General features: G+C 36.2%; 54 protein-coding genes (2 of these 54 cut by a window edge). 47 read left to right on the top strand and 7 right to left on the bottom strand.

The annotated features are described in order from the left end of the window. The 34 genes from BCR24_RS01990 to lepB all read left to right on the top strand — a co-directional run. Positions 1-403, top strand: partial view of a hypothetical protein gene (locus tag BCR24_RS01990; RefSeq protein WP_100630402.1) — the 3' portion only. 77 nt of this gene lie to the left of the window's left edge; the window shows 403 of its 480 coding nt (coding positions 78-480); its start codon lies beyond the left edge, outside the window; its stop codon occupies positions 401-403. 217 nt (positions 404-620) lie between these two features. Continuing rightward, positions 621-1,250, top strand: coding sequence for a uridine kinase (gene udk / locus BCR24_RS01995; RefSeq protein ID WP_069638892.1), 630 nt, complete (start codon positions 621-623; stop codon positions 1,248-1,250). 163 nt (positions 1,251-1,413) lie between these two features. Further along, positions 1,414-2,082, top strand: coding sequence for a response regulator transcription factor (locus tag BCR24_RS02000; RefSeq protein WP_069638893.1), 669 nt, complete (start codon positions 1,414-1,416; stop codon positions 2,080-2,082). Next, positions 2,073-3,164: a sensor histidine kinase gene (locus BCR24_RS02005; RefSeq protein ID WP_069638894.1), complete on the top strand. Its 1,092-nt coding sequence runs from the start codon at positions 2,073-2,075 to the stop codon at positions 3,162-3,164. Before BCR24_RS02000 ends, BCR24_RS02005 begins: the two co-directional genes overlap by 10 nt. Before the next feature lie 117 nt (positions 3,165-3,281). Beyond that, positions 3,282-4,568: an ABC transporter permease family protein gene (locus BCR24_RS02010; RefSeq protein ID WP_240604514.1), complete on the top strand. Its 1,287-nt coding sequence runs from the start codon at positions 3,282-3,284 to the stop codon at positions 4,566-4,568. Then, a complete protein-coding gene (locus BCR24_RS02015; protein WP_069638896.1) occupies positions 4,565-5,242 on the top strand; it encodes an ATP-binding cassette domain-containing protein in 678 nt (225 codons plus the stop codon). Before BCR24_RS02010 ends, BCR24_RS02015 begins: the two co-directional genes overlap by 4 nt. A gap of 60 nt (positions 5,243-5,302) precedes the next feature. Continuing rightward, a complete protein-coding gene (locus BCR24_RS02020) occupies positions 5,303-6,784 on the top strand; it encodes an ABC transporter permease (protein ID WP_069638897.1) in 1,482 nt (493 codons plus the stop codon). 12 nt (positions 6,785-6,796) lie between these two features. Continuing rightward, a complete protein-coding gene (locus tag BCR24_RS02025) occupies positions 6,797-7,471 on the top strand; it encodes an ABC transporter ATP-binding protein (protein ID WP_069638898.1) in 675 nt (224 codons plus the stop codon). Next, complete coding sequence (locus BCR24_RS02030) at positions 7,464-8,930, top strand: PASTA domain-containing protein (RefSeq protein WP_069638899.1); 1,467 nt, start codon at positions 7,464-7,466, stop codon at positions 8,928-8,930. Before BCR24_RS02025 ends, BCR24_RS02030 begins: the two co-directional genes overlap by 8 nt. A 621-nt stretch (positions 8,931-9,551) precedes the next feature. Continuing rightward, positions 9,552-9,893 carry a type II toxin-antitoxin system PemK/MazF family toxin gene (locus BCR24_RS02035; protein WP_069638900.1) on the top strand — a complete coding sequence of 114 codons (342 nt, stop codon included), beginning with the start codon at positions 9,552-9,554 and terminating at the stop codon, positions 9,891-9,893. Between the two features lie 314 nt (positions 9,894-10,207). Then, complete coding sequence (locus tag BCR24_RS02040) at positions 10,208-11,179, top strand: Gfo/Idh/MocA family protein (protein ID WP_069638901.1); 972 nt, start codon at positions 10,208-10,210, stop codon at positions 11,177-11,179. Positions 11,180-11,754: 575 nt separating this feature from the next. Further along, a complete protein-coding gene (locus tag BCR24_RS02045) occupies positions 11,755-13,623 on the top strand; it encodes a BglG family transcription antiterminator (protein ID WP_069638902.1) in 1,869 nt (622 codons plus the stop codon). A 5-nt stretch (positions 13,624-13,628) separates the two neighbouring features. Further along, complete coding sequence (locus BCR24_RS02050; RefSeq protein ID WP_069638903.1) at positions 13,629-13,967, top strand: PRD domain-containing protein; 339 nt, start codon at positions 13,629-13,631, stop codon at positions 13,965-13,967. An 81-nt stretch (positions 13,968-14,048) separates the two neighbouring features. Then, positions 14,049-14,402, top strand: a complete 354-nt coding sequence (locus BCR24_RS02055) for a glycine-rich SFCGS family protein (protein WP_069638904.1) — start codon at positions 14,049-14,051, stop codon at positions 14,400-14,402. Between the two features lie 123 nt (positions 14,403-14,525). Continuing rightward, a complete protein-coding gene (locus BCR24_RS02060) occupies positions 14,526-14,900 on the top strand; it encodes a DUF4312 family protein (protein ID WP_069638905.1) in 375 nt (124 codons plus the stop codon). Then, positions 14,901-15,683: a DUF4311 domain-containing protein gene (locus BCR24_RS02065; protein ID WP_069638906.1), complete on the top strand. Its 783-nt coding sequence runs from the start codon at positions 14,901-14,903 to the stop codon at positions 15,681-15,683. It begins immediately after the preceding gene. 24 nt (positions 15,684-15,707) lie between these two features. Then, the gene (locus tag BCR24_RS02070) at positions 15,708-16,370 is read left to right on the top strand and encodes a DUF4310 family protein (protein WP_069638907.1); all 663 of its coding nucleotides are present in this window, start codon (positions 15,708-15,710) and stop codon (positions 16,368-16,370) included. Between the two features lie 205 nt (positions 16,371-16,575). Continuing rightward, positions 16,576-17,664, top strand: a complete 1,089-nt coding sequence (locus tag BCR24_RS02075) for a DUF871 domain-containing protein (RefSeq protein ID WP_069638908.1) — start codon at positions 16,576-16,578, stop codon at positions 17,662-17,664. Between the two features lie 8 nt (positions 17,665-17,672). Next, positions 17,673-18,782 carry an amidohydrolase/deacetylase family metallohydrolase gene (locus BCR24_RS02080; RefSeq protein ID WP_069638909.1) on the top strand — a complete coding sequence of 370 codons (1,110 nt, stop codon included), beginning with the start codon at positions 17,673-17,675 and terminating at the stop codon, positions 18,780-18,782. After that, on the top strand, positions 18,772-19,866 hold the full coding sequence (locus BCR24_RS02085) for a DgaE family pyridoxal phosphate-dependent ammonia lyase (RefSeq protein WP_069638910.1): 1,095 nt from the start codon (positions 18,772-18,774) through the stop codon (positions 19,864-19,866). Before BCR24_RS02080 ends, BCR24_RS02085 begins: the two co-directional genes overlap by 11 nt. 32 nt (positions 19,867-19,898) lie before the next feature. Then, positions 19,899-20,642, top strand: a complete 744-nt coding sequence (gene dagF / locus BCR24_RS02090) for a 2-dehydro-3-deoxy-phosphogluconate aldolase (protein ID WP_069638911.1) — start codon at positions 19,899-19,901, stop codon at positions 20,640-20,642. 116 nt (positions 20,643-20,758) lie between these two features. Next, a complete protein-coding gene (locus tag BCR24_RS02095) occupies positions 20,759-21,769 on the top strand; it encodes a sugar kinase (RefSeq protein ID WP_069638912.1) in 1,011 nt (336 codons plus the stop codon). Positions 21,770-21,965: 196 nt separating this feature from the next. After that, positions 21,966-22,976 carry a hypothetical protein gene (locus BCR24_RS02100; RefSeq protein ID WP_069638913.1) on the top strand — a complete coding sequence of 337 codons (1,011 nt, stop codon included), beginning with the start codon at positions 21,966-21,968 and terminating at the stop codon, positions 22,974-22,976. 30 nt (positions 22,977-23,006) lie between these two features. Further along, complete coding sequence (locus tag BCR24_RS02105; protein ID WP_069638973.1) at positions 23,007-23,453, top strand: YaiI/YqxD family protein; 447 nt, start codon at positions 23,007-23,009, stop codon at positions 23,451-23,453. A 291-nt stretch (positions 23,454-23,744) separates the two neighbouring features. Beyond that, the gene (locus tag BCR24_RS02110) at positions 23,745-24,821 is read left to right on the top strand and encodes a D-alanine--D-alanine ligase (protein ID WP_069638914.1); all 1,077 of its coding nucleotides are present in this window, start codon (positions 23,745-23,747) and stop codon (positions 24,819-24,821) included. Positions 24,822-24,918: 97 nt separating this feature from the next. Then, positions 24,919-26,286: a UDP-N-acetylmuramoyl-tripeptide--D-alanyl-D-alanine ligase gene (locus BCR24_RS02115; protein ID WP_069638915.1), complete on the top strand. Its 1,368-nt coding sequence runs from the start codon at positions 24,919-24,921 to the stop codon at positions 26,284-26,286. Positions 26,287-26,619: 333 nt separating this feature from the next. Further along, entirely contained in the window at positions 26,620-28,167 is a 1,548-nt protein-coding gene (cshA, locus tag BCR24_RS02120) for a degradosome RNA helicase CshA (protein ID WP_069638916.1), read from the top strand. Between the two features lie 290 nt (positions 28,168-28,457). Next, positions 28,458-28,811, top strand: a complete 354-nt coding sequence (gene acpS, locus BCR24_RS02125; protein ID WP_069638917.1) for a holo-ACP synthase — start codon at positions 28,458-28,460, stop codon at positions 28,809-28,811. Positions 28,812-28,945: 134 nt separating this feature from the next. Continuing rightward, on the top strand, positions 28,946-30,064 hold the full coding sequence (alr, locus tag BCR24_RS02130; protein WP_069638918.1) for an alanine racemase: 1,119 nt from the start codon (positions 28,946-28,948) through the stop codon (positions 30,062-30,064). 15 nt (positions 30,065-30,079) lie between these two features. Next, complete coding sequence (locus tag BCR24_RS02135; RefSeq protein WP_069638919.1) at positions 30,080-30,460, top strand: type II toxin-antitoxin system PemK/MazF family toxin; 381 nt, start codon at positions 30,080-30,082, stop codon at positions 30,458-30,460. Positions 30,461-30,876: 416 nt separating this feature from the next. After that, positions 30,877-31,578: a hypothetical protein gene (locus tag BCR24_RS02140; RefSeq protein WP_069638920.1), complete on the top strand. Its 702-nt coding sequence runs from the start codon at positions 30,877-30,879 to the stop codon at positions 31,576-31,578. Between the two features lie 34 nt (positions 31,579-31,612). Next, positions 31,613-32,968 (top strand): hypothetical protein, encoded by a 1,356-nt coding sequence (locus BCR24_RS02145; protein ID WP_069638921.1) that lies wholly within the window; start codon positions 31,613-31,615, stop codon positions 32,966-32,968. 32 nt (positions 32,969-33,000) lie between these two features. Next, entirely contained in the window at positions 33,001-33,399 is a 399-nt protein-coding gene (locus BCR24_RS02150; RefSeq protein ID WP_069638922.1) for a LysM peptidoglycan-binding domain-containing protein, read from the top strand. A gap of 173 nt (positions 33,400-33,572) precedes the next feature. Next, the gene (gene lepB / locus BCR24_RS02155) at positions 33,573-34,409 is read left to right on the top strand and encodes a signal peptidase I (RefSeq protein ID WP_083244277.1); all 837 of its coding nucleotides are present in this window, start codon (positions 33,573-33,575) and stop codon (positions 34,407-34,409) included. A gap of 222 nt (positions 34,410-34,631) precedes the next feature. On the opposite strand, the gene BCR24_RS02160 is transcribed toward lepB, so the two are convergent. Continuing rightward, positions 34,632-36,113 (bottom strand): AcpB/EbpR/MafR family transcriptional regulator, encoded by a 1,482-nt coding sequence (locus BCR24_RS02160; RefSeq protein ID WP_069638923.1) that lies wholly within the window; start codon positions 36,111-36,113, stop codon positions 34,632-34,634. A gap of 190 nt (positions 36,114-36,303) precedes the next feature. Between BCR24_RS02160 and BCR24_RS02165 the strand changes: the two genes are divergently transcribed. The 7 genes from BCR24_RS02165 to BCR24_RS02195 all read left to right on the top strand — a co-directional run bounded on the left by BCR24_RS02165 (position 36,304) and on the right by BCR24_RS02195 (position 46,766). Then, positions 36,304-37,647, top strand: coding sequence for an FAD-dependent oxidoreductase (locus BCR24_RS02165; protein ID WP_069638924.1), 1,344 nt, complete (start codon positions 36,304-36,306; stop codon positions 37,645-37,647). Positions 37,648-37,852: 205 nt separating this feature from the next. Continuing rightward, positions 37,853-38,080 (top strand): hypothetical protein, encoded by a 228-nt coding sequence (locus tag BCR24_RS02170; protein ID WP_069638925.1) that lies wholly within the window; start codon positions 37,853-37,855, stop codon positions 38,078-38,080. 248 nt (positions 38,081-38,328) lie between these two features. Beyond that, complete coding sequence (locus tag BCR24_RS02175; protein ID WP_069638926.1) at positions 38,329-41,028, top strand: YhgE/Pip domain-containing protein; 2,700 nt, start codon at positions 38,329-38,331, stop codon at positions 41,026-41,028. Between the two features lie 239 nt (positions 41,029-41,267). Then, complete coding sequence (locus tag BCR24_RS02180) at positions 41,268-42,431, top strand: cation diffusion facilitator family transporter (RefSeq protein WP_069638927.1); 1,164 nt, start codon at positions 41,268-41,270, stop codon at positions 42,429-42,431. A 148-nt stretch (positions 42,432-42,579) separates the two neighbouring features. Then, positions 42,580-42,900, top strand: coding sequence for a hypothetical protein (locus BCR24_RS02185; protein WP_069638928.1), 321 nt, complete (start codon positions 42,580-42,582; stop codon positions 42,898-42,900). 125 nt (positions 42,901-43,025) lie between these two features. After that, on the top strand, positions 43,026-44,687 hold the full coding sequence (locus BCR24_RS02190) for a MutS-related protein (RefSeq protein ID WP_069638929.1): 1,662 nt from the start codon (positions 43,026-43,028) through the stop codon (positions 44,685-44,687). A gap of 255 nt (positions 44,688-44,942) precedes the next feature. Beyond that, a complete protein-coding gene (locus BCR24_RS02195) occupies positions 44,943-46,766 on the top strand; it encodes an APC family permease (RefSeq protein ID WP_069638930.1) in 1,824 nt (607 codons plus the stop codon). Positions 46,767-46,901: 135 nt separating this feature from the next. Here BCR24_RS02195 and BCR24_RS02200 read toward each other — a convergent pair whose 3' ends face one another. From BCR24_RS02200 to BCR24_RS02215, 4 genes are read right to left on the bottom strand one after another with little or no spacing between them, the layout of a single operon-like run. After that, complete coding sequence (locus BCR24_RS02200; RefSeq protein WP_069638931.1) at positions 46,902-47,570, bottom strand: ABC transporter permease; 669 nt, start codon at positions 47,568-47,570, stop codon at positions 46,902-46,904. After that, positions 47,570-48,502, bottom strand: a complete 933-nt coding sequence (locus BCR24_RS02205; RefSeq protein ID WP_069638932.1) for an osmoprotectant ABC transporter substrate-binding protein — start codon at positions 48,500-48,502, stop codon at positions 47,570-47,572. The genes BCR24_RS02200 and BCR24_RS02205 overlap by 1 nt, the downstream gene beginning before the upstream one ends. A 2-nt stretch (positions 48,503-48,504) precedes the next feature. Then, a complete protein-coding gene (locus BCR24_RS02210; RefSeq protein WP_069638933.1) occupies positions 48,505-49,140 on the bottom strand; it encodes an ABC transporter permease in 636 nt (211 codons plus the stop codon). A gap of 4 nt (positions 49,141-49,144) precedes the next feature. Then, the gene (locus BCR24_RS02215; RefSeq protein WP_204638613.1) at positions 49,145-50,338 is read right to left on the bottom strand and encodes a betaine/proline/choline family ABC transporter ATP-binding protein; all 1,194 of its coding nucleotides are present in this window, start codon (positions 50,336-50,338) and stop codon (positions 49,145-49,147) included. A 312-nt stretch (positions 50,339-50,650) separates the two neighbouring features. Here BCR24_RS02215 and BCR24_RS02220 point away from each other — a divergent pair, with 312 nt between their 5' ends. From BCR24_RS02220 to BCR24_RS02245, 6 genes are all read left to right on the top strand, one after another. After that, on the top strand, positions 50,651-52,639 hold the full coding sequence (locus BCR24_RS02220) for a glycosyltransferase family 2 protein (protein WP_069638935.1): 1,989 nt from the start codon (positions 50,651-50,653) through the stop codon (positions 52,637-52,639). A 17-nt stretch (positions 52,640-52,656) separates the two neighbouring features. Beyond that, positions 52,657-53,349 (top strand): hypothetical protein, encoded by a 693-nt coding sequence (locus tag BCR24_RS02225; RefSeq protein WP_069638936.1) that lies wholly within the window; start codon positions 52,657-52,659, stop codon positions 53,347-53,349. A 38-nt stretch (positions 53,350-53,387) separates the two neighbouring features. Next, positions 53,388-53,930, top strand: coding sequence for a hypothetical protein (locus BCR24_RS02230; RefSeq protein ID WP_069638937.1), 543 nt, complete (start codon positions 53,388-53,390; stop codon positions 53,928-53,930). Between the two features lie 147 nt (positions 53,931-54,077). Further along, on the top strand, positions 54,078-54,395 hold the full coding sequence (locus tag BCR24_RS02235; RefSeq protein ID WP_069638938.1) for a PadR family transcriptional regulator: 318 nt from the start codon (positions 54,078-54,080) through the stop codon (positions 54,393-54,395). A gap of 8 nt (positions 54,396-54,403) precedes the next feature. Next, positions 54,404-55,951 carry a DUF4097 family beta strand repeat-containing protein gene (locus BCR24_RS02240; protein WP_239574196.1) on the top strand — a complete coding sequence of 516 codons (1,548 nt, stop codon included), beginning with the start codon at positions 54,404-54,406 and terminating at the stop codon, positions 55,949-55,951. A gap of 182 nt (positions 55,952-56,133) precedes the next feature. Then, on the top strand, positions 56,134-56,646 hold the full coding sequence (locus BCR24_RS02245; RefSeq protein WP_069638940.1) for a hypothetical protein: 513 nt from the start codon (positions 56,134-56,136) through the stop codon (positions 56,644-56,646). 112 nt (positions 56,647-56,758) lie between these two features. On the opposite strand, the gene BCR24_RS02250 is transcribed toward BCR24_RS02245, so the two are convergent. Both BCR24_RS02250 and BCR24_RS02255 read right to left on the bottom strand, forming a co-directional pair. Beyond that, complete coding sequence (locus BCR24_RS02250) at positions 56,759-56,959, bottom strand: hypothetical protein (RefSeq protein ID WP_069638941.1); 201 nt, start codon at positions 56,957-56,959, stop codon at positions 56,759-56,761. A gap of 425 nt (positions 56,960-57,384) precedes the next feature. Next, on the bottom strand, positions 57,385-57,671 hold the end of the coding sequence (locus BCR24_RS02255; RefSeq protein WP_069638942.1) for a VOC family protein. It continues 604 nt past the right edge of the window; 287 of the gene's 891 nt are visible here — the last part of the coding sequence; its start codon lies off the right edge, out of view; it ends in the stop codon at positions 57,385-57,387.

Below are 57,671 nucleotides of genomic sequence, written 5' to 3' on the forward strand. Positions count from 1 at the left end.
TTCAATACCAATCATTATTATTGCTGTGTTTATATTGCCTTTTTTAGGCATAAATGTAAGATCCATAGGGACGATTATTTTTGTTTTTATAATTTTTGCACATATTGGCGCAAGTAAGTTAGAATTGGTCTCTAAAAGAAAGTATGTTGCCCCAATATTAATGTATGTTGCAGATCTAATTGGTCTTATAATGGGAATTTTAATGATTTCTGAAATTTCAAATGGGGGAACTGGTGATGTAGCGTTGGGCTTAATGGGGTTGATCGTTTTTCCGCTTGAGATTATAGCTATTATTTTCTTTTTCATTACGGCAAATGATATAAAAAAAGCCTACCCAACGATGAAACAAGCATCAAAAGAGGCTCGTGAAGAGTATTTATCTCTTAAAAAAAATAGTCAATAGATCAGAATGTGGTTGAGACTGCTTTGAAATGAATTAAAGCAATCAATCGTGAGAGTCTGCAATCTCTACAGAGAATTAGGCTATAGAGTTGCCTAAAACCATAACGAAACTCATAATTTTAAAAAAATAGAAAAAATTGTAGCTTTCTTTCGAGTTTCTATTATAATAGAAAAAGGTTATTAAGACTTTTAGACTTATAAGAGAGAGGTTACCTTGAATGAAAAATACTCAACCAATCGTGATTGGTGTTACTGGCGGTTCCGGCAGTGGAAAAACCAGTGTTAGTCGGGCGATTTTCAATCACTTTCCAAATCATTCGATTATGATGCTGGAACAAGATTCTTATTATAAAGATCAAAGCAACCTGAGTTTTGAAGAGCGCTTGAAGACAAATTATGATCATCCGTTCGCTTTTGATACGGACTTGTTGATTGCTCATTTACAACAACTGATAAACTATCAGACAATCGAAAAACCAGTGTATGATTATGTGGCTCATACGAGAAGCTCGGATGTTTTGATTCAAGAGCCAAAAGAAGTTATCATTTTAGAAGGTATCTTGATTTTGGAAGATAGCCGCCTAAGAGAGCTGATGGATATCAAGCTTTATGTGGATACAGATGATGATATCCGTATCATTCGTAGAATCAAGCGAGATATGGAAGAACGTGGCAGAACGCTAGATTCTGTTATTGAACAATATTTAACGGTGGTTAAACCCATGTATCATCAATTTATTGAGCCAACGAAACGCTATGCCGATGTGATTGTTCCAGAAGGTGGCGAAAATCATGTGGCGATTGATTTGATCACTACTAAAGTAGCGAGTATTTTACGTGAACTTTAAAAATAGTCAAGAATAAAAAGAACAACAGCCCTATTTGTGAGTAGCAATGTGGGCTGTTTTTTTGTATTAAAAAAATGAAACATGGACAAATCAAGCATAGTTATAGTATCTTAGTGAGATAACTATTGTTCACAATGACAGTGATTTTGAGAGGAACGATCAGATGAGAATTTTAATTATTGAAGATAATCGTGAATTGGCAATGTCTGTACAAAAAGGATTGGAACGAGAAAATTTTTCAGTTGATCTCGCTTTTTCCGGTCTAGTTGGTGAAGAAAAAGCCTATGTGAATGCGTATGATGCTATTTTATTAGATTTGAATTTACCGGATAGAGATGGTTTATCGATCTTAAATTTTTTAAGAGAATCAACCATTGACACGCCGATCATTATTACTACCGCTAGAGATGAAATCGAAGAGCGTGCGAAAGGACTTGATTTTGGTGCGGATGATTATTTAGTCAAACCATTTGAATTGCTAGAATTAGTGGCCCGTATTCGCGCGGTTATTCGACGTTTTCATGGACGGACAACGCCTTTTATCAAGATCGATCAATTGATGATCGATCCAGTAAAACGGTTTGTCAGCTATGGCGATACGGAAGTGTTTTTAAAACCAAAAGAATTTGATATTTTGTTATGTATTGCTCAGCAGCATCCAGCAGTTGTTTCAACGGAAAAAATAGCTGAACATGTTTATGATGAAAATTTCGATCCATTTTCTTCTGTTTTGCGGGTCCATTTGGCTCGATTAAAGAAACAGCTTGCTCAAGCTTCCGGAAAAGAATTACTTAAAACGATTCGAGCGAAAGGATATCAATTATGCGAATAAATTTTAAAATCAGTTTAACCGTTTTAACCTTTGCTTTTTTTGTCATCTTGATCATCGGTGGCGGTTTTTTTGCTGTAAAAAGTAATTGGCGTGCACAAAATATCGGTCAGTCGATTGGTTCAGCTATTTATGTCGTGAATGATGCTAGTGAACCAATCTCACCAGCGACTGCAACAGTTGAACTAAAAGCCTCGGAGTTAGTCAGTACCGAAGCGTTAGATGACATTTATTTGAATAGTCTATTAAAATATTTGCCAATGATCATTTTAGTTGTATGCTCAGCTTTGTTAGTGTTAACCATGAGCTTATGGTATGTTTTGAGACGAATCTATACCAAACAAATGGTGTCGATCATTCATGATTTACAGTTTTTAGAAAAATTTTCTGAAGAAAAAGTTGAAGATAAAGCGGTTGCGACAGCCTTTAAACAACTTAGAGATAAATTTGATGGAAACCTGGATGATTATAAACGGCTCAGTAGCTACCTTACTCATGAACAGAAGAATGCAATCGCCATTTTAAGAGCTAATTTGGAATTAGAACAAAATGAAAGTGGGAATCTCCAGATTTTAGATCGTTTGACAGACAGTATCGATGATATCTTAACCTTGTCCAACAGCACTGAAGAGGCGATGAGTGAACAGGTCGATGTTTCATTAATTTGTGCGGAAGTTTGCGATACCTATCGAAAAAGCTATCCCAATCTCACGTTTTCTTTTAATGAAATTAAATCGACCTTGATCTTAGGCAAAAACCGTTGGATTTATCGGGCAGTATCGAATTTAGTAGACAATGCCATCAAATATGGTGAGAACAAACCTATTGAAGTTTCTGTCAATAACCGAAAAGGCAGCATTATAGTTGAAATAAAAGACCATGGCAAAGGGATCGAACCACAAGTGCATACGAATATTTTTAATCATAATTATCGAATCAATGGACTAAAACAAGATGGTTACGGGATTGGTTTATCAGTGGTTTCTCATGTTTGTGATTTATGTCAAGGCTTTGTCTATGTCGAAAGTAAAGAGAATCAAGGATCCACATTTTATTTATCATTTCCGCAAATTGCTGAAAGTTAACATTCAGTTAACAATTGATTTGGTATTGTAGTACCAAGAAAGGAGGAGAGCTAGATCATGTTCGTCTTTAAACATGCTTGCTTAAATCTTAGAAGACACATCTGGAGTCATATACTAGTGGGTATCATTTTATTTCTTTTGATTTTGGTCACCATGATCACAAACACTATGTACACTTCGGCTAAATTATTCACTAAAAATTATAGTAAACAGTTTATGACCTTAGTAACGATTCTAGAACCAGATTTAAGTAATTCAACGCATGAAAAAAAACTAACAAAAGAACAATATCTCAAATTTGGAGCATCTGACTATGTAAAAGGAATAAAAATGGTCGGCAGTCTGCCCGTTTCATTTCCAAAATTAAACACAAGCGCCCTGCCTATACCTGCTCAATTTCAAAAATTAGAAGATGACGAGAGTACGCTCTACTCTTATCAAACAGCTGCTACATGGTTTGGTGTTGATCCAAAAGATCTGATGAGTGAGCTTGCTGAAAGTAATATGGAAATTCGTTCTGGAAGTCCCAATCTAAAAATGGATGAGTGTTTGATCAGTAATGAGTTTGCGCAGTTAAATAAGCTTAAAATTGGTGATTCAATTCAGGTCATAGTCCCTGTCAATGAAAAGAATGAGGGGAAAAAGCTAATTGTTGCGGGAATCTATCAACCCAAAAAAACAACGCAATCAAATGAGGCATCTATGGTGATGAAGATTCTCGGAAATGATATCTTTACGAATTGGGAAACGATACGTACTATGAACGAGTTTGATTCTCTAGGAGATAACAGTGTATCCTATGAATTAACAACTAGGGCTGCTTTTGACAATTTTTTAAAAGAAGTAAAAGCAAAGGGATTACCTAGTGAATATCAAGTTGTCACCAATGAAGTCAATATGAACATGCTTTTAAGTCCTGTTAATGGAGTAGTAACCCTAGCTGGGACGGTTTTATTAGGCTTTTTAATTTTTGGAAACTTTGGTTTGATATTATTTTCAATTCATATGTTTAAAAAAAAGCAAGCTGAAATTTGTGTGTTGCGCAATATTGGGATAACTAAGGCACAACTTATCAAAAGTAGGACAATTGAATTATTATTTGTGACCATGGTTAGTTTTGCTTTCGCTTTTTTGACAGCAAGCTGGATCGTACAACCAATTGCAGATTGGCAATTAATGAATCAAAGAGTAGTGATGGGAAATGTCGATCAGCTATTTAGTGTTGTTTCTAATGGAACAAATGAAACAATCACATCGATTCCTATGAAATTCAATCATGTATCGTTCATCTTTATGATTGGAATCATTAGCTTATATTTCATTACGATCATCACTGTTGATAGTTATAAGCTTTTCAAATTTGAGACAATTGAATTTTTGTTAGAAAGGAATCTAGACGAATGACGATTCTCTCTCTTAAAAATATAGTATATACGCATAAGAAAAACCAATTGACTGTGCTAGAGGATGTCACAATCAATTTTTCAATGGGGAAGGTTTACGGTATTCTAGGAAAAAGCGGAGTAGGGAAAACAACATTACTAGCGTTACTTGCAGGGATTAGCACAGTTGATTCTGGTAGTATTCTTTTTAAGGAGCAAAACCTTGAATTAATTGATCGAAATCAGTATCGTCAAAAGGAAATCGGAACAATCTTTCAACAATACAATGTATTATCGCAAGTAAGTGCTTTAAGATTTCTTAAGTTATGTGCGATTTCCTCTGCTAAACAAAGTTATGACGATTGTTATTTCTACGAACTATTGAAAAAAGTTGGACTAGATAAAAAACTGGCTAACCAACCAATCCAAAAATTGTCTGTTTCTAATCAGCAGCGTGTCTATTTAGCCAAAGCAGTTGTAAATGATCCGCAGATTATTTTACTGGATGACCCTACAAAGTCACTAAGCGAACTATCATTAGCAATGGTTATGAGTTATTTACGTATATACGCAAAAAATGAAAAGAAGTGTATCATTGTCAGTTCAGAATCGAAAGAGATCGCTGACTATGTGGATGAATTATGGGGGTTGAATGGTAGAAAACTATCATTTATCAAAGACGTTTTAGAAAACTAAGCCGCATTAATGTTGTGGCTTAAGGGTTCTTGATCGTTTTGAAGTGGAAAGGAATAATGTATGAACTATTGGAATCGGGCAATATGCAGCGTGACAAGAAGAAAAGGAAAATCAGTAATCTTATTTGCCGTTATTTTTATATTAGGAAACGTTATAGCAGGATCGATTGCTATTCAGCAATCCACTGCGAATGTAGAAAAGAAAATCAAGCATGATCTAGGTGCGACTGTAAGTGTTGATTTTGACTATCAAAAAATGATGGATGAAGGGGAAACAGTATCGCCAACCTCTTTAAAAGTAGAGGATATGAAAAAACTAGGTGAGTCTACCTATGTGAAGGAATTTGATTATAATGTGAAATCCAGCTTAATCGTCAAAAAAATCAAAACTTATGAGATGAAAAATACAGCTGACTTTGGCGGAATGCCTAAAGTATTAAATCTTAAGGGAAATAACCTACTAGAGCCGTTAGATTTTAAAGACAAGAAAGTCAAACTTGTGGAAGGGCGGACCTTTAAGCAAGAGGAAATCAACAATGGGAAAGATGTCGCTATCATGTCAAAAAAGGTGGCAGAAGAAAATGGGTTTAATGTTGGGGACAAAGTCGTTTTAGATAGTTTAGTTGTGGATTACAAACAGGATGGTTCACAAGAAGAACTAGCGAGCCAAGACCATCCTGTTGAAATTATTGGTCTGTTTGATCCGATTAGTGTTGAAAAGAAAAAGTCAGATGGAAAAGAGCAACAAGGAATGAATGAGCAGTTTATGGAAACTGAACAATTCAATACGCTCTATATGCCAAATGACGCTGTGATCAATATCAATCAAGCTGAATTTGATAAAGGGAAAGAATTACTACCAGATCGGTATAAAAATACGGATGGAACTGAAGCAACAGTGGACGATATGAATCAAATCGTACCTGTCTATGTCCTTAAAACACCAGAAGATGTCGAAGCTTTTAAAGAAGAAGCCAAGCCATTGATTCCAGAAGGCTACAAGTTAACAGCTTCGACCGATCAATACGATCAAGTTGGAGGGACATTCAAAAAAATGTCGCAAATTTCTGGTTATGTTGTTCTTTTGGCGATTGGTGCCACATTATTGATTATTTCTTTAGTGGTCATTCTCTTTTTACGTGATCGTAAACATGAATTAGGTATCTATCTTTCATTAGGGGAAACAAGAGCGAAAGTCATGCAGCAAATCGTCATAGAATTGTTGCTGATTAGTCTAGTTGCAATGTGTGTCTCACTAATTACAGGAAATGTTCTTGGGAAAATGGTTTCAGAATCTTTGATTGCTAGCGATGCATTTTCACAAACAGGTGATGCAGCAAGTTCTGGTGGCGCAATGATGATCGGTGGCGGTTCTAGTTTGCCAACCTTGACTACAGAAGATGTCGCTAGTGCTTATGAAGTGAAATTTTCAATGAGCTATATCATGACCTTCTTGATTGCAGGATTAAGTACAGTTTTATTATCTGCGATTTTACCTTTGACATATGTCTTACGGTTGAATCCAAAAAAAATCATGATGTAGGAGGAAACCAATATGACAATTTTACAAACAAAAAACGTGAGCTATTTTTATCAAGATGGCGACAAACGGCGGATGATTTTACAAGATACGTCCATTAATTTTGAACAAGGACAATTTTACACGATTTTAGGACAATCTGGTTCAGGAAAAACAACCTTTCTTTCGTTGATCAGTGCATTGGATGAACCCAAATCTGGTGAAGTCATGTATAAAGGTCAAAATATCAAAAGTATCGGGTTGGAAAAGTATCGTAGAGATGATATCAGTATTATTTTTCAAAGTTACAATTTGGTCCCGTATCTGACTGCTTTGGAAAATGTTTTAGTTGCGATGTCGATTACAGACAATGATATGCCCAAAGACCATCGTGAAGTAGCCTATAATTTATTAGATTATATTGGCATCAATAAAACCAAAGCGGATCGGTTAGTCGGTCAATTATCAGGTGGGGAACAGCAGCGGGTAGCAATTGCGAGAGCTCTGGCAACGAATGTGGATATCATCCTTGCAGATGAACCGACAGGAAACTTAGACGAAGGAATGGAACAAGAAATCGTTGATATTTTCAAAGACTTAGCTGAAACACATAATAAATGTGTAATTGTTGTAACGCACTCAAACGAGATAGCGAAGCAATCAGACAAAACTTATTTTCTTAAGCAAGGTGAGTTGATAGTCAATGAGTGACTTTTTATCTAACTTCAATAAATCGAATTACGAAGATACGAAAGAAAAAAAACTTCGTGATAAAGCAGAATTACCAAAACAGGAATCAGAGGTACAACCGTCAAAAGAGCCAGTCAACGAAAGAACCACTAAAATCGGACCAAACAATCGGACTGAATCTAAAAAAACGGACATTGAAACAGAGCAAGAAATTCCGATTCAATCACGAAGCACTCAGTTAGATGATGGGACAGAAATAGATCCAACGTATCATAAGAAAAGAAAACAAAAAATGATATTAAGTGGCATACTAAGTGTGCTTGTACTTTGTTTAGTATATTTTGCTTACTATCAAATGACTCACGTTAAGCTACCTGATTTTACAGGAAAAGATTTGGCTGAAGCACGAGCTTGGGCAACCGAAAACAAACTGAAATTAACTGTCGAGCAAACGTACAATAAAGAAATAGACATAAACAAAGTCATTTCACAAAATTCAAAACAAGGCAGTAAACTCAAAAAAGGTGCTGAATTGACTGTCAAATCAAGCTTAGGCGCAGATCCAGAAGAAAAAGTGGCATTGCCTGATTTTATGACGATGAAAAAATCAGAAGCAGAAAAATGGATAAAAGACAATCAAGCAGATAATGTATCCTTAATCGATGAATACAGTGATTCGATAGAAAAAGGGAAAGCAATCCGCTTTGAAATTGTGAACAAAGAAGTGAATAAGGACAATTATAAACGAAAAGATAAAGCAAATATGTATTATTCTAAAGGCAAAGAAACCTTTGAAAAAAATATTTCTGTTCCTGACTTCACCAAAAAAATGAAGAGTGAAGTTGAAAGCTGGGCAAAAACGAATGATATCAAAGTAACTTATGAGGAAGCAAGTTCAGCGGAGGTTCCAACAGAAAGTATTATTTCTCAAAGCATTGCTAAGGATCAAAAAGTGGCTAAAAAAGACAGTATGACTGTGACCGTGTCATTAGGTAAAGGTTATGTTGTTCCAAATTTTGCTGAGTATACGCAAGAAGAAGCAGCGACAGCTGTAGAAGGTTTAACAGTTCAAGCCAAAAGTGTTTTTACCAACAATGTACCATATGGACAATTGATTTCTCAAAGTGTTGAGGCGGGTACTCAACTGACGAGTAAAGATGAGTTGAAATTAAAAGTATATTATTCTGCTGGGCAGCCATATTTAAAGGATCTCAGGGGAAGTACGTTGGAAGGGGATCTTCAAAAGCAATTCTATGATGACTTCCAATCAAAAGGAGCGAATATTCAATACACAGTAAAATATGTTGATTCAGCTGAACCCAAAGGGACCGTGGTTGGAATGAGTGCGTATAATCTTTATGTACCGTTGGATTATACGGTAACTTTAGATATTAGCTTAGGTAACTTAGAGGGAGCTTCAAATTATACGCCTAAGTCTCCTGAAAAAGAGTCTGATGAGAAGCAAGAACAACTTCAGTAAAAAAAGGGCATCCAAAAGTAGGGAGCACTTGACGGGAATGCTCCTAGCTCTGAAAATTTCAGTATATTTCTAAAGGGGCCGATTTTTATCACTGTTTATTGGATTATAAAGAGCATGGATATAACTCTTCGAGTTATATCCATGCTCTTTTCTGGTTTGCAAGAAAAATTATAGCTCAAAGTAATAATTTGATGAGAATAAAAATTTTCTTTTATAGAAAAAAATGAATACGTCGATTGAAGTAATTTCTTTGTTAAAAAATTAATTTTGATAGAAATATTGAAATAAGAAAATGTTTTTTTATAATAAAAATTTATTAATTCGTTTTTAGCGAAGTTTATCGTGTAGGTGTTTTACGACATAAGTTCCTGTTTTTGTTGTATTTTTTATAAATTATATTTTAAAAAATGAAAATATAATGTTTTATAACAGTTAAGTTAATGTCGAATAAATGGTTTGATTTTGCCTAAAATGAACCTTCTTTTTTCTCATAAAGGCCTCTTTTTACTAGAGTTTATCAAAGTTTTAAGGGGTTGGTACAAAATATTGAAAAATATTATTATAAAAGCATGATATAATTTACACAAACAGTTTTTTGTTAGGTAGGGGTGATAAACTATTATGATGAGAAGGGGAGAAATCTTTTATGCAAATCTTTCACCAGTTGTTGGTTCAGAACAAGGGGGGATTAGACCGGTCTTGATTATTCAAAATAATAAGGGCAACTTATTTAGTCCAACATTGATTGTGGCGCCAATCACTAGGAACGTGAATAAAAAAATGCAACCAACACAGGTTAAGGTGGATATACCACATGAAGATCGTATGACGCCATCATTGGTATTACTTGAACAAATCCGAACGTTAGATAAAGAGCGAATTCTTCACAAGATATGTCACTTACAGGAAGATGATATGCTAAAGGTTAACCAAGCACTGAAAATAAGCATTGGGATTCGTTAATCCGGAGTAGTACATAGGTAAGATATACATAAATATTCGCAGACAATGGATTGCACGCATTACGATAACAGATCAAGTAATTCGCGAATATGCTTTTTTAAGGAACATGAGTAAGTGATTGTGGGAAAAGTCGTTTAGGAACTTACTGAAAATATCGGCTTTTCACACTGTTTATCAAGAATCTAAGTGATTAGGTTGTCACTCGTAGAGAGGACCTAGTCACTATTTTTCTGTAGAGATCTATTGTGATAAAAGTATCTTTTTGTCTTTTTCAAGATATACAGCTATAGTAGGAACAAAAGGAGTCGATCAGAATGAGGGAAATTCGTTATGGTATTTTAAGTACCGCACAAATCGTGCCCCGATTTGTTGAAGGAATCAAAAAAAGTAAAGCTGGAAAGGCTGTTGCCATCGCTTCAAGAAGTTTGGATAAAGCGGAGAAAATGGCGGAAGCGTTGGCTATTCCCAAAGCGTATGGTAGCTATGAAGAATTATGTCAGGATCATGAAATCGAAATTGTTTATGTTGCGACCTATAACAAAGGGCATTACGAAGCAGCAAAAATGGCCTTGAGCCATCATAAACATGTTTTGGTTGAAAAACCTTTTACGCTTTCAATAGTTCAGGCAGAGAAACTGTTTGCATTAGCAGAACAAAATGGGTGCTTTTTGATGGAAGCCCAAAAGTCAGTCTTTTTACCAATCAGTTTACAAGTGAAAAAAACCATCAAAGATAATAAAATTGGTGCCATCCGTTGGCTCCAATCAGTGACGACGTATCCTAATGTAGAGCATATCAGCTGGTTTCACTCATTAGATGCTGGCGGGGGAGCACTTCACGGATCGGGAAGTTATCCTATTCAATATATGCAGTTTTTATTGGATCAATCAATTGAAGAGTACAATGGCAGTGTGACCAGAAAAAAAGGATTGACGGATGATCAAGTAAATGTGGGATTAAGGTTTCAAAATCAAGTGTTAGCCTCTATTTTCATTTCAGTAAAAATAGACATCCCGAGTGTTATGACGATCTACGGTGAAAAAGGCCGTATAGAAATCCCTTACTTTTGGAAAGGCCAACATGCGACTATTTATTATGAAGATGGCAGTCAAGAAAAACTAGTTGGCGAGTTTGACAGTGAATTTGTATTTGAAGTGGAGCATGTGAATGAATGCTTACAAAAACAGTTGTTAGAAAGTCCTGTAATGACTAAAAAAATGACTCTGGATACAGTTCGTTTAGTAGATCAATTGTATACTACTTGGTTGACAGAAGATGAAAAGTGAAAAAGCCATTGCAATTAAAAGCTGTCTGTGTTAAAGTAATCCTCATGCGACGAGTTGACTCAATCAGACAGTTTCGGCTGTTCCGTTTTGACGGCTAGTGATTGACAAAACAACAGAGGCACATATGTTTAATCATACCTACCGGATGTAGGCGTGTCGGATAAATATTTTTGTGGAGAAGATTTTATCTATTTATTTTTATAAGTACTGTGGCGAAAAGAAGACTTCGGTCTTCTTTTTTGCTGTGAAGAGAAACAGAACGAATAGCGATGTTTAATGCCTGTAACTCTTGTTTACGTTCATGCGAGATCTAGTTATAAAAATCCTGTGTTGGTGCAAAAAAATTAATAATAGATAACTCTAATTGCACTAAGAAGAAAGTACAATAAAACTTGTATTTCCTAACAAAAAATCTGATAGAACGAAAAATAAAATAACGGTTAAGAGAATTTAAATCAGCGAAGAAGAATAGTATACTAAGAAAGTTGCACTTGTGTAAGTGCAACTTTTTTGTGTTGTTGTGTTATAAAAATCAAGCTATAGTTCAAGTGTAAGGAAAGAGAGTTGGTGAGTAAATGTCACTGCACTTATCAAAACGGGAAATAAAAATCTTGTTGCTGCTTTTGGATTTAGAAGAAAGTGTAACGACAAAGGAATTAGCTGAAACATTCAAAGTTAGTGTACGGACGATCAAATATGATTTAGATAATGTACGTGTTTGGTTCAAAGAGCAAAATGTTTTACTGCAGTCCCGCCGTAATAAAGGCATATGGTTGGAGATACCAGATTCAGAACGTTTGACCTTGAAAAATGAAATTATCGAAGTTGAACGATTCGAAACCTATCCCGATCAAGAATTGCGAGTCAATCAATTGATTTTTCGCCTATTATTAGCATCGAAGTGTTTGACCTCACAAGAGTTGGCAGATGAGCTGCAAGTCAGTAGAAATACGATCATCAGTGACTTAGATCGAGTCGAAGAACAAATTCAGCTCTACAACTTGGCGTTAAAACGTCAGAGTCGTCAGGGATTTTCGATTACAGGGAATGAAAGCAAAATTCGCTTGTTGATGGAGTATATCACGCAAAAAGAAATAACTGAATATGATATCTATCAAATCATGAGCTATTTTGTCCAGTCTGGTCAGCAGAAGAAAATGCAAGAAGTTCATGTTGGAGTCAACACGATTTTTCAAAAAATTTATCAAATTGCCTTGAAAGAAATGACCCGTCTTTTAGATCCATCTTTGTTTGATCAATTCAACTATGCTGAAATTCTTTCGATCACATTACGAGTCGCCATCGCAGCGGCAAGAATGCAGCTCCATCATACTGTTGGTGGCTATAAGATGTTGACCAATCAAAAAGTATTGGAGCAAAAACAGGAATTACCCTTTTTATTGATGAAACAAGTTTTTGATCATTATGACCTACCGCTTTTAGCAGATGAGTATTTTTATATTTATAGTGATGTATTTGTTGCGAATAATCAGCAGGATATTGTGGGACTAACAGAAGAGTTAATTAAAGATGTATCACAAGAGATTGATTTTCCTTTTTATCGAGACCGCCAATTATTTACGAATCTGTTTGCCCATCTATCTCTGCGTTTGACTAAGAAACATCTATTTATAAATGAATATAATCCGTTTGTTGATGACATCAAAGCGAAGTATCCACAGTTATTTTCAGCGATCCAGCTTGCCAGTCAAAGTGATATCGTAGGTTCTGCCTTATTAATCAATGATTCATTTATCGCCTATATTGCACTGCACTTTTTAGTGGCATATGAAAAAAATCTGCATGAGGTCAATGTAGTAAGAATCGTTTATGTATGTTCCACAGGCTTAGGTGTGACTAGTTTGATTGAACAAAAAATTCTTGAAGAAGTCTCTAATGTTGACATCGCAGGATTTGCTTCAGTTTTGAATGCAGTAGATGTAATAGAAGAAAAGAATCCAGACTTAGTTCTGAGTATTTTCCCAATCGAAATCTTGAATCGCCCGTTTGTTAAAGTTAACCCACTACCTACAGAAGCAGATCTTCATAGTATTCAAGAAGAAGTCAACAAAATTTTAATACACACGAAAAGCGGTAAAGTTCCTCGGCTGATTCCTCGTCAGCAGGTGAAAGAAAAACAAGGAATCGAAGCAGAAAGTCGCGATATTCTGGTTCGAACGTATGTGATCTATGAAGAGTTATTGAAAGCATTTGCTGACAAACTGACGCAAGAGTACAAAGAAGCGTTTTTATTACATGTCATGTTGATGGTCCATCGAATCACATTCGATGGTCAGTATGAAAACGAAGGAAACATTGTAAAAGAAACGTTGTTGGCGCAGCAAGTCTTAGTGGGAGAAATCGAGCAGATTTTTGCCAAAAACGATTTAATGGTTAATCAAGCAGAAATTACTGCTTTATTGAATTATATAAGAGAGGAGTAGTATGTATGAAAATAAGTAACGAGGCACAAATAATAATTGATGAAAGTCCTAATAAAGTCGAATTAGAAGCGGCACTAGAAAAAATTAATGGGTTATTGAGGGCGCAAAAGATTCAACCAACTGAATTACAATGGACGATTTTGATCAATCATATAAATGAAATGATTAAAAGGTCTAAAGCAGGTGAAAAAATGGCTGTGGTCGATCCAGCAATGTTTGAAGAAGTATCGAAAGAAGCGCTGAGGATGGCTGATAAAGTGGTTCAACTAATTGGCAATTTACCTCAAGATGAAATGTATGTATTATCGATTCATTTTGAAGCCGCTAGACAAAATGAAGAATAGAGAATAGACAGTGAACAAAAGAACTAAATTAAATTATCTAGCTTTTCAAGCTTATATTTTTAAAAATCAGGAGGAATTAAGATGATAACAGTAGTAATCGCAGATCGTTTAGGTAAAGGGCAAAATGTTGCAAAAGGGGTAGAGTCAGCTGGAGGTAAAGCTATTGTTGTTCCAGGAATGGGAGCAGATATGCGTTTAGGGGATGTCATGCAACTAGAAAATGCTGATTTAGGCATTTCATTTTGTGGTAGTGGTGGTGCAGGTGCTTTAACAGCAGCGACCAAGTATGGCTATAAAGAGCGGCATGGAATGCGCTCAATCGACGAAGGAGTAACGGCAATCAATGATGGTAAAACAGTTTTAGGTTTTGGTTTTATGGATCAAGAAGAATTGGGGAAACGAATTGTTGAAGCCTATATAAAAAAGAATGGCTAATCATTAAAGCATAGCGCACAGAAAAAGAGGGGGAACTGAATAAGGAGTAGTGCAGTCATTATTTTCATTTGTTAAAACCGTGAAGAGAAACGATTCAGTTTTAAAACAAGAGGAGGAAAACCAATGGGAAACGTAACGGCTAAAAAGCGTCAAGTTATTCAGGTTGAAGGTACAGGCAAAGAACAGAATCTAGCCTTTGCTAATGCATTGAACCAAATCCATAATCGTGTATTGAAGGAAAAAGATGATGTGATTGTTCGGATCGAGCCTGTAGCTATTCAAATTATCAAAGCAGAACAAGAAACCTATACAGAACGTTTTTTCTTTTTCTTTTTACCTCGAAAGCGAGCGGATTATCGTGTATTACTGAATGTCGAGGTAGAGATTACCTTGATTGAAATGGAGACGATTTCATTTGTAGAAAAAAAAGTTGCTGATCCAAATGGTCTTTCTATTCCTTTTGGGCAGAAAAAAAGAATACAGAAGGAGGCAAATTAAATGGATGTTGTAGTCGTTTTACTCAAATCTTTATTGATTGGAGGATTAGTCGGGTTTGCAGCAGGAGCAGGAGCCGCGAGAATGTTTCATGCACCAAGTACGCAAGGTTTAGGTGCTTTTAGAACTTTAGGGGAAATGAACGCTTGTGAAGGAGATGCAGCCAGTCATTTTTCTTTTGGATTAGGCTTCTTCTTTAATGCGTGGGCTTCAACTGTTGGTGCGGGTGCATTTACACAAGATGTAGATCATCGTGTGATTCCAAACTGGGCTGCTGCGGCTTTATTAGTCAAAAATAAAAATGTTGCTGAAACAATGCATAACCCTAAAAAAATGGGGATCTCCGGTGCAATTGTCGGAATGGTAGTGGTTGCTTTCTTGAATACGACAGCATCAGCAATTCCAGAATCACTACAGGTAACAGCGGTAGCTGTTTTAGTGCCAGCAGCAAATCTTTTGATCAACACTGTCATGCCTGTTTTATTCTGGCTAGCAGCAATCGATGCTGGTAAGCGTTCTGGTCTTTGGGCAACAATATTCGGCGGTCTTGCGACGATGATTATGGGCAACGCAGTACCAGGAGTTGTTTTAGGAATTTTGATTGGAAAAGGTGTCGATGAAATCGGCTGGAATAAAGTAACAAAAAGTATGATGGCAGCTGTTATTTTATTATTTGTATTTAGTGCATTTTTCCGTGGCTTCGATTTACAAATGATCGAAAGTTTCCGTTTACAGATTCCAGGTTGGTTACAAAATATGCATGATGTTTTTAGTATCGGTAAATAAGTAAATGGAAAGTGAGGAAGCAGGATGGATGAAATAGTAGAGTTGGAAAAAAAGAATTTTTGGTTTGCTGATTGGTCATTTCCTATTTTAGTTGGGTTATTGTCAGCTGGTGTATTCGCTGGAACGCATATGTATATTGAACATGGTGTAGGGGCCTTTAATGAAGTAGCCATCGTAGCGATGTTGAAAGCAGGAATGGATGGCGGTTCATATGGTGCTGCCGCTGCCTTTGGTGCTAGTTTCTTGTTTGCTCGTATTTTGGAGGGGTCACTAGTTGGAATATTGGATATTGGTGGTGCGATTTTAACGGGTGTTGGAATTGGTGTTCCTGCGATTTTTTTAAGTATGGATATTACAGCTCCAGTTGAAAATTTTAGTCTTTCATTATTAACAGGTATGCTACTTGGCTTAATCATTGGTGGTATTATTATCATGATTCGTAAATTTACCATTAATCAGTCAAATTCAACGTTTGGTGCAGATGTGATGATGGGGGCAGGGAATGCTTCTGGTCGTTTCTTAGGGCCATTGATTATTATTAGTGCATGTGGCGCGTCTGCGCCAATAGGCATTGGCTCAATTATTGGTGCTGTAATTTTCTATGTTTGGAAAAAACCAATTGCTGGTGGTGCGATTTTAGGAGCGATGATCTTTGGTGCACTATTTCCAGTAGATTTACCTAGTTAAAAAAAGGGCAAAATTGCACTTTTTCTTTTGAAAATCGTTTACATTATAATATTACCATGTTATTGTGAAGAGGAAATAATTTGATTGTTGGCATTCTAATTGGACAACCATTATTCCTAGTGGGATCGGTCACTATTTTTTGCAGTTCAGTCATTTTATGGAAGTATAGACATAAATTCGACTATCTAGAGCGGGGGAAAAGTGAATGAAACGAGTATTAGGCGTATCCGTGTATCCGGATCACAGTGAGATAGAAAAAGATAAAGCCTATTTGAAAAAGGCTAGTGAATGTGGCTTTTCGCGAATCTTCATGAGTATGTTGGAAGTAACGCAAGGGAAAGAAGTTGTTAAGGAAAAGTTCAAGTCGTTGATTTCTTATGCAAAAAGTTTAGGCTATGAGACGATTTTAGATGTTGCACCAACTATTTTTGATGAACTACAGATTTCATACGATGATCTAACATTCTTTTATGAGATGGGTGCTGATGGGATTCGGTTAGATGTTGGATTTGATGGAAATAAAGAAGCTAGATTGACGTTTAATCCATTTGATTTAGCGATTGAATTGAACATGAGTAATGATGTTGCTTATCTTGATACTATTTTGACCTATGAAGCAAATGTTCCATTTCTTTATGGTTGTCACAATTTTTATCCTCAGGAAGGAACAGCATTACCGTATGATTTCTTTGAGCGTTGTAGCGTTCGTTTTAAAAAACATGGGATTCGCACAGCAGCATTCATCAATTCCCAGGCAGGTAAAATTGGCCCTTGGGATGTCAACGATGGCTTACCTACGTTAGAGATGCATCGGCATTTACCTGTAGATATTCAAACAAAACACTTATTTGCAACAGGTCTGATTGATGATGTGATTATTGGGAATGCTTACGCATCAGATGAAGAATTAGAGTTACTAGGCAGTTTAAATCGTTATCAATTGGAATTAACAGTTGAGTTTACCAAAGAAGCCAGTGATGTTGAAAAAATAATCACATTAAAGGAGCAACACTTCCGTCGCGGCGATATCACAGATCAAGTCGTACGTTCAACAGAAGTTCGTAAAAAATATAACGATGACGCTAATCCTGCTCATGATAATACCAAAGAGTTTCAAATCGGAGATATTGTAATCGGAAATGATGCATTTGGGAAATACAAAAATGAATTGCAAATTGTTCTACAACCGCATTCAGATGACCGTAAAAATAAAGTAGGTCAAATCACAGAAGAAGAATTGTTGTTGTTGGATTTTGTAAAGCCCTGGACAAAATTTAGATTTAAAGAAAAGTAGGGGATAAAATGAGTTATGATTTGATCATTAAAAATGGGAAAACCATTACTGGTCAGCCCATAGAAATAGCAATCAACGCTGGGGAAATCGTGAAAGTTGCAGATGAAATCAATGAAAAGGGTGAGGAATTGATCGAGTTAAACGGTGATGCGTATGTATCCGCTGGCTGGATTGATGATCATGTTCATTGTTTTGAAAAAATGACTCTTTACTATGATTTTCCAGATGAAATTGGTGTTAAAAAAGGTGTAACAACCGTCATAGATGCTGGTACTACAGGGGCCGAGAATATCCATGAATTTTATGATTTAGTGAAAAAAGCGAAAACAAATGTATATGCCCTAGTGAATATCTCAAAATGGGGCATTGTTGAACAAGATGAATTGGCTGATCTGAGTAAGGTTAAAGAGGAACTAGTTCATAAGGCATTAACTGAGATGCCAGATTTTGTTGTAGGGTTCAAAGCTCGTATGAGTAAAACGGTGATTGGGGACAACGGGATCAGGCCGTTAGAAATGGCGAAAAAAATTCAAAAAGCCAATAATGGATTACCATTAATGATACATATTGGTTCAGCTCCGCCAAAGCTAGATGAAATTTTAGCCCATATGTCAAAAGGCGATATTTTAACTCATTGTTTCAATGGCAAACCAAATGGCATCTTAAACCAAGCAACTAGTCAAATCAAAGACTTTGCTTGGGCTGCTTACGATAAAGGGATTGTATTTGATATTGGTCATGGAACGGACAGCTTCAATTTTGAGGTTGCTGAAACGGCTTTAAAAGAAGGCATGAAAGCAACCTCGATCAGCACAGATATTTATATCCGCAATCGAGAAAAAGGTCCAGTTCATGATTTGTCAACTACGATGGAAAAATTACGCGTGGTAGGCTATGATTGGCCTGAGATTATTGAAAAAGTTACATCAGTTCCAGCTGGAAATTTCCATTTTGAGACGAAAGGTCACTTAAAAGAAGGCTATGATGCTGATATTACGATTTTTACGATTGAAACAGGTCAAAAGACTTTAACTGATTCGAATGGATTTAAAAGAGAAGCAACAGAATTGATCAAACCTGTAAAAACCATTATTGGAGGAACAGTTTATGACAATTAATTATGAAAAATTCAATTTAAAAGAAGTGATCAATGCATCGGGTAGAATGACGATTTTAGGTGTGTCAAAAGTTTCTGAAACTGTTTTAGCTGCACAAAAATTTGGTGGAGAACATTTTTTTGAAATGAGCGAATTAAGTATTCAAACTGGTGCGTATCTAGCACAATTATTAAAGGTTGAAGATGCCCAAATCGTTTCTTGTGCATCAGCGGGAATCGCTCAAAGTGTTGCCGCTTTGATTGGTGAAGGATCTGTTTATCATGCCTATCATCCTTATACTGATAAAATCGCAAAACGTGAAATTATTTTGCCAAAGGGCCATAATGTAGATTATGGGACACCGGTTGAAGTTATGGTGGAACAAGGTGGCGGACAAGTGATTGAAGCTGGTTACGCAAATATGTGTACACCGGAACATATTGAAATGATGATCACAGATCAGACTGCAGCCCTTTTGTATATCAAAAGTCACCACACAGTTCAAAAGAGTATGTTAAGTGTGGTAGAGGCTGCAATTGTAGCAAAAGCTCACAACATACCATTGATTGTTGATGCCGCAGCGGAAGAAGACTTAGTTAAATACAGCGAAGCAGGTGCTGATTTGGTAATCTATAGCGGTGCCAAAGCAATTGAAGGCCCGAGCGCTGGTTTAGTGATTGGCAAAAAACAATACATTGAATGGATCCGTCTGCAAGGTAAAGGGATTGGGCGTGCTATGAAGATTGGTAAAGATAATATTTTAGGATTTACACAAGCAGTGGAAGATTATGTGAACAATGGGAGTGAATCAGGGGCCCTGATGCAAGCTCGTTTAGCACCTTTTATTACAGCTTTGAACGCAATTCAAAATATTGAAGCTAAAATTGTCAAAGATGGTGCAGGGCGAGATATTTATCGTGCCAGTATTAAAGTCAAGGGTGCAAAATCAGCGAAAGAAGTCATTCAAGAATTAAGAGCTGAAAGTCCAGCAGTCTATACGCGTGAGTACCAAGCAAATAATGGAATTATTGAATTTGATATTCGTTCAGTAAATGAAGAAGAAATGAATAAAATCGTAACCCGTTTAACAACGATCATGCATTAAAAACTGTCATACTAAATTAGGAGTGAAACATTATGTCATTAACACCGAACTATCTAGAAAACCGTATTTGTTTAAATGTTTTAGCGAATTCCGTAGAGAATGCTAAAGACTGTTATGAAGCCGCAGAAGGGCATATTGTTTTAGGGGTACTATCAAAAAACTATGCGACTGATGAAGCTGCAATCGAAGAGATGAAAAAATATGCTGATGAAACGAATAATGCTTTATCTGTTGGACTAGGTGCAGGGGACCCGAATCAAAGCCAGATGGTCTCAAGACTGTCCAAAGAACTACAACCTCAACATGTTAACCAAGTCTTTACAGGCGTGGGCACTTCACGTGCTTTACTAGGTCAAAACGAAACGGTTGTCAACGGCTTGGTGTCGCCGACAGGTAAAGTTGGGATCGTCAATATTGCTACAGGACCATTAAGTTCGCAAGCACCAGTTGGTGAAGTAACGATCGAAACCGCGATTCGTTTATTGCAAGATATGGGTGGTAGCTCAATCAAATTTTTCCCGATGAAAGGTTTAGCGCATATCGAAGAATACAAAGCTGTAGCTGAAGCTTGCGCAAAATATGATTTTTACCTAGAGCCAACTGGTGGAATCGATTTAGAAAACTTTGAAGAAATCGTACAGATCGCAGTAGATGCTGGCGTGAAAAAAATCATTCCCCATGTTTATAGCTCGATCATTGACTCAGAAACAGGAGACACAAGACCAGAAGATGTTAAATCGTTACTAGGTATGATCAAAAATACGTTGAAAAAATAAAAGCTGAACATGCTCGTTCAGGACTTCGGAAAAAATAGAAAAACTGAGCCTCAGGCAATTTTTATCTTTTTTCCGAAGTCTTAGCTTGTAAAGCTAGGAAGTAGGCAGGGATCGAGATGAGAATTGCGGCCTTTGGTGAAATAATGATGCGTTTGACACCACCAGAATATTTGATGTTGGAGCAAACGAAGGAATTACGGTTAGATTTTACAGGTACAGGAGTCAATATTTTAAGCAATCTTGCTCATTTCGGCACTCAGACAAGTCTGCTGACGAACCTTCCAGATAATCGGTTAGGTGAAGCAGCCAAAGCCAGTGTTCGCCAATTAGGTATTCAAGATTGCTGGATCGGCAGTTTGGGGGATCATATTGGTTCCTATTTTGCAGAAATGGGATTTGGTCCAAGACCAACGCAGGTGACGTATCAAAATCGTCGAAATAGTTCATTTGGGATCAGTGGTGCTTCTGATTATGATCTTGACGCTTTTTTGGAGGAAATAGATTTAATTTATATTTGTGGGATCTCGTTAAGTTTGACGGAGAAAACGCGAGAAGCAGCCCTTGTATTAGCTGAAAAGGCGCATAAGAAAGGGAAAAAAGTTTGTTTTGATTTTAATTTTCGTCCTAGTTTGAACGAAGCCCATGGTGTTTCGCTTATGCAAGAACAATATGAAAAGATGCTACCTTATTGTGATGTGGTTTTTGGTAGCCATCGTGATTTAACAGATTTACTGGGCATGGAGTTAGATCAAACATTGGATGTCTCTGAACAATTTGAAAGAGTTGTCCGCCAGTTTATGGCAAAATATCAGATTGAACATTTTGCTGGAACCATTCGCCAAGGTGAAGGTGACAGACGATATTTGACTGGCTTCCTATTTGATGCGGAAAACTATGTTCAAGCCGCTCCACGTCAAATTATCAATTTAGATCGAATCGGTGCAGGAGATGGTTATGCCGCAGGAATTTTATTGGGTTATAGTGAATCGTGGTCATTAGTGGAAACAGTAGAATTTGCTACGGCTAATGGAGTCTTAGCCCATACGATCCAAGGGGACGTACCGTTAACGACACGGAAACAGGTAAAACATTTAATGGAACAACCCACTGTTGATTTGATTAGATAAGAAAAAGAGTAGAATGAATTAGTGTAAATGCGTTTATACTACTTTCGTTCTAGTCTTTTTTTCATTATAATGAGGATAAACAATGAATTTAGCGAAACCATTTACGTAGTTAAGATAAATTGGTATGCTAAGGGTCAGTGGCTATTATTATTCGTTGCATTTATATAGAACAGTCTGTTTACAGGAGGAGATCGACATGACCGATGAAAATATTTGGAAAGCACTAGACGATAATGTTTTGAAAGATAGTATTCGCAAACGACCAGGTATGTACATTGGTGGAATTGGTCCCACTGGCTTAGAAAGTATGGTCTTACAAGTGCTGGATCATTTACTGCAATTAGCAGTTGATCTAAAGCAGGAAGAGCTTTCAATCGAACTATCAGATCAACAATTTATTTTTTCTTTTTTCAGTAAAAAAGGCTTACTTCTAGATGAAATTCCAAAAGAACAGTATACACCACCGTATCTTTTTCTTTCTGTTGTTAATGCACTATCGGAGCAATTGGGCTTTGGTGTAGAAAAATCAGGAAAACGAACGATCCAAATTTATCAACATGGACTGTTGAATAAAAAAGCGTTGATTCCTTCAGAAGATGAAGGGCAAAGAATCGAATTGGCATTCACGCCTGATGCAAGTTTATTTGGTCACGCACCGTTATCTTATTTTGTTTTACTGAATCGTTGTCAGGAATTGGCGATGCTACACAGCGGATTGACGATTTCGTTGACTGATGGAAAAAAACAAAAAAATTATTTTCATTACAAGCAAGGACTTGTTGACTATATTTTTCAAAAAGATGATAGCATCACGCGTAGCGGGCAGCCGTTGATCATTAATACGATCAGTGAAGGTGTCACAATTCAAGCAGTTATTTCAAAAAATGGCTCTACGAGTATTAAAGATAGCTTTGTTAATGGACACCTACCAGCTGATGGCGGTACGCATCTGGATGGATTTATTCAAGGAACGGTGGATGGAATTAATCAATTTTTGGAAGAAACGAATCGTTTGAAATACCTCACAGTAGATAATTTTTCTGAACGTTTTGATATGGTTCTTTCAATCAAAGTCAAACGGCCAAGATACACTGGGGCAATTAAAAAGAAAATCAGAAATCCCGAGCTATATAAAATCGTGAGAGAAGCGGTTTTTTCGGAAGTATCATTCTTTTTAAAACGCCATCCTGCGTGGTATTTAAATTAAAATGAGCGATAATCATTGAAAGGTGCGACTATGAAAATTTTTATTGATGGTGATGGTTCACCAGTGAAAGAAACTACGATCGAAATAGCATTAAGTTATTCGATCGCAGTTGTGATTGTGACAAGTATTGACCATTACTCTCTGAAAGAATATCCTGAGAATGTTTCTTTTGTTTATGTTGATAAAGGCGCAGATGCAGCAGATTATAAAATTGTTCAATTGATTAGACAAGGTGATATTTTGGTGACGCAAGATTATGGCTTGGCTTCATTGGTGTTGCCAAAGGGTGTGCGCGTGTTACATCAGTTAGGGTATGAGTATACAGGCGGAAATATTGATGGATTGCTGGAACAACGGTATTTTAGTGCGAAAGTTCGTAAAAGTGGCGGACATACGAAAGGACCAAAAGCTTTTACACAAGCCGATCGCGATAAATTCAAAAAGACGCTTGTTGAGCTGATTGAACAGAAGAAGTAAGAACAGTTTCATTTTCATTCTAGCTCTATATGGGAATAAGAGCGCCTTTTATTTGTATGACAAGCAAAAAACTTTTTGATTGAATTCGCTATTTGTTTCTATTCCGAGGAATGGTTTTATGCTAAAATATGAAAGAGCAATTTTGAAATCTTTTTTTAGATAGAACCATAAATACAAGAAAATGATTTAGCTTGACGATAAGTTCTCCTAGCAATTAGAAACAAGAGATCAGCGTGAGTGGCTTAGGAACTAAACCTTTCGTTTAGCTTTAAAAATTAGGAGGAAAAGCATTTGAAGATAACTTTGTTATATGGTGGAAGAAGTGAGGAGCATGATGTTTCGATATTGTCTGCCTATTCCGTTTTAAATGCGATTTATTATAATTACTATCAAGTTCAGTTAGTTTTTATTAGTAAAGATGGGCAGTGGGTTAAAGGACCTCTTTTATCAGAAAAACCTACAAGTAAAGAGATCCTCAAGCTAACTTGGTCAGAAGATGGTGAGACAGATAAGTGGGGTGAGTTCACAGGTCGCGTAATCATGCCTTGTGAAATCAAAGAAGAAGATACGATTGTTTTTCCTGTATTACATGGACCTAATGGGGAAGACGGGACGATCCAAGGGTTCCTAGACACATTAGGATTACCTTATGTTGGAGCTGGTGTGCTTGCAAGTGCCAATGCGATGGATAAAATCATGACCAAGTATTTATTGCAAACAGCTGGCATCCCGCAAGTGCCATTTGTACCTGTATTGAGAAGTGACTGGAAAGAAAATCCTAGAAAAGTCTTTGAACAATGCGAGGGTTCATTGATTTATCCGGTATTTGTTAAACCTGCTAACATGGGCTCAAGTGTGGGGATCAGTAAAGCTGAAAATCGTGAAGAGTTGCAAAATGCATTGGAAGAAGCGTATCGTTACGATTCAAGAGCAATTGTAGAACAAGGAATCGAAGCACGCGAAATCGAAGTGGCAATTTTAGGTAATGAGGATGTTCGGACAACATTACCGGGTGAAATCGTCAAAGATGTTGAATTCTATGATTACAATTCAAAATATATCGATAATCAAATCACGATGAAAATTCCAGCTGAAGTGCCTGATGAAGTTCATCAAAAAGCGCGAGAATTTGCAAAAAAAGCGTACACTATTTTAGACGGCAGTGGACTAAGTCGCTGCGATTTCTTTTTGACTAGTAAAAATGAGTTATTCTTAAATGAACTGAACACGATGCCTGGTTTCACAGAATTTAGTATGTACCCATTACTATGGGAAAATATGGGCTTAAAGTATAGTGATTTGATCGAAGAATTAATTCAGTTAGCATTAAATCGCTTCAAACAAAGACAAAGTTTTTACGAAAGATAAACCACAAAAAGGGAGGAAGCAAAACGCAGTGAGTTTTGTTTCAGCCCTTTTATAGTGAACTAGACAAATCATTTCTGATTTAAAAGGAGAGAAAACGATGCAATTAACTTTCTGGGAAGCGGCAAAAGCAGTCAACGCCACAAATGACTGGAAGAAGTGGAACGATTTTGATTTGACAGGTCTGGAATTTGATAGCAGAATAATTACCAAAGGCAATCTTTTTATTCCGCTAAAAGGTGAAAATGATGGGCATTCATTTATAAAGAATGCTATAGATAAAGGTGCAGGTGCATCATTTTGGAGTACTTCAGAATCTGCCCCAGATCAATTGCCAGTTTTACAGGTAGCAGATACTCTAAGAGCAATGCAAGATTTAGCTATTTATTATTTAAAAAAAATGGCGCCGACAGTCGTTGCCATCACAGGAAGCAATGGCAAAACAACAACGAAAGATATGACAGAAGCGGTCTTAGCGCAACAATTTCAAACTTATAAAACCCAAGGAAATTATAATAATGATATCGGCTTGCCGTACACTATTTTACAGATGCCTGATAAAACGGAGCAATTGATTTTAGAAATGGGGATGGATCATGCTGATGAGATCGATTTTTTATCAAGATTAGCTCAACCTGATGTAGCTGCGATTACCATGATCGGTGAGGCGCACATTGAAAATCTTGGATCGAGAGAAGGGATTGCCAAAGCAAAAATGGAAATTACGTCTGGGCTGGCTGCTAAGGGATTATTGATTATTCCGGCAGAGGAACCACTGCTATCTCCTCTGACAAAAGGATTAACGCAAACAATTAAAACATTTGGGTTTGGGAAAGCTGATTGTCAAGCAGAGATCATTGAAGCGCAAAAAGAATATACTTCTTTTAAAATCAATGGCTCACCTATTTTATATACCATTCCTGTTCCTGGAAAGTATAATGTGGGGAACGCTTTGATTGCGATTAGCATTGGTCAATGGTTTCAGCTATCAGAAGAAAAAATCCAAGCGGGCTTAGCCAAGTTTCAGTTAACTAAAAACCGAACACAGTGGCTAAAAAGCAAGACGGGAATCGAAATTCTAAGTGATGTTTACAATGCGAATCCAACTGCTATGAATTTGGTCTTAGATAGCTTTAGTCAAATGCCAACAAAGGGAAAACGAATAGCGGTTCTAGGAGATATGCTTGAATTAGGGCCAGACTCAGCTGCAATGCATGCATCTGTGGAGGAACATCTAAATCCGGCTGAAATAACAGAAGTTGTCCTCTATGGTGAGCAAATGCAGGTCCTGTACGAAGAATTAGTGAAAAAGTATCAAGAAAACAAAATCCACTATTTCCACAAAGAAGAAAAGGATCAATTAACAAGCACATTAAAATCAATTTTAGAACCAAAAGATACGGTTGTTTTAAAAGCCAGCAACGGAATGGGTTTAAGTGAGGTCGTTAATTCCCTTCTAGAAAGTTAGCAAGCTTTCATAAAACTTGCTGAAAATATAAATATATGCTAAAATAACCTATTGCCGAAAGATCGAAGTAGATAAAACGAAAGTACCTATTGAAGATACTTTTCTATCATATAAAGATTAAAAAAGCTGAACGAACTCGTTTGGCTTTTCTAGTGCCTGTAGCTTCATAAGGTGGATTTTTCGGTAACACTAATGAGAAAATAAACTAGACCTATGTTGAAGGTTTACAGACTCCATGAACATTTTCAAAATTAGTGAAAGTCAAATCACCTGTAACACCAATTTTAGAAGAAAAAATTTCTTCTGCAACAAACATTATTAGGAGGATATCATTTGAAATTTAAAGAACTAGGCTTAGAAACAGACTTATTGGCAGCAATCGAACGCTCAGGATTTGAAGAAGCAACACCAATCCAAGAGGAAACGATCCCTCTAGCATTAGAAGGAAAAGACGTTATCGGACAAGCACAAACAGGTACTGGTAAAACAGCTGCTTTTGGCTTACCGATGTTGCAAAAAATCGATACAGCAAACCGTGTTGTACAAGGAATCGTTATTGCACCAACTCGTGAATTAGCGATCCAAACACAAGAAGAATTGTACCGTTTAGGTCGTGACAAAAAAATCCGTGTTCAAGCAGTCTATGGTGGCGCAGATATTGGCCGTCAAATTCGCGGACTAAAAGAAAACCCACATGTGGTTGTCGGAACACCAGGTCGTTTATTGGATCATATCAATCGTCGCACCTTGAAGTTAGATACGATCGAAACATTGGTTTTGGATGAAGCAGATGAAATGTTGAACATGGGATTCTTAGAGGATATCGAAAAAATCATCTCTAAAATTCCAGCAAAACGTCAAACATTACTATTTTCAGCAACAATGCCGCCAGCAATCAAAAATATCGGCGTGAAATTCATGAAAGAACCAGAACACGTAAAAATCAAAGCAAAAGAAATGACTGCTGATTTGATCGATCAATATTATGTGCGTTCAAAAGACTTCGAAAAATTCGATGTAATGACACGCTTACTAGATGTTCAAACACCAGAGCTAACAATTGTCTTTGGTCGTACAAAACGTCGTGTAGATGAATTAGCACGTGGATTAGAAGCACGTGGCTACAAAGCAGAAGGTATTCATGGAGACTTGTCACAACAAAAACGTATGAGCGTATTACGTTCATTTAAGAGTGGTAATTTGGACATCTTAGTAGCAACAGACGTTGCAGCTCGTGGATTAGACATTTCTGGTGTCACACACGTTTACAACTACGATATCCCGCAAGATCCAGAAAGCTATGTTCACCGTATCGGCCGTACTGGTCGTGCCGGAAAAGGCGGAATGTCAGTGACATTCGTTACACCAAATGAAATGGGTTACCTACATGTCATTGAGGAATTAACGAAAAAGCGTATGACCCCACTACGTCCACCAAATGAACAAGAAGCATTTAAAGGACAATTGGGTGCAGCAATTGAAACAGTCGAAGAAAAATTAGCTGAAAATGGTCTAGAAAATTACTTGCCATCTGCTAAAAATCTTTTGGAAAAATATTCTGCTGAAGATTTAGCAGCATTACTACTAAAAACTATTTCTAAAGACCCATCAGATGCTGTACCAGTAAAAATTACACCAGAACGTCCATTACCATCTACGAAAAAAGGCTTCAACAAAAATAATCGTGGTGGTGGCGGTGGTAACAGCCGTAACCGTAATAAAAATGGTGGCGGTGGCTATCGTGGCAATAAAAATAACAAAAGCACAGGTGGTAGCAGCAGTGGAAATGGCGGCGGCTACAATAAGAGCAAAGATAATCGTTCGGCCAAACGTCATAACGACAAAAAACGTAGCTTTGTTATTAGAGATAACTCAAATTAATAAATCAATAACAGTTGGAAATAAGAAATAACTATTTCCAATGTATGACTTATTGGATTTTAAAAGAGTGGAACAAAGCTTAGACTTTGTTCCACTCTTTTTCCTTTTTAGTAAAAGGATGCAATAAAGAAGAGATAAACTGTATTTCTACCCCTTTTTTCGCTCCTTAAAACCGAGTGTTATCAACACATAAAGCTTTTTATTAATTTTTTCCATTATTATGTGGAAAAATTGCTAAAATTTGATAGAATAAGAGTAATTTATAAAATAAAAAAAGAGGGCTTGAAAGAATGATAAAAGGAATTGGTATAGATATGGTTGAGCTTTCAAGAATCGAAAAAATCATCGAAAATAAATCTTCTTTTGTTCAGCGAGTTCTGACGAGTAATGAATATGAACTTTTTCAAAGATTACCTCACAAACGTCAGGTCGAGTTTTTAGCAGGCCGTTTTGCTTGTAAAGAAGCTTTCTCAAAAGCCTGGGGGACAGGGATTGGAAGTGTCGGATTACACGATATTGAAATCTTAAAAGAACAAAGTGGAGCGCCGAAAGTCACAAAATCACCTCATAAAGGAAATGTATTTGTATCCATTTCCCACACAGAAACCTCTGCGGTTGCTCAAATCATCTTGGAAGTTGGTTGATTAGCTACTAAATTTGAATACCGGTCGAGATAAAAGCGATTGATCAACGATCATGGGCTGTATTCCCACGAGGAACTGTATAAGCAAATGATTCGGCTGTTTCTGATCCGACCGTAAAAGAAAGAAGGACATATATGGCTGTAGGATGGCATCGTCCCACAAAGTTAGTGATCGATACACAAGCGATCAAAGAAAATGTTTCAAATGAAGTCAAACGAATGCCGCAAGGTACAGAGCTATTTGCTGTAGTCAAAGCAAACGGATATGGACACGGAGCTGTACAAACGGCTCAAGCAGCGATTGAAGGAGGTGCTACGGGCTTTTGTGTCGCAATCCTAGATGAGGCCATCGAACTAAGAGAAGCTGGCATTACAGAGCCAATACTGATTTTAAGTGTTGTAGATGTTTCTTACATAGACCTGTTGCTAAAATATGATCTATCCGTCACGGTAGCAACTCAAGAATGGTTAGTACAAGCAATTGATCAATTGAATCAGATAAAAACACAAGCACCATTAAAAATACATATAAAAGTCGATACAGGTATGGGGCGTATTGGTTTTACTACACCAATTGCTGTAAAACAAACAATTGAATTAATTCAGTCAACGCAAGTAATCGCTTGGGAAGGCTTGTTCACGCACTTTTCTACAGCAGATGAAAAAAATACGAGTTACTTTGAAAAACAATCAGAGCGTTTCCAAGAAATTTTATCTGTTCTTTCAGAGTTACCCCAATATGTACATGTAAGTAATAGTGCAACTGCACTTTGGCATCCTAATAATGCGGGAAATATGATTCGATTTGGTATAGCAATGTATGGACTGAATCCATCGGGACATGCATTACCCGAAATTTATCCATTAAAACCAGCCTTGAGTTTAGTGTCAAAGCTGATTCAAGTGAAAGAACTAGCAGTGAATGAAGGAATTGGTTATGGAAATACGTATACGACTACAAAAAATGAATGGATCGGTACTGTCCCAATCGGGTATGCAGACGGCTGGCTCCGTCATCTACAAGGGTTTTCAGTATTAGTTAATGGTGAAAAATGTGAAATTGTTGGCAGAATCTGCATGGATCAATGTATGATTCGCTTGCCGAGAAAAACGAATGTAGGGACAACTGTCACATTGATAGGACACGACCATGGAGCAAATATCACATTGCAAATGGTGGCAGACAAACTAGAAACAATCCACTATGAAGTGGCATGTACATTTTCTGAACGTATGCCAAGGGAGTATAAATAGAATAGGAGGCTTCAAATGGTCAAAAGGGGTGACATATATTTTGCAGACTTATCCCCTGTTGTAGGATCAGAACAAGGGGGAGTGCGACCAGTACTCGTCATACAAAATAATTTAGGAAATCATTTTAGTCCAACCATTATTGTAGCCGCAATCACAGCAAAAATGGCTAAACCCAAATTACCTACACATATCGGCATCAATTCTGAAGAAACTGGAATCGAACGAGATTCAGTCATTTTACTAGAACAAATCCGCACCATTGATAAGATCCGTTTAAAAGAAAAGGTTTGTCATTTGGGAATAGATATCATGGAAGCGGTCGATCGTGCGTTAGGTGTCAGCGTAGGAATTTTGGAAGCAGAACTAGAAGAAGAGAATCTTGGTACATATCGTTAAAAGTATCGGACATTTGGCTGGAAAACATAAGACATATCCAGTTGTATTCCTATTAGGATAATTGTTTGAGACGACGTAATACGAAATGGAAACAGGAACACTGTGTTAATTACTTAGATCTTGTTATTATTAATTATTTAACACTTAATAATAAAACCACTCTTATCAATAGAATAAAACTGAAAATTAGACCTATAGAAACAACATTCGTTCACTGAATTAGTAAAAAAACACTAAAATTTATCACGTACCCTGCTGTTTTTATTGACTTTTAGTTGCGTTTATAAAAAAAAGTTGGCAATAGCGCAACGTAATGTTACAATAAACTATGTATAATTGGGTAGAAAGTGAATAACTTTCAAAAAAGTAGATATATTTAGTGTTTTTTTATTAAGGGATAAAGGAGTTTATATTTGATGACGATTTTCATGTTTGTATTAGTAGTAATACTGTTTCTTTTTTTCAGTTATCAGTTGTATGTTCGATTCCAACTGGAGAGCTTAGATTCTGATAGTCCAAAAATGAAACGCAAGATCAATTTTTATAAGTATCAAGAGAATAATCGATCATTATTATTTTTGATGATTGCAGCAATTATTTTTTGTTTAATCCTTTTTGGGATACTGTATAATCAAGATACTTTAAGAAAAGATAATAAAGAGTTAGAATTCAAGATAGAAGAGATCAAGGACGCCAGAGGAACAGCTTCTGGTGCTGAAATTGAGAGCTATAAAGAAAACACGCTAAAGTTAGCTGAATTTCCTTGGAAGAAAATTGTAGAAAGTCGAGATGCCCAAGCGCTAGACAACTACGAACTTCTACTGATAAGAGATTGGCAGCCCTTTTTTGGAGAAGCGAATGTCGCGATCATGATCAGTCAAAAAACGGGAACGTTGACAGTATCAGTTTTTCCTACGGCCTTAAGCTTTAATGATTTCCAGACTGCTGAAAAAAACATTGAGGCATTTATCAAAGAGTTACAGCCAGTAAAAGAAATCACAATGATCGATTTTAACTTTACATATCGAGATAAAACCAACAAACTCTCTAAACAGTCGTTCGTTTTCACAAGAGAGGCGAAAGACAGTAACTTAGAAAAAGTAAAACTAGATAAATAATGGAAGATAGAAATAAAAGACGGGGTGTAAACACATGGCAAAGAGACGGTTAATTAAGAAAATTAACGAAGTTTCCGAGGAAGAATTAACGCAGGATGTAGATTTTAATTCGGAAGAACCACAACGACCAGCTACTGTAACAACTACGAACAATAGTAATTTATTAGCTGAACAAGAACAAGAGATCACTCGTTTAAGAGAATTGATCGAAGAATATAGATTACAAGAATCTGAATTTGAGAAAAACAAAGAAGAGAACTTTCGTTTATCTCAACAAAATAAACAATTAGTGATCAAAGTTGAGAGTAACCAAAATGAACTTGAACAGATGAAAGAAAAGAATGATGAACTAGCAACACAGCTCAACCAAAAAGAAACTGAGATCTTTGAATTAGAAGATGGGCTTGAGTCAGACGATTCTGCTGAAGAAATCAATCGTTTGAAAGCGGAAATCGAAGTACTGAAAAAAGAAAATACTAGTGGACAAGAACAAATTGCCTACTTAGAAACTGCACTTGTTGAAAAAGATAAAGCCTTAGAAATCCAAATTTCTGAAAAAGAAAAAGAAATCCAACAATTACAAACAGAGTTAGCTGCCCGAGGAACAATCGGAGAAAAACAAGAAGCATTGGAGACGGTGAAGATGGAATTAGAATCATTGAATGAAAAACTTCAAACTACTAATAAAGAAAATCAAGAGTTAACACAAAAACTTGCTGATCTTCAAGAACAAATGCACCGCTTACAACAAGAAAACCAAGAATTAAAAGACAAAGAGACCACTTTATCAACAAATAGTGATGTGTCTGTTGATAACAGTCGTGTTGAAGAATTGAAAAAAGAATTAGAAACAGTTCTTAAAGATAAGAGTGAACTAGAAGCAAGTCTTGGTCGCATCCAAGGTCTAAATGATAAATATTCTATTCAAAAAAATGTTTTCGAATCTGAATTAGCAGGATTAAGAAATAGCTACAAAGAAAAAGAAGAAGAGCTAGAAAACTTAAATGCTGAATTAGAAACAATGCGTAGCTTGTCTACTACAGGAGAAGCAACAGGGAATCAGCTAGCTGAATTATTACAAGCAAAACAACAAATCAATGACTTGTTGTTGAAAAACCAATCCTTACAAGAAGAAGCGTTGAAATCACAACAAGAGATCGGTGAAGTAATGGTTTCTGCTAAGAAGGAAGCAAATCGTATTATTAGTGAAGCGCAAGTTGAATCAAAACACATGATCAACTCAGCAGAACTTGAAATGTTGAACATAGGAAACCGTGCGAAAAATATTTCAAATGAAGTAGAAGAATCTAAAAATGAAGTAATGACGATTTACCGTGAATTGGAAGAACGTTTAAGCAAATTATCACGTTTAGATAAAACTGGAAACTAAACCATTAGAAAACGAATGAGGGGAAGAACAATATGAAAAAACAAATCAATAAAAAATACCGCATACTGTTGATTTCTTCTGCAATATTGTTTAGTACTGTTGTTTACTTTATGTCTGATTCATTGATTTTAGGCGCATCAGCTGGTGGTGGGGGTACAGTATCTGCACCTGTAACAACAGATGATAGCGAAGCCCCTACATCTGCTTCAATACCACAGGCAGCTCAAACACAACAAGAAAGCAATTTAAGCAGTGATGTTGCTTCTGAAGATAAGAATAACGAAGTGCCTAAAGAAGTTTATGTGATAAAGGCTGGTCAGACATTATGGGAAATTGCTCAAGATTCAGGGTTATCAATTCAAACATTAATGAATAAAAATCAGCTTAGTAGTAGTGTTATTGTTGAGGGACAGGAATTAGTATTCGATTGATTATGAGTTTAGGGGGTGGAGCAAAACTTTTAGAGTTTTGCTCCACTTATTTTTTTACATAGGGAGACCTATTGCAGTACTTCTCTTAATTAGCGGGGTTTTATATATGGAAAAAACAGCAACACTCTGTTATCCTTAATTAAGAGTATTAATTGGTATGATTGAGGTGTATCATGGATGAACTAAGAATACGTTTTGAACGACTAAAAAGACAATTAGAACGTAAGTTTAATAAAAATAGAAAGTCAAAAAATAAGAATCGAAAGCGCCCGCACGCTGGCACTAAAAAGAAGCGTCCAAAACCTAGAGAACGAGCAGAAATAATAAGAGAAGAGCCGAGAGTTAAATCGAGACCTAGAGAAGAACGAATTCAAAAAGCTGCTTCAACCAATAAAAAGCGCAAAAAGAAAAAATTAACGAAAGAAGAATTTGAGAAAAGAAAAAAGAAAAAAAGAAAAGAGAATATCACTGAAATCATCAAATTCATGCTACCTATCGTATTATTTGCAGTTTTTGTATTTTTCTTTATTCTGAATACTTCCCCTCACATGGTTGATGGGGATTCAATGAAACCTACTTTATTAGATGGGGATCGAGTGATTGTTCGTCGGACAAAAGAGCCTAAAAGATATGAGGTCATAACATTTAGCCCACCTGTAAAAAGCGAGTTTCAATATGTGAAACGAATCATAGGGATGCCTGGGGATTTAGTATGGACAGAGGGTAATGATTTATTTATCAATCATCAAGCAGACTCTTTACCAAAAGCATCTGAATTATCTGCTGCAAATGAATTACCAGATGGGACAATCAAAGTGAATATATCAGAAGACAGTCTAGCTCAAATGTCACAGCTGAAAAAAATCCCTAAAGGTCATTATTTTGTATTGGGGGATAATCGAAATAATTCCAGTGATAGTAGAGCATTTGGTTTAGTTGATGGTCAAGCTATTGAGGGTGTTGTATCCTTCCGGTTTGCACCGTTTAATAATATTGGATGGATAAAATAAAAAAACGATAAATTTATCGTTTTTTTTATTTTTATAAATCGATTCACTGATCATTATTTTTTATTATATTTTAAAAAATAAAAACAAATTATAGCGGAATCTATGTTAATCTATAATTATGGTTATTCTCACTAAATTTAATATATACAAAGAAAACAGAGAACATAAAGAGAGCGTTCTCTGTTATAATTTCAATTAGTGATGTAACCAACAAGTTTGGCACTATCTTGTATCGATTAACTGAATAATCTGTTTTTCGATTTCAGTCATGTCATAACTATTACCAATATCTGAGAATATATAAACTAATTCTTGTTTTTCAGAAATCACTTCATTGTATATGTTAGAAAGAAGTATGTCATAATGACTGTCTTCTTTAAAAGCTTCAGCTTTGATTGGGTATTTGTGACCTAAAACATTGGTCAAATGCTGAATAACTAATTCACCAATAAAAGGATTCAGTGAATGATAGACACCGATCGCAATTTTTTCTTCATTTAATTCAGCAATATGATTTAGGATGATAGTGTAGTGGATTTCAGTGAATTTATTTTTATAGCTTCCTTTTTCACCATCTTGATCAAATTTTTTGGTCGCAATGTCCATCAGTTCAAAAACTTCATTACCAGAAAATGGATGACGGTGAGCATTGACGATCGATTTGATGGTCCAACTATCAAAGGGCAAGATAAATCCATCAAAATAATAAAGCTGAGAATGTAGCTGAAACAATAAATTTTCAATATACAGTAAGCGTGCAGATGAAGCGTAATTGGACAAATAGCCTTGCTGTTTTAAATATTTTAATATTACTTTATTCATATAGTTTAAATAAGAGCTTTCTCTGCGCTGCTTTTCTGCCAACCTAAAGGCAAAAGATGAATTAGGCGAAAAATTATGCATGGAACAAAAGAAGTCATAAAACATGTATGCTTCATAAATAGTATATGGACGGTCGATCTTTTTCATATATGTATGTAAGGACAAATTAATTTCTTCAAAGAGCGGTCGATCAGGATAATCATAGTTAGGGCTGATAACAGGATTATATTCAGTAGCCAGTCGTCTAAAGGATATTTTCATCCATAATTTTATTTGCAAGACTTCAGTAGGATCAAAGACTACATTGAGAGACTCCCTTAATATATCTACAAAGCCAAGATATTGATTAGCGGTTTCTTTTTCTAAACTGGTTTTATCCTCAAATAGAAACCAAAAGAAACTAAAAAAGAAATAGCGAATCTGTTTTTCTTCTCCGATCAACTTTCCACGTTTGATTTGTAGGCGAAATTCTTTTAAAAGATCGTTTAATTCGGTGATCTTTCGATAATAAGTCGCAGAGCTTATCGCATAATTCAATTGAAAATAGTCGCAAGTCAGTTCACCTTTAGAGAATAACTGGTTCACCATTTGAAATTTTATCGACTTTTCGAGAAAAAGTACAACAACGTTCTTCAAGGGAAAAGTCGGTTGCTTTTTTAAAGTAATATTTTCACCTTTTAACGTTAGTTCAACTTGCTCATTTACTTGATTCTCTTCAAGAAAACTTTGCAGGAAAGACAAATATTCATTTAAAGTCGGTAAGCTAATTTGAAATTCACTAACTAGCTCATTTTTTGTCGCCTTGCCTTGATTGTTGTATAAAAATAATAAGATATCATTCATATAATCGAAGGGCTTTTCTAAAAAATCTCGTTTTAGCATAATAGACACCTCACTTAAAGGATACTTGATTCATGAGAAAATGGCAATACGCAACTTATAAAAAGAAATTAGTCTCTATAATTATTTAAAAAAATCATTTTTTTATATATAATGAACTAGATTGTTACTTTTAAATTATATTTATATAGTTATAAAAATGACTTATTTGATTGAAGGGAGAAGAACCTTAGTGAAAGTAGTAATTATCGGAGCCTCACACGGTGGACTTCAAGCGGCATTAACGTTAAAGAAATTAGATCCTCAAACTGAGGTTGTTCTAATTGAAAAAAGAAGTGAGCTTAGCTTCGTTTCAAGCGGGATCATATTGAGAATGAATCAAATGGTTGATGAGCTGGATAATGTGAGATATCTTACAGCAGAAGAATTGAGTAAAAAAGGCATAGTTGTTTTACTTAATACAATGGTTACTACGATACAGCCGGAAAAAAGCACTATTATCTATGAGGATGATGCTAAAAAAACTTGTAAAGTAAGTTATGACAAGCTAATTCTCGCAACAGGTTCAAACCAATTTTCAACTAATCTGACACTACCAAGTAAAGATAAAGTGACCGTTTTCAAAAGTTACTCCAGTTCAGTGGAAGTATTGAGAAAATTGGAACAGGCAAGATCAATCTCGATTATTGGTGGCGGATATATCGGAGTGGAATTGTGTGATGCTTTGAAAGAAAAAGGCAAAGAAATCCACCTGATAGAAAGTGCAGGATCTGTTCTTTTCCGTTATTTGGATAAGGAACTGTCATCACTCATTGAACAAAAAATCGTTGATTCAGGTGTAAAACTTCATTTAAACGAAAGTGTTATTGGTTTTTCAGATATAGAAGAAGAGAGTTTTATCACCCAAACCACGAATGAAGAAATCAGAAACGATTATGTTATTGTGGCCGTAAATGCTCGTCCTGATACGACATTAGTGAAAGAATTTTTAGACTTAAATGCTAATGGAACAATTCGAGTCAATGAACATATGCAGACAAGTGATCCAAATATTTTCGCTTTAGGAGATGTGATTTCTTATCCTGTCCGCAATAGCTATCGTAAGTCGTTCATCCCTTTAGTGAATAATGTTGTTCGAAGTGCGACCGTTGCTGCTATGAACGTTTTAGGGCATCCGATGAAGTACAATATGACGCAAAAGACAACGGCCACTAAAATTTTCAACAACTATATTGCTACTACAGGGTTAACCGAAGTAGAAGCAAAGTTTGAAGGAATCGAAGTTGAAAGTATCTTTTTAACATTACCAAGTCAGTTGCCTTATCTTAAATTGCAGGAAGAGGTGCATATCAAACTGGTTTTCGAAAAAGGTACGCATAACTTGATTGGCGGACAATTGATGTCTGAAAAGGATATTACGCAATCGATCAACACGTTATCTTTAGCAATTGACAAAGAAACCACACTAGAAGAGTTAGTCACTATGGACTTTTATTTTAACCCAGGAATCAACCAACCAATGGGAATTATTAGCCGTGCTGCATATGAATTTTTGATTGAGAAGTATAGGGTATAAAAATCTTGTCTTTGTATAAGAGGGGTGAAGCATTTCTTTGGCCCTTTAATAGTTATTAAACTTTTTCTAATAGCAAGAGCAGCAAGACAAACATGTTTATGCTGTTTTTTTGTATAATTATTGTTTTTTGTAATAAAAGCGAATTGCTACTACTAATTGTTATTTAAGCGTATAATAAAATAAAAATATAGGAGGGGCATAGCCGATGAAAGCAGCAGAAAAAAATTTTTATGACTTCATCTTAGATCGTACAAAAGCAGATCATCAAGAAGACATGAAACATTTACTAGCAGAATTGCTGGAAAGAAAATCAACGGATAAGCTCGATAAGATGTATCTTATGGGTGTGGTTCCCAGAGCACTTTCTTATCTAGAGCCTGATTCAGTAAATGAAGTGAAAAAAGTAGTATCAGAGTTCTCAGCAAAACTATAGCAAAAAAATAAAGGCAAGCTGATTCATTTGGATGAGTTTGTCTTTTTTAGGTGTCATAAAATAAGAAATGTCCCATTGAACGTGAAGAAAATGGATATGAATGGTTCATAAATAACAATAGACTTGAATTCTCTACGACAATTCAAGAAACCTGTCGTAGAAATGGACAAAAATAGTTTTTTTCATTTGTTATTGATAAAAAAATTATGCTAAAGTAAATCAGTCATTAAAAAGAGTGGGTGAGCAGGATGAAACATATAAAGAACACATTAAAGTTATTTAAATTAGATTGGCAACGTATTTTTAAAAACCCGATCGCTACATTTTTGATTATTGCACTGATGATTATTCCATCACTTTATGCATGGTTCAATATCAAAGCCTTGTGGGATCCTTATGCAAATACAGGAGAATTGCCGATTGCAGTCTACAGTGACGACCAAGCTGTGACATTCAAGGATAAAGAAGTCGATATTGGAAAAGAAGTATTAAAAAATCTTCATAAAAATAAACAATTAGGTTGGCGTTTTGTTGATTCAAAACAAGAATTAGACAAAGGGGTAAAATCAGGAAAGTATTATGCCGGTATCTATCTGCCAAAAGATTTCTCAAAAGACCTATTAAGCTTTACTACAGGGGATATTAAAAAGCCTAAAATTGACTATTCAATCAATGAAAAGATCAATGCGATCGCACCAAAAATCGCTGAAAAAGGTGCAACCTCATTACAAGCGCAAATCACAGATGAGTTCACTAAAACAGCAAGTGGTACTTTGGTTCATGTATTTAATGATATTGGCTATAATTTAGATTCTAATCTGGTTAGTATAACGAAAGTGAAGGATATGATCCTTTCGACAGATGAAAATATTGGTCAAATCGATAAATATATGCAAGAAGTTGTTGCGCTTCATGGGAAAATGCCTGAGTTGAAAACAAAGCTAGCGAAAGCCAATGAATTTGCGGAGTATTTGCCTCAAGTTGATGCTTTAGGAACAAAGCTAGTTGATTTAAACGACAAGATGCCAACAATCAAAGAACAAGCTAAAGTTATTTTGACCTTACAGGAGAAAATCCCAGAAATTCAAAATGCTGGGAAACAATTAGCGATGATTGACGAAGATTTTGCTTCAGTTGAACAAACAATGACGGAAGGAATCGAAGAAGCTAAACAAGGTTTGACCATTATCCAACAAGTTCAAACGGCTTTGCCAGATATTGAAAAACTTGGAGAGCAAGCAGATCAATTAGCGACTGCAACCAGTGAAGGAGCAGTAAAATTACAAGAGGCGTTACCAAGCATTACAAGCAGTATCAAAGTAACGCTAGAGTCAGTTCAAACAATTGGATCAAATGTATCCGCAATTGCTGGTCAAATCGAGCAATTATTGACTGATAATGAATTGACACCAGAAGAACGTGAAACGCTGAAGAAAATGTTGCAACAATTTAGCGACAGCTTAGGGAAGCAGCAAGCAGCAATTGATCAATTGGCTGAAATGCTGACAAGTATTCAAAATTCTTCTGGTAATCAAGAACTTCAACCAATCATTGATAATTTAAATAATCTTAGTACGTTGATTGCAGGGCTAAAAAATCGAGTGGATAGTATTGATGCTGATGGGATTTCAGTGGATCAGTTGAAAGCTGTATTAGGAGAAATTGAAAACATGGCCAACAATATCGCTGGGATTGCTGGCAGTATCAATGTAGATGCAGTTGCAACAGATGTAAATAACATTTTAACAAAGCTCATCACTACGATTTCCAGCGCTCAAGGCTTGCTCGACAAAGCTAAACAAATCGATTTTGCTACATTATTAAATTCAACACAAGCAACTGTTTCTAATGCAATCAGCATCTTAGAAAAATACCAAGCAGAATTACCTGCAATCAAACAAGAAGTGCATGATGCCAATGTTTTACTGAATGGTCATATGGACACGATCGTAAATGGCATTAACAAAGGTGCAGAACTTTACAACAATGAATTGCCTGTCATCGAAGAAAAACTTGGCTTAGCTGCTGATTTTATTCAAAATGATTACCCAGGGATCAAAGAAAATATCACTGGTACTTTAAAAACAGTCAATGACAAAATGCCGGATTTAGAGTCTGCCTTGAACAAAGCAAATGACTTAGTTCAAAATGACTGGCCAAATATCAAGACAGGTGTCCATAAAGCCGCAGAAGCGATCCGAAATGGGGAGAAGGATGTTGACCTTGGACAAGTGATAAAGTTGCTTAAACTGGATGCTAACGCTGAAAGTGACTTCTTTGCTAAACCAGTTGAAGTGAAAGAAAATAAAATTTACCCAATTGCTAATAATGGCTCAGCTAGTACACCATTTTACACAGCTCTTTGTTTATGGGTTGGTGCCGTGTTATTTTCAAGTGTGGCAACAACTGATTTTTATTTAGATGAAAAAGACCGCGGCAACTATTCAAAACGGGAACAATTTTCTGCGAGGATGTTAACCTTTTTAGTAATGGGACTAGCGCAAGCGTTGATTGTGACGTTAGGAAATTATTTCTTGTTAGGAGTAGATGTTAGACAACCAGTATATAGTGTATTATTTGCTTTGTTGATCGCCTTTGCGTTTATGATGATGGTCTATGTACTAGTGGCACTATTTGGCAATGTCGGAAAAGGGGCTGCGATCATTATCCTGGTACTTTCAATCTCAGGAGGTGGCGGAAACTATCCAATTCAGGTTTCCGGCAAATTCTTCCAGTTTATTAATCCATTTTTACCATTTACCCATGCGGTAAATCTATTAAGGGAATCAGCAGGAGGTATTTATTGGCCGAATGCTTGGAAGGCGATTCTCATTTTACTAGGAATTTCAATTGTGTTTTGTGTGTTGGGCATTCTCTTATATCCTTATGTTGAAGAAAAAACGAAGAAGTTAGAGAACGTTTCGCATGAAAGTCATATTTTCCATTAAAAATAAGAAATAACTGCTGGTGAAAGCTTGAATCAAGCCTATAATGGGAGTGATTCAAGTTTTTTTCCTTATTTGTTATCTTTCAAGGTGTCCCTAATAAAAAAACAAAGACATCCAATTGATCAATTAGGGGGATTCTAAACAATAAAAACTCACTAAAAAAAACAGCATTTAACTATACAAATGGCTGAAATCATTTTATAGTCTTAAGATATGCTAAAAATGAGGTAGGGATCACGATGATAAAATTTTTAATAGAGCGCTTTGAAAAAAGCCAACCAAAAAATTCAGATACTCGAACAGCTTTTGGGATTTTTGCGGGGATCGTAGGGTTACTATCTAACTTGCTGCTTTTTGTTGGAAAATTGTTGATTGGACTAATTTCTGGCAGTGTGTCGATTATGGCTGATGCAATGAATAATTTGTCGGATACGGTTTCTTCTGTGCTAACGCTCGTCGGTTTTTATATTTCAGGGAAACCAGCAGATAAAGAACATCCATACGGTCATGAACGTTTTGAATATATCAGCGGTATGTTAGTTTCGTTATTGATTACCTTTGTTGGGTTTCAATTTTTTATGACATCGATTGAACGAATCCGAGATCCTCAAAGTATCAAAGTAACACCAGTAATTCTGATTGTGTTAGTATTGTCGATTCTCATCAAAGTTTGGCAAAGTATTTTTTATCAACGAGTAGCCAAAAAAATTGATTCTAATACATTAGTTGCAACGGCTAAAGATAGTTTAAATGACGTATTTACGACGATGGCTGTACTCGTTTCAGCGACAGTAGAAGGCTTGACTGGCTTGAAAATTGATGGCTTTGTAGGGCTATTGATAGCGTGTTACATTATTTTTAGTGGTTTACAATTGATTCGAGAGTTTGTCAACGAGTTGATGGGGCTTAGACCTGATCAAGCAGCGATAGATGAAATGAAACGATATCTATCCTTAGTACCAGAAATCGTAGGGTATCATGATTTACTGATCCATCAATATGGACCCAATAAAACATTTGCCTCTGTTCATATTGAAATCGATGACCGCTGGAATCTGACTCAAGCCCATGAAAAGACGGATGATATCGAAAAGAAATTTAAAGAAGCGTTGGGGGTTGATCTTGTTTGTCACATCGATCCTGTGAACTTACATGATCAAAGACAACAGTTTATTCACCAAGAGCTGAAAAGAATCATCAAAGGGATCAATAGTGAATTAAAAGCCCACGATATACGCTTAGTAGATCATGGCAGTCAGCCTCGTATTTTATTTGATTTGGTTGTTCCAAACCATTTTAAAGCAACAGACCAGGAACTAAAGATTCGCATTCAAGAACAAGTATATCGAAATATTGGGGATTATTTAGTTGAAGTAACATTTGATCACAATTATTTACTTTAAATTTCTCTTTAATGATAAAAAAATAATAGCTATATAGTTGTTTTTCTCAAAAATATACATAAAAATGATTGTTTTAGCTAAAAAAATGAGAAAATATTGTTCTCTAACATGGTAACATAGGGATGAAATGTTAGGAGGAATGAAAAGGATGGATCGTAACTTATTAATCGTTCTCTATTTTTTTGTTGTTGTGATTGTTGTTTTAACATTAGTGATTGTCAGAGATAAACAATTTTTACGGAGTTTATTAGGAAAAAAAGAAGTACAGCAAGAAGAAATCACGGATTTGAAATTAGAGAAGATTCGTTTGAAACATATTATAAAAATGCAGGATGAGACGATTTCTCATATGCTGAGCTCAACTCAGTATATTAAACCGATGAAAATAGAACCAAACGAAGCAAATCAAGAGACAGAATGGCATTTGGATGAATATACCAGTATGAATCGAGAGTATCACGAATTATAAGTAAATAGAAGAAGTTGAACTATAACTCTTAGAGTTTCCGGTTCAACTTCTTTTAGTTGCTATCCATTTGTCCTTGTATATGAATCGATAAAAACATATACTAGCCTTAAAAAGGAGGTTATTGAATGAATGCTCAATGGATCGTACTTGGTTTTGTGGGGCTGATTATATTGATTATCAGTGTAATGGAAATTTATAATCGCTTAAAATTACGAGCAATGGTCAAAAGTAAGTGGGGAACATTTCCTAATACACGTTTTTTTGATAAAGAGGAAAGCTTGAGGGATGCGTGGTATACAGCTAAAAAATATCGAAAGTATGATAGTGAAGTCGATGAGATCACTTGGTATGATCTAGACGGATTTACTCTGTTTGAAAGAATCAATGCAACCTATTCAAGTGTAGGCTCAGAAGCACTGTATCAGCGTTTACGCAATTTTAACTTCTCAGAAGATAGTCATGACCGTTTGGAAACATTGATTGAGTATTATGAGCAAAATCCTCAGATTAGAGAAGCGATTCAATTTCAGTTTGCCTGTTTAGGGAAACAAGATAAGAATAATGTTGAAAGCTATTTAAGTGAAACTAGAAACCAAGTGCTGCCAAATACAAAACTCTACTTGTTTTGTGGGAGTCTACCGATTGCCGCCGTCGCTTTATTACTGTTATTTCCGAATACCGTATCGATTGTCCTATTGTTAGGCTCGATTTTATTCAATGTGATTTATTACCAAATAAAAAAGGAAAAATTACAACGTGAGCTGATCTGTATGGGGTATTTAGTCCAAACGGTTGTATGTGCAAAGAAATTAGCTAAAGTGAAAACACCTTTTCAAGAAGAGTTGGCAAACAACCTTAAGCCGTTGGCATCAATGACTAAATTTGGTATTTCCTTTCGAATAAAGTCTAACAGTGAGGCTGAAATGATGTTTGATTATTTTGCGATGATCTTCATGCTGCCCTTTATTTCATATAACTTTGTTCTGGAAAAATTAACCAATTATGAAACTCAAGCAAAAGAAATGTGGCGTTTACTTGGAGAATTGGAAGTTGCAGCAGCAGTTTTGAATTTTCGTAAAGTCATGCCAGATACAAGCCAACCTGTATTTTCAAAAGGCATTCAAGTAAAGGGGGAAGAAGTTTATCATCCATTATTAGCCTCTCCTGTGCCAAATGAAGTGAACTGGACAAAAAATACCCTAGTAACTGGTTCGAATGCTTCTGGCAAGTCTACCTATGTTAAAAGTGTAGCGATCAGCTGTATTCTTTCTGCGACGATCCACACCGCGTTAGCGACCAAGTTTCAATTGCCGTTTGCACATATTTTGACATCAATGGCAGTTGAAGATGACATTTTTGAAGGCGATAGCTATTTTGTTGCAGAAATCAAATCAGTTAAACGAGTCCTTGATTTAGCTGAAACAAGAGTTCCGTGTTTATGTTTTATTGATGAAATACTAAAGGGTACGAATACGATCGAACGAATCGCCGCATCATCTAGTATGGTTCATTGGTTAGCAGATTATCCGTCGTTGGCTTTTGTTGCTACCCATGACATTGAACTGACAGAAATCTTAAAAGAATCTTGTGATAATGTCCATTTTCAAGAGCAGGTGACAAAAGAACAAGGTGTATCATTTGATTACCGTCTAAGGCAAGGACCATCAACTACGAGAAATGCCATTCAGCTTTTGCAGGTGTTGAATTATCCGCAACGGATCGTGGCACAGGCAAAAAAAGAAGCAGATTATTTTGATGAATATCGTACTTGGCAAACAGTAGAATAGCAATCAAGACATGAAAATCGTTTTGGATGTTCATGTCTTTTTTCTTGTGACGACAGCGCAAAGGCAGAATCGTTTCCTTGAAAAGATAAGCTTGTTAAAATGAAAAAAACAGTGCTCTAAGAATTTGTTTAAACGATGGAAAGAAGAGCCTAAACATTTCAATTATTTAGCAGGGAAATAATTGACAATCTTACTTTAGAAGCGTAGCATATGTGATTGTTTCGGAAAAAAATAGGAAAAGGAGAGGTTGATCAAGTGGATTATTTAAAGCGATTATTTATCGGTAAGCCGTTAAAATCGACTGAAAATGATGAACATAAGTTGAGTCGTTTTGCCGCATTGGCTTTATTGTCATCAGATGCATTATCCTCTATTGCTTATGGTACTGAACAAATCGTTGTCGTGTTAGTTACGTTATCTGCTGCGGCTATCTGGTATTCACTGCCCATTGCCGCTTTTGTCATTATTTTACTTATTTCATTAACACTATCTTATCGGCAAATCATTCATGCATATCCTCAGGGTGGCGGAGCTTATGTCGTCAGCAGTGAAAATTTAGGGAAAAATGCTGGACTAATAGCAGGCGGTTCTTTATTGGTCGACTACATGTTGACTGTAGCAGTTTCGGTGTCGGCAGGCGCTGAGGCGATCATTTCAGCAGTACCAGCTCTATACGGGCACCAAGTTGTGATTTCCATCATCATTGTTTTATTGATCATGTTGATGAATTTACGAGGCTTAAGGGAATCAGCTGGCTTTTTGATGCTGCCGGTCTATAGCTTTATTGCGATTATTACTTTATTGATTGCTACCGGGCTATTTAAAATTATCACAGGTGTAGTGCCGATTCATGCAACAGCGGTGCCGGGGGCGGTGGTTCCTGGGATTACAATTGCGTTGATTTTGAGGGCCTTCTCTTCTGGCTCCTCATCATTGACTGGGGTTGAAGCAATTAGTAATGCTGTTCCTTTTTTTAAAAAGCCGCGAGCAAAAAATGCGGCTGGTACGTTAACTTTGATGGCTGGGATTTTAGGCTTTTTCTTTGTAGGAATCACGTTTATCAACTATTGGTATGGGATTGTTCCACAGACGGAAGTGACTGTCTTAGCTCAAATCGGTAAAGCAGTATTTGGTCAAAATATTCTTTATTATCTCTTGCAGTTTGCAACAGCTTTGATTTTAGCTGTTGCAGCTAATACTGGCTTTTCAGCGTTTCCAGTGTTGGCCTTTAATTTAGCGAAAGATAAATTTATGCCGCATATGTATATGGATCGTGGGGATCGTTTGGGGTATTCAAATGGTATCTTGACTTTAGCTGCAGGTTCAGTGGTTTTGCTATTAATTTTTCAAGGCTCAACAGAACGATTGATTCCATTATATTCAATCGGTGTGTTTATACCGTTTGCCTTATCTCAGACTGGGATGGTAGTAAAATGGCGTAAAGAGACAAAAAAATGGTTGTCAAAATCAATTGCAAATATGATTGGAGCATTCATTTCTTATGGAATTATCGTTATTTTATTCATGTATCGTTTGGGAGATATTTGGCCATTTTTTATTATTATGCCAGTACTGATTTTTATTTTTTATAGTATTCATGCTCATTACAAAAATGTAGCCGAACAGCTGCGCTTAGAGGAAACTGTGGAACAACAAGAATTTTTCGGCAACACAGTGATTGTGTTAGTTGGAAATGTGACGCAAGCCAATGTGGGGGCGGTAAATTATGCCCGTTCAATCGGTGATTATGTCGTTGCGATGCATGTATCGCTTGATGAGAATGTGGAAAAGGAAAAAGAAATCGAGACGGAGTTCAAAAAACAATTTCCTGATATTCGTTTTTCTGTCGTCCATTCTTCGTATCGTTCGATCACAAATCCAATTCTTCGTTATGTCGATTTGGTTAGTAAAAATTCAGCTAAGCGGCATTATACAACGACGGTCCTGATTCCTCAATTCGTCCCTAATCGTCGTTGGCAAAATATTTTGCATAATCAGACGAGCTTACGTTTGCGCCTGCGCTTATCTTGGCGCGAGAATATTGTCGTTGCAACATATAGTTATCGTTTGAAGAAATAAAAAAAGCAAGTAAGAATCAGAAGAGATTCTTACTTGCTTTTTTTGTTAAAGCTAAAAAGGCTCATACCGCTTTACTAGATATAGCGGCACAAAACAGCCTTTGAAGAAAATAGATAAGCGTTTTGTTCCACTTTTCTATGAATGTTTACTAGCTGGATCTAAGCGGCGTTCGATCATGCCTAACACCCAGTCTGTAATGATCGCCATTAAGGCCGTTGGTAAGGCACCAACAAGAATGATCGCTGTCCCATCAGTTGCATTAGTACCGCGAATGATGATATCTCCTAACCCACCGGCACCGACAAAAGCACCAATTGCGGTGATCCCGATTGCTACGACAAGAGCATTTCTAATTCCTGCCATGATCACAGAGACAGAAAGCGGCAATTCTACCATGTAAAGCCTTTGCCATTTTGTCATGCCCATTCCTTTGCCCACATCTAATATATTTCGGTCGACTTGGATCATCCCAGTATAGGTATTTTTGATGATCGGTAAAAGCGAATAGAGAAAGACCGTGACGATAACTGTGTTGACACCCAGACCAAGACCTAACATCAAGATTGAAAGCATCGCGAGAGAAGGAACCGTCTGAATCAAGTTTGCAATACTGACGACCCAACCAGCCATTTTTCTTCTACGGGCAATGAAAATCCCGATAGGTATACCAACGATAGCGGCAAATAATACACCGTAGATAGAAATTAAGAAATGCCGAACGAATTGACTCAAAACATAACTGCCATTTTGCTCAAAGTAATAGAAAAACTGCTGCAGTAAATTCATATCTTGTAAATTCTGCATTATTTTCCACCTCCTTCAGACTCGAAGAAATGGTGTTCTTTTAAGAAATTATCCGCAACGGTTTCAGGTTCCATTAGATCATTGTCTGCTTGATAGTTTAGCTTTTGCATCGTTTCGGTTGAAATTTTTCCTGATAATTTACTAAGGACATCACTTAATTCAGGATGTTTTTTCAAGATTTCATCTGTTGCGACTGCACAGGCATCATAAGGCGGGAAGAAATGGAGATCATCTTCTAAAATAACCAAATCATAACTGCCGATTCGGCCATCTGTTGAATAGCCTAAAACAACATCCATTTTATTCGCAGCCACTGCGTCGTAAACTAAACCAATCTGCATTGGAAACACTCGTTTAAAATCAAAGCCATAGGTTTCAGTAAACCCTTTATAACCGTCCCCTTTACGGTCGATCCAAGATGTATCAACACCAGCAGTTAGCTGGTCGCCAACTTTTTTAAGATCACTGATTGTTTTTAAATTATATTTCTTGGCCGTTTCTTGTGTAACCATAAAAGCGTAGGTATTGGCAAATCCGTAGGAATTAAACCATTTTTGCTGGAATCTTTTTTGAAACTCTGATTGGACTACCTCAAAAGCTTTTTTAGGTTCTTTGATTGGTTCTAGATTAAGTGTTGTAGTCAAATCAGTCCCTGTGTACCGGGCAGCTGAAATTTGTGCGTCACCATTCATCATTGCTTGGTGATTGATTGTAGTCGTTGCTAAATTATTGATGATCGTGGTTTTTTCATCCGTGTAATGCTCGATCATACCAGCGACTAGGCTTGCTAATATCTGTGCTTCTGATGTGATTCCGCCAGTAATAGAAATCGTAGAGTCATCGGCGTTAGAAGCAAGTCCAGGTAAGGAGCAGCCCGATAATAGTAAAGCACTACAAAAAGTGATGAACAATAATTTTAATTTTCGTTTCATGATTATTCCGCCTCCCTTAATGCTTTAGGCGTTAATTTTTTCTCTAATAGCCCTAGTAATAGATCTGCGGCCAAAGCCAAAATAGTAACAGGAATCGTTCCGGCAAAAATCAAATCGGGTTGATAATTATTTAATCCGCTGAAAATGAAGTCTCCAAGACCACCAGCACCGATATAAGAAGCTAATGTGGCCCATGCAATCACATAAACGGCAGCTAGGCGAATCCCTGCCATGATCGTCGGCATCGCTATTGGTAATTCGACCATAAAGATCGATTGGACATTGGTCATGCCCATTCCTTTGGCAGCATCTTTATAATCAGAGCTGACTTCTTTGATTCCAATATACGTATTTCTTAAAATAGGTAATAAAGAGTAAATAAACAAAGCAATGATAGCTGGAATTTTTCCAACACCAAAAATTGGGATCATCAATGCAAGTAAAGCTAAAGAAGGGACAGTTTGTAAAGCACTGGTTAAGCCGATAACAATGGCCGCTGTTCTCTTAGTTCGTGTCAATAAAATTCCAATAGGTACTGCAAATAAAATACCCAAGAGAAGAGCTATCCCGGAAATAAAAATATGTTCACCGATTTTAGTGACAAGCTCATTTCCTCGTTCTAATAAAAACTGATTCATTTTTTTACACCTCCGTTTGAGGCTGTTTGACATCAGTTGGTTCTGTTTCTCTTGAAGCAGTCGTCACATTTTCTGTGTCTTCTTCACCCCAGATAACATCGTAAACGATATCTACTAGTGAGGCTCTAGTTAAAATGCCAACTACTTTTTGTTTATCATCTACCACTGGAACATATTTTAAACCACGTTTTAAGATTCGTTGTAAGGTATCGCGTAATAGTGACGATTTTTTTACAAAGAATACTTTTGGATTCATGATATCACTAACGCTAGTCGCAATATTTCTACGGCGGTCAAGGGTTTCAACATCGATAAAGCCTTTTAACACGCCTGCGCCATCCACCACTAAGAGTGTATCAACACGTTTTTCTCTCATGAGTTTGATTGCTTCTGACAATGATTTTTCTGGTGTGATCGTGATCGCGTTATTCAGCATCACTTCACCAACAGTGGTAATATCTGGTTTGGCTTGAATCAAGCGGTCTTCGCCAATCAACTCTTCAACAAATTCGTTGACTGGATGGCGTAAAATATTATCAGGTGTATCAAACTGAATAACTTTTCCTTCACTCATGATGGCGATTCTATTTGCTAATTTTAACGCTTCATCCATGTCATGAGTAACAAAAACAATAGTTTTTCCTAAACGTTCTTGTAAGTCTTTCACTAAATCTTGTAGAGAATCTCTTGTGATCGGATCTAAAGCACCAAAAGGTTCATCCATTAAAATGATATCCTGGTTGGCTGCAAGAGCTCTTACAACACCGATTCTTTGTTGTTGCCCACCAGAGAGTTCATTTGGATAACGATCAAGCATTTCTCTAGGTAGTTCAACTAGATCGATCATTTTTTCTGCAATTTTATTCCGTTCTTCTAAGTCGACTTTTAATAACTTAGGTACAAGTACGATGTTTTCTCGGATCGTCATGTGTGGCATTAAACCGATATTTTGAATAACATAGCCGATTTTTCGACGTAACTCCACTGGATTGATCGTTTGGATATCTTCTCCATTGATCATGATTTTTCCTTTTGATGGATCGGTCATCCGATTGATCATCCGCATAGAAGTTGTTTTTCCGCTACCACTAGTTCCGATAAAGCAGATAAATTCACCTTTATCAAAAGACAAATTGATGTCATCTACAGCGATTTTTCCACCTTTGTAAATTTTTGAAACATGTTGAAATTCGATCAACTTTCTCACCCCAAATTCTTTTTTCTTGGTCTTGTTTCTTAACTAGTTTCAGTGTTTCCTGACAAATGTATCTACTACTAGTATGCTACAAAACAACGATTTGGACAAATCAGATGTTTTTTTCGCCATTTTAGGATTAAAAAATAACAAATGTAGGTAGAAAATGAGGATTTTTAACGATAATTATGCGGGAAAGTGTAATAAGATTTTCAAATCCAGCTATTATTCTATTGACAATAGCTGGAAACCTTAGTATATTGATGACTAGCTACTACTATTTTATGAATAATAGGGAGTGAAAAGGAGAAGGTAATGGAGAAGGTTGGATTAGGATACATGGTATTTAGTTTAAGTTATTTATTCTTGTTTTATTTTGTATCTAAGAAAAATGAACACTATAGAAAATTTGTTTTATCAGGATTTGTTATTATTCAATTTATTTATTTAGTTTGGCGTTTGTTTTATACGATCCCAAATGGAAGTATAGTTGAGATAATTGCTGGGAGTTTATTATATTTGGCTGAATTTATGGGATTTATTCAAGCCTTTACGTTAGTCATCTTATTTTGGAAACCTTATAAGCGAGCTGAAAAATCATTAGCTGAATTAAAAGAATTGCCAACAGTTGATATTTTGATCGCTACATATAACGAAAACATTGAAATTTTAGAAAGAACGGTGGTTGGGTGTCTATCGATCGATTATCCTAAAGAATTATTGAAAATTTATTTTTGCGATGATGGGGACCGAGCAATGGTGAAAAAATTAGCAGAAAAACATTGTGTTGAATTTATCGCTCGTCCGACTCACGAACATGCAAAAGCGGGGAATTTGAATTATGCGCTGACAAAAACAAGTGGGGAAATCATCGTGACTCAAGATGCTGATATGGTGCCTAAACGCGAGTTTTTACAGCGGACATTAGGACATTTTTCAAAAGAGCTAGTTGGTTTTATTCAAACGCCGCAGACTTTTTTTAATTCAGATATTTTTCAGCATAATTTATATTTAGATGGTGAAATCAATAATGAACAAGACTTTTTTATGCGCAGTTTAGAAGAAGGGAAAGATCGATTCAATGCGGTACTTTATGTAGGCAGCAATGCTTTATTTAGAAGAGCTGCGCTAGATTCTATCGGAGGTTTTACAACAGGTGTCATCACAGAAGATATGGCTACAGGATTGCTGCTACAAAACAATGGATGGGAGGGTGTATTTGTTAATGAAGCCCTTGCCTCAGGACTATCCCCAGAAACGTTAGCCGATTATGTGAAACAACGAGATCGTTGGGGACGTGGCAATGTACAAGTTATCAAAAAATATAGATTGAATACATTGAAAAAACTATCATTTATGCAAAAGTGGTTTTATCTTGATGGCGTGATGTTTTGGTATGCAGGGCTCTATAAATTGATTTTTTTACTTTCCCCCTTTCTTTATTTAGTTTTTAACATTTCTAGCCTAAAAACCACATTAGCTCAGCTGGTGATTTTTTGGCTGCCAGCTTTTTTATCTGGAAGTTTGATGTATAAATCTGTTGCTAGAAAGAAATACAATTCCTTCATAAGCAATATTTACGAGCTAGTGACAGCTCCTCAAGTTTCTTGGGCCGTTTGGAAAGAAACGTTATTTAGCCCTAAAAAGAATAAGAAATTTCACGTAACAGTCAAGGGGATTCAAGGGGAAAAAGGATATTTTGATTGGCGTAATTGTAAAGTACAGATTTTATTATTAGGTGCAAACTATTTTGCCTTGATTTATTATATCCTGCACTTGGATTTCAACCACTTACAATGGTGGGATGTTCTTTCCATCAATATTTACTGGCTGTTTTATAATATTTTTAGTTTGAGCGTCGCAGTTAGTGTAGCATATGAGCGGCCACGCATGCCGATGAATATTCCTGTCGATTACGAAGGGGAAATAGTCAAGGGCGATCAAGTGATCCCAGTTCGAATCAATTATTTAGGTGAAAAAAGTGTAACGATCAGCGTTGATCAAAATGAGCCGTTTTTAAGCGCCTTACTCAATCAAGACGAAGGCTACCTCTCTTTCCAAAAAATCAAACATGTCAAAATGATACGCTCGAGTATTATTAATGTAGCGGGAAATGTTGAAATGACCTTCAAGATTCAAAAATTTTCACGTAAAAATCATTATCGTTGGCTAGGCTTGATTTATTCTGATCCGACTTATGGAGTAGGGGATGTTCAGTCAATCAGAGTTAAGTTTTATACCATTTTCAAGTATATAGTCAAAAATAGAAGAGATGCACAAAAAAATCAACAGTTATTGTCATAAAGGAGCCAAGTAGACGTATGAAAAAAAAGAGAATAATTAGTATGCTAATTTTGATCGTTGTTGTTTTTACTGGATGCACTAGTAAGACTGCTGATCCAAAAGATGTCGCTACAACATTTATTAATAATGTGATTTATAGGAAAGATAAAGATGATGCTGAAAAATATTTTTATAAATTAGATGCACCAAGTCAAACAGATATGGTCGAGGATTTTTCTGAGCTATTCGATCTATCAAAAGAACAAGCCAAAGAATTGGTGAGCATTTACCAAGAGCAATTGGACAAAGAAACAAGCTTTTCAGTAAACATAAAAGAGAGCAAGTCAGAAAAAAAAGAAGCGCAAGTAACGGTCACAGGCTTGGATCAGACAAACTTTGATCAGACGATTGACCAAAAAACAGACGAAGAATTGGTGCAATGGTTAAAAAATAAAGGCTATGATCAGCTTGAAAAATTAGATGATATTGACAAAATTTCCGATGAAAAGCAATTAAACGGGATTTTAAAAGAACTAGATGCATTAAAAGACGGAGACCTTAATCAAATCCAATTCGAAGCACTTAAAAAAACGTTTAAGGAATTAAAAGCCGCAAAAGAACCGAAAACGATTCGATTGGAATTAGAGCCAGATAAGAAAGAAAAAAAATATTGGCTCATATTAGAGGAAGAGAAACGATTTAGCGAATTACTAGATGCTTTCCAAGGATAACTATAGTATAGAAATATGTTGATTAAGGAGAACTTAGAATGAAAAAAATGATAGTATTTTGCATAGCTCTTTTAATGATCGGTATCGGGATGACCCAGACAATAAATACCGCAGATGCTGCTTTTTCTAAAGATGAAGTCGTCAGAGAGCGCTTTGCTTTAAAACGAGAACAATTAGCAGAAGTGGTTTCAAAAAAAATCGCACATGTTGAAAATTCGATCAAGAAAAAGCTCAAAGAACAAGAAGCCAACAAAATCAAAAAACAAAAAGAAGAGGAGGATAAAAAAGCTGCAGCTAAAAAAGCAGAAGAAGAACAAGCGGCCAATCAAGCCGCAGCCCAAGAGGCTGCACAAGCAGAAGAAGCGGCAAAACAAGCGGTGATCCAAGAAGAACAACAAGCACCTCAAGCGCAAGGAGATGGAGAAACAGCTGATGCTGTGTCAGGTGCCTCTGCAAATGGGCAAGAGAGAGGGCAAAGAAATAGAGAGTGGGGCAATCAACTGAGCGATCCTAATTTGACACCGGCAGAACGTCAAGGTATCATTCAAGAGAAAAAGAATTACAACCGCAATAACCACTGACAAAGAACGAAACAACGCCTTGTACCAAAGCTCAAAGCCCTTTGGTCTAAAGTGGATTTTAGTCATGTTTGCTCTTTTGTTATTTCAGTGGACATTATCGAACAGCGGGTAATTTGTCAATCAAAACTGTGATAAGGGGATTGAGCGATGAGGGCTTCCAGCCAATTTAAAAAAGGTGCTTTAGAAATGTGTGTACTTCATTTTATTCAAAAAGAAGATCGATACGGATACGAATTAACACAACGAGTAAATCAATTTATACCAATCACTGAAGGGGCGCTTTACCCAGTTTTGCGTCGATTAGTCAAAGAATCATACTGTGTCATTTATACCAAAGAATCGCCTGATGGTCCTTCTAGAAAATATTATCAAATGACAGATAAAGGAAATGAGTATTTAGAACTTTTAGAACATGATTGGGATGAGTTCGTTGAGCAAGTCACTAAACTGAGGGGGGCCGATTAGTGAAAACAATGAAAGAATATTTAAATCAGCTACAAGCAGCTTTTGCTGAAGAAGATATAGAAGAGTTTAACGAATTAAAAGAAGATCTATTGGAACAGTTAGCGATTTGTTTAGAAGAAGGTCAGACTGAAGCAGAAGTTGTTGCAGGCCTTGCCCCACCCGAAGAGATTGCAGCGGATTACTACGCAGATTTAAGTTTAGATGCTGCAATCAATGCTAAAACGTCAGTTGTTCCAAGAGAAGAAATTCAAGATGTTTTCATTCAAACGCAGAAAAAAAGAATACAGAAATTTATGGAAACAGTCTTTAAAGTATTGAAACCATTATTTCTTCTGTTACTTTTAGCCTTGTTGGCTTTTTTCTTGACGTACACAATCAAAGAGTTGATAGAAGAGCAGAATCTTGCGGGGATTCCAACGATTTTCTGTTTACTGTTGATAGCAATCATTTTGCAAGTAATAAAAGGCTGGCAAAGTGAAAAACGATCATGGATCAATGGTTTGTCGATTGGCTTTTTAGCCTTTGGAATGGGCTTGCTGTTATTTTGTTCAATGACGAACCGATTGATGTATACAGGGAGACAATACTATAAAGAAATCAGTTTAACATCAAGCAATCATGCTGCGTTTAGTTTTGATTCAGATGCGGATGTCGAAATTACAACAGTAGAAGTATCTAGTACAGAAAAACCTAGTTTGATGGTCAAAGGTCGCTTTAAAGAAAGCGATATCAAAAAAATTGAAACGGGTTCATATGATAATAAAGTGAATTTGACTTTAGATGAAGAAAGTATCTTTGATACCTTTACCCGCACTGGACGATCAGAAGTGATTTTCTTTATTCCAAAAGGCACAATCTTGGATGATTTTCATTTGGGATTAAGCCGTGGAGATCTGCGCCTGTTAGATATTCAAACAAAGAATTTTGACTTAGATTTACTCTCTGGAGATGTTTACGCTAAAAATATTATTGCAGATGATGGCAATGTCAGTAGCGAGTACGGTGATGTGATCATAGAAGAATCCGCAATGAATTTAAAGGTTAAAAGTGTGTCTGGTAAAACAGTCATTACGGGTATGCTGGGTGATCTAACAATCAACGGCGATAAAGGACTCTCCATCCTGAAATTTTTACGCTCAGATAATGTTGTGTTGAATAATCATTCAGGTAGAATGATCCTAGAAGATTCGGAAACAAAAAAACTGACAGCAACTGCAACAGATGGTCAAGTTATCGTTAAACGAACAAAAGGGGATCTTTTGATGTCTAATGAAAGCGGAAAAATCGTTTCAGAGGAAAATCAAGGCACATTAGATTTAAAAAATGGCTCCGGCCAAACGATTGCTGTCCAAGAAAGTAAAGTAAATGCGCAGGTCTCTAGTCAATCCGGATTTATCAAATGGCTGCAAGATCCTAGCCAGTCAGTCAAGATTACAGCAAGTACAGGGACTGGCGAATTGAGAAATGATTTTTCAGATGTAGCAAACAACGGAAAATATAAAGTTAATGTGAAATCGAAAACAGGAGATGTTAAAATCTTAGAAAAAGTTGAATAAACGTAACAATTTTAGTCGCTTAACGTTATGAAAGATGGGTGCCACAATTAGTGAATTAAGGAGAGCTAGACAAAACGCAATACGTTTTGTTTTGCTCTCCTTAAATCTGAACAAGTGGTTAAGAAACAACGGAGAATTTGTTTTAACGTACTTCCTAGGAAAAAAGTTTTTAAGGAGAAAAGATGTTTAATAAAAGGAAAATAAGAAAATGGTTTAAACAAGGACAGCTAGCTTTGAAAGAAAATGATCACCAACAAGCAGTCTATTTTTTTAAGCTAACTATTGAAACAAGTATTAAAAATGGTGGGATTCAATTAAATGAGTGTTTTAATGCATTTGTTTTACTTGGAGATATCTATAGTGAACAGATGTGCTTTGGAAAAGCGGATCAACTTTATCGAATGGCTGCTGGGCTGGATTTTTCAGCAAAGTATGTTTTGTTAAAACAGGAACTCTTCCATGATGAAACAAATTATGAAACGAATAGCAAAAAATGGTTGGAAAAAAATATGATTGATTTTACTGATATTATTCAAACAAAAGATAGAAAGAATTGGCATTTTCTTATTGAAGAAGGAAAAATCAGTTTACAAAAATTATTGCCCCCCAATAAAATAGAAGATCAAATGCAGGTGGAAACGGATCAAGATTTTGTTTGGTCTTACGAAGAGTGCGCAGATATACCGAATATGTAAACGAAAAAAAGCCGAGAATAAAAATGGTTTATTCATTTTATTTTAGGCTTTTTTTAATTAGTTCTGGTTCAAACATTTTATGTAAGCGAGCAAAAAGTGAAGAAAATTAGCTTTATTTTAATAATAAAACCAGATAAATAAAAAAATTTTTGACACTTTGTTGACTATGAAATTGTTTTTCTTTAAAATGAGTAATAGGATAGAAACGAATATAATAAAAAGGCACTTCAAAAATCAGTTGGCGCTGATTCATGAAGCCCTGAAAAGTCAGAGAACGCTGACCAATCAAGTTGCCCTTGTCAATGCGTAACATCGACATATTCCATTTTACTCAATTTTCGAAGAAATATCTAGAACTTTCTTTATGGATTTTGAGATGGATCATGTGATGCCTATTTGTTGAACATGCAATGGTGTTGGTAGAGTTTACCAGCACCATTTTTTTATTTTGTTTCTATCCAGAAAAAGTAAAGCGTTGTGTTGTGGGCTTGTGACACAGATTGAAGCCGACAATCGGTCACGAGCTAACAATGTGGGCTTTACGAAATGAAAAGGATCAAAGACGTACAAGTGCTGGTAGAATCGTTGAAGTGGTAATGTTCTGTGCAGCAAAATGTAGTTTTTGATACTTTAAAGGATACAAGCAGGAGGAAAGAAATAATAAGAATGGTCTATTCTAGCTAAACCAGTCTATTATTATCTTACACACCTGCTTGTATTTTTGAGTATAAAAAAGCTCTATTGTTCTTTATAAATAGTTGTTTCGATTTCTAATCGTTTTTCTTCTAAAAAAGGCGGCAAAGCAAGGTGTTCTCCCAATGAATTTAAGGGCTCATCGATCGTAAAACCAGGACTTAGAGTAGCAAACTCAACACGCATACCACCAGGTTCTTTGATGTAGAGGCTTTTAAAATAGCCGCGGTGTACTGATTTTTCAATATTCCAGCCTTGGTTTTGCGCTTTGTTATGAAGTTTATCTAGCGCTTGTTCATCATTGACTGAAAAAGCAATATGATCCATACTTC

Source organism: Enterococcus ureilyticus (genome assembly GCF_001730315.1).
Lineage (GTDB): Bacteria > Bacillota > Bacilli > Lactobacillales > Enterococcaceae > Enterococcus_L > Enterococcus_L ureilyticus.

Bases quoted from the DNA above. Each gene is read 5' to 3' on its own strand.
- udk (WP_069638892.1), top strand. From the start codon at position 621: ATGAAAAATACTCAACCAATCGTGATTGGTGTTACTGGCGGTTCCGGC.
- BCR24_RS02000 (WP_069638893.1), top strand. From the start codon at position 1,414: ATGAGAATTTTAATTATTGAAGATAATCGTGAATTGGCAATGTCTGTA.
- BCR24_RS02005 (WP_069638894.1), top strand. From the start codon at position 2,073: ATGCGAATAAATTTTAAAATCAGTTTAACCGTTTTAACCTTTGCTTTT.
- BCR24_RS02015 (WP_069638896.1), top strand. From the start codon at position 4,565: ATGACGATTCTCTCTCTTAAAAATATAGTATATACGCATAAGAAAAAC.
- BCR24_RS02020 (WP_069638897.1), top strand. From the start codon at position 5,303: ATGAACTATTGGAATCGGGCAATATGCAGCGTGACAAGAAGAAAAGGA.
- BCR24_RS02025 (WP_069638898.1), top strand. From the start codon at position 6,797: ATGACAATTTTACAAACAAAAAACGTGAGCTATTTTTATCAAGATGGC.
- BCR24_RS02030 (WP_069638899.1), top strand. From the start codon at position 7,464: ATGAGTGACTTTTTATCTAACTTCAATAAATCGAATTACGAAGATACG.
- BCR24_RS02035 (WP_069638900.1), top strand. From the start codon at position 9,552: ATGATGAGAAGGGGAGAAATCTTTTATGCAAATCTTTCACCAGTTGTT.
- BCR24_RS02040 (WP_069638901.1), top strand. From the start codon at position 10,208: ATGAGGGAAATTCGTTATGGTATTTTAAGTACCGCACAAATCGTGCCC.
- BCR24_RS02045 (WP_069638902.1), top strand. From the start codon at position 11,755: ATGTCACTGCACTTATCAAAACGGGAAATAAAAATCTTGTTGCTGCTT.
- BCR24_RS02050 (WP_069638903.1), top strand. From the start codon at position 13,629: ATGAAAATAAGTAACGAGGCACAAATAATAATTGATGAAAGTCCTAAT.
- BCR24_RS02055 (WP_069638904.1), top strand. From the start codon at position 14,049: ATGATAACAGTAGTAATCGCAGATCGTTTAGGTAAAGGGCAAAATGTT.
- BCR24_RS02060 (WP_069638905.1), top strand. From the start codon at position 14,526: ATGGGAAACGTAACGGCTAAAAAGCGTCAAGTTATTCAGGTTGAAGGT.
- BCR24_RS02065 (WP_069638906.1), top strand. From the start codon at position 14,901: ATGGATGTTGTAGTCGTTTTACTCAAATCTTTATTGATTGGAGGATTA.
- BCR24_RS02070 (WP_069638907.1), top strand. From the start codon at position 15,708: ATGGATGAAATAGTAGAGTTGGAAAAAAAGAATTTTTGGTTTGCTGAT.
- BCR24_RS02075 (WP_069638908.1), top strand. From the start codon at position 16,576: ATGAAACGAGTATTAGGCGTATCCGTGTATCCGGATCACAGTGAGATA.
- BCR24_RS02080 (WP_069638909.1), top strand. From the start codon at position 17,673: ATGAGTTATGATTTGATCATTAAAAATGGGAAAACCATTACTGGTCAG.
- BCR24_RS02085 (WP_069638910.1), top strand. From the start codon at position 18,772: ATGACAATTAATTATGAAAAATTCAATTTAAAAGAAGTGATCAATGCA.
- dagF (WP_069638911.1), top strand. From the start codon at position 19,899: ATGTCATTAACACCGAACTATCTAGAAAACCGTATTTGTTTAAATGTT.
- BCR24_RS02095 (WP_069638912.1), top strand. From the start codon at position 20,759: ATGAGAATTGCGGCCTTTGGTGAAATAATGATGCGTTTGACACCACCA.
- BCR24_RS02100 (WP_069638913.1), top strand. From the start codon at position 21,966: ATGACCGATGAAAATATTTGGAAAGCACTAGACGATAATGTTTTGAAA.
- BCR24_RS02105 (WP_069638973.1), top strand. From the start codon at position 23,007: ATGAAAATTTTTATTGATGGTGATGGTTCACCAGTGAAAGAAACTACG.
- BCR24_RS02115 (WP_069638915.1), top strand. From the start codon at position 24,919: ATGCAATTAACTTTCTGGGAAGCGGCAAAAGCAGTCAACGCCACAAAT.
- acpS (WP_069638917.1), top strand. From the start codon at position 28,458: ATGATAAAAGGAATTGGTATAGATATGGTTGAGCTTTCAAGAATCGAA.
- alr (WP_069638918.1), top strand. From the start codon at position 28,946: ATGGCTGTAGGATGGCATCGTCCCACAAAGTTAGTGATCGATACACAA.
- BCR24_RS02135 (WP_069638919.1), top strand. From the start codon at position 30,080: ATGGTCAAAAGGGGTGACATATATTTTGCAGACTTATCCCCTGTTGTA.
- BCR24_RS02140 (WP_069638920.1), top strand. From the start codon at position 30,877: ATGACGATTTTCATGTTTGTATTAGTAGTAATACTGTTTCTTTTTTTC.
- BCR24_RS02145 (WP_069638921.1), top strand. From the start codon at position 31,613: ATGGCAAAGAGACGGTTAATTAAGAAAATTAACGAAGTTTCCGAGGAA.
- BCR24_RS02150 (WP_069638922.1), top strand. From the start codon at position 33,001: ATGAAAAAACAAATCAATAAAAAATACCGCATACTGTTGATTTCTTCT.
- lepB (WP_083244277.1), top strand. From the start codon at position 33,573: ATGGATGAACTAAGAATACGTTTTGAACGACTAAAAAGACAATTAGAA.
- BCR24_RS02160 (WP_069638923.1), bottom strand. From the start codon at position 36,113: ATGCTAAAACGAGATTTTTTAGAAAAGCCCTTCGATTATATGAATGAT.
- BCR24_RS02170 (WP_069638925.1), top strand. From the start codon at position 37,853: ATGAAAGCAGCAGAAAAAAATTTTTATGACTTCATCTTAGATCGTACA.
- BCR24_RS02175 (WP_069638926.1), top strand. From the start codon at position 38,329: ATGAAACATATAAAGAACACATTAAAGTTATTTAAATTAGATTGGCAA.
- BCR24_RS02180 (WP_069638927.1), top strand. From the start codon at position 41,268: ATGATAAAATTTTTAATAGAGCGCTTTGAAAAAAGCCAACCAAAAAAT.
- BCR24_RS02185 (WP_069638928.1), top strand. From the start codon at position 42,580: ATGGATCGTAACTTATTAATCGTTCTCTATTTTTTTGTTGTTGTGATT.
- BCR24_RS02190 (WP_069638929.1), top strand. From the start codon at position 43,026: ATGAATGCTCAATGGATCGTACTTGGTTTTGTGGGGCTGATTATATTG.
- BCR24_RS02200 (WP_069638931.1), bottom strand. From the start codon at position 47,570: ATGCAGAATTTACAAGATATGAATTTACTGCAGCAGTTTTTCTATTAC.
- BCR24_RS02205 (WP_069638932.1), bottom strand. From the start codon at position 48,502: ATGAAACGAAAATTAAAATTATTGTTCATCACTTTTTGTAGTGCTTTA.
- BCR24_RS02210 (WP_069638933.1), bottom strand. From the start codon at position 49,140: ATGAATCAGTTTTTATTAGAACGAGGAAATGAGCTTGTCACTAAAATC.
- BCR24_RS02220 (WP_069638935.1), top strand. From the start codon at position 50,651: ATGGAGAAGGTTGGATTAGGATACATGGTATTTAGTTTAAGTTATTTA.
- BCR24_RS02225 (WP_069638936.1), top strand. From the start codon at position 52,657: ATGAAAAAAAAGAGAATAATTAGTATGCTAATTTTGATCGTTGTTGTT.
- BCR24_RS02230 (WP_069638937.1), top strand. From the start codon at position 53,388: ATGAAAAAAATGATAGTATTTTGCATAGCTCTTTTAATGATCGGTATC.
- BCR24_RS02235 (WP_069638938.1), top strand. From the start codon at position 54,078: ATGAGGGCTTCCAGCCAATTTAAAAAAGGTGCTTTAGAAATGTGTGTA.
- BCR24_RS02240 (WP_239574196.1), top strand. From the start codon at position 54,404: ATGAAAGAATATTTAAATCAGCTACAAGCAGCTTTTGCTGAAGAAGAT.
- BCR24_RS02245 (WP_069638940.1), top strand. From the start codon at position 56,134: ATGTTTAATAAAAGGAAAATAAGAAAATGGTTTAAACAAGGACAGCTA.
- BCR24_RS02250 (WP_069638941.1), bottom strand. From the start codon at position 56,959: ATGTTACGCATTGACAAGGGCAACTTGATTGGTCAGCGTTCTCTGACT.